Source organism: Halodurantibacterium daqingense, assembly GCF_042666235.1.
GTDB classification, from domain to species: Bacteria; Pseudomonadota; Alphaproteobacteria; order Rhodobacterales; family Rhodobacteraceae; genus Halodurantibacterium; species Halodurantibacterium daqingensis.
On sequence record NZ_JBHTFQ010000004.1, the window covers coordinates 57,672 to 114,193 of the forward strand.

Here is a 56,522-nt window from a genome sequence, read left to right on the forward strand (position 1 = left end):
AGGCGGTTCGCCATGCATCATCTCATAGGCTTCGACGAAATGCGGGATATCGGGGAAGGTGGGATCGCGCGCAAAATCGCCGTTCTCGTCGATCACCCCCCAGGAGAACATCGGCACCGCCTTGCCCTCTTCGACCAGCGGCACGACATTGGTCAGATAGGCGCTGCTGGTCTGGTAATCGATTGTCGCCTCGCCGCGTTCGAAGGCCAGACGGCCATCCGAACGGCCGGGCATTCCGAAGACATAGCGGACATCAAGGCCCATAAGCTCGAACGCGATCATCGGCACGAGATCAAGCGAGGTCGGCCCCTGGCTGCCATAGACAAGCTCGGTGCCTTCCAGCTGCTTCAGCTCGGAGGCATCGTTCACGCCGAAGCCGGTGGGCAGATAGACCACGCCGCCCGTGGGCGCGACCATCAGGGGTTCCCACTTGGTATAGTCATAGCGCGCACGCGGGTCGCCCAGCAGATAGGGGAACTGCGTCGAGGCCGAGGTGATCAGGATTTCCTGGCCATTCGGGCGGGCGCGGGCGGCGAATTCGTTCGCGCCGGTGATCGAGCCTGCACCGGGGATGTTGCGGATCACGACCGTCGGATTGCCGGGCATGTATTTCGTCAGATAGGGCAGCATGTAGCGCGCCACGGTGCCGCTGCCGCCGCCCTCGGGGAAGGGCACGACCCATTCGATCGTCTTGCCGGAAAAATCGACGTCCTGGGCGCTGGCGGTGCCGGCCAGCGCGGCAAGCAGCGCGGCGCCGATCAGGCGTGCCGTCTTGTGAAATGTCATGGGGTTTCCTCCTCAGAACCTGGCCCGACCGTGCGGCAGGGCCTTCGGAAGCATGGCAGGTTCTGCTGCGCAAACGGAATAGAAAGGGCCGTCCCGAGCATAACTTTTTGCTAGAGCGAACTTCCAGACATGCGGATGCCGACAGCCCGGACGGGCTGCCGGCCGGTTCCGGTCTGCCGGGCGCAGCCCCGTCAGGGGTTGCGGCGCTGTTCCTCGGCGATCAGGGCCGTCAGGCGGAAGAAGCCGTGCACCATCTTGCTGAAGGGCATAAGCAGGAAGAAGGCCAGCACCGCGCCAAGGTGGATTGCCAGCAAGGACGGCACCAGTGCCGTGCCGGTCGCGGCATAAAGCGCAAGACCGGTGGCCGAGACGAAGCACAAGAGCAGGATGAAGGCCATCTCGCCGCCCCAGACACGGCGGGCCCCAAGCGCCGGGTCGGCCTTGGCCTTGAGATGCGCAAGGCCCAGCGTGCCGATCACCAGCAGGATGCCGCCCGGCACGCCCAGAAGTTTCGGCAGGCTGAAGAAGCCATAGGGCGCCGGCTGGTTGAAGACATAATGCAGGATCGTGGCGCTTGACGTCGAGGCGAAGGCCAGCAGGAAGCCATACATCGTGGCCTGGTGGAACCAGCGCCGCCGGTCGGAATAGCGGTCGCCTTGCTCGAAGTTGCAGCCCTGACCCTGGCCGCCGTTGAGGTTGCGCATGTAGCTCGCCTGGCCGATCGCGCCCCAGAGATGGCGCAGGCGGAAGCGTGCGGCGCCGGTTTCCCGCCAGTAGCGCCGCAGCCCGATCGCAATCCCGACCAGCGGCAGCAGGAAGGCCGGCGCGAAGATCGCGACCATGGCGTTATGCGCAAGATAGGCATAGAAACCCGCGCCTTCGTCGGGGCGCAGCGCCGAGACGGCCCAGAACAGCAGCGCCAGCCCGATCACCAGCATGCCCGCGATGCGCACCCCGTGTTCGTGGAAGGCGCGCGCCAGCGGCTGCGGCCAGACCAGCCGTTCCCAGCTGTCCTGGCGCACCTCGTTCAGCGCGGCGGGCAGGTTCAGCGCGAATTCATGCGGCGCCGTATACTGGCAGGAGTAATAGCAGCCCCGGCAGTTGTGGCAGAGGTTCGCAAGCTGGGTGATATCCCCGTCCGCAAACGCCTTTTGCCGGTTGATCGCCGGAAAGACGGTGCAGAAGCCTTCGCAATAGCGGCAGGCGTTGCAGATCTCGACCTGGCGGCGGGCTTCCTGAATCAGCTCGGCGGTGCCCGGGCGGGCGGTGCTTGCGCCGGGGGTGTCCCGATCCGGTATGCGAAGTTCAATTGACATGGGCCGCGGCCTCCCGTCCTGCGATGCGTCCGAAAACGGTTCCGATGGTCATGCCGAAACCGGCGAGATAGCCCTGGCCGAGGATCGAGCCTGCCATGATCTCGCCCGCGGCCCAGACGTTCTGCAGCGGGCCGCGGGTTGTGTGAACCTGCGCATTCTCGGACACCTTGAGCCCGAGATAGGTGAAGGTCACGCCGGGGCGCAGCTGGTAGCCATAGAAGGGCGGCGTGTCGATGGGGCGCGCCCAGTTCGTCTTGGCGGGGGTGAGCCCTTCGGTCGCGGTGCCGTCAAGCTCGAACGGCTTGAAGTCGTTCGGGCGGCAGGCGGCGTTGAACTCGGCCACGGTGCGGGCGAGTTTCGCGCCATCAAGGCCCATCTGCGCGCCCAGTTCCTCGATCGTGTCGGCCTTGTTGGGGGGAAAGACCGAGGGCATGAACAGGTCGATCGACTTGGCGTCGATGATCGCATAGCCCACCTGATCGGGCTGCGCGGCGACCAGCCGGCCCCAGATCGCATAGCGTTTCGGCCAGACGTCCTCGCCCTCGTCATAGAACCGGTCGCCGTCGCGGTTCACGACGATGGAGAAGGGGACGCAATCGAGCCGCGTGACGATGCCGCCGTCGAATTTCGGGGCGCGTCCGTCGATGGCGACCGCGTGGCACTGGGTGGGGTCGCCCACCGTGGCGCAGCCCTGGTCGATCATGTCCTTGAGCACGACGCCGCGGTTATAGGGCGTGCCGCGGATCAGGAAGTTCGCTGCCGCCGGCCCCCAGGCGCGGGTCAGCCAGTCGATATCCGACTGGAACCCGCCCGAGGCGAGGACGACGGCCTTGCCCTCGATCCGCTGCGACTGGCCGCCGATGGTCACCTCCAGATGGGTGAATCGGTCGCCTTCCAGATGGATATGGGTGACCTGTGCCTCATAGACCACGCGCACGCCCAGATCGGCGGCGGTGTTGTAATAGGCGTTCACCAGCGACTTGCCGCCGCCCAGGAAGAACGCGTTGGTGCGCGACAGCGACAGCGTTCCCGACAGCGACGGCTGGAAGCGGACGCCATGCGCCTCCATCCAGGGCAGGCATTCCTCGGAACTGCGGATGGCGAGCCGCGCAAGGTTCTCGTCGGTCTTGCCCTTGGTCACCAGCATGAGATCGTGGAAATATTCCTCTTCCTCATAGGCGCCGGTCAGAACCGACAGCGGGCCCCGATGCATGCAGCGGAAGTTCCGCGTGTGCCGGCTGTTGCCGCCGCGATAGGGTTCGGGCGCGCCTTCCAGGATCAGCACGCGGGCGCCGGCCTCGGCCGCAGTGATCGCGGCACAGAGGGCCGCATTGCCGCCGCCGACAACAAGGATATCCCAGGGCCCTTTCAGATCGGGGGGCGATGACTGGCTCATGGCTTGCTCCATTCTCGGTCAGGCGGTCGTCACAGATCCTCGATCGGGCGTTCGCGCTGGCGCAGCGCCCGGATGCGGGCGCGATGCGCCCCGGCGAGATGGTTGCGCATCAGGGCTTCGGCGGCGTCGCCGTCGCGTGCCTCCAGCGCATCGAGGATCACATAGTGTTCCTTGACCGCCTCGGCGGCCCGGTCAGGCGCGATCAGGGTTGTCGGCCCGAGGATCATCATCGTCTTCTGCAGCCCGCTGATCGCGCGGATCAGAAAGCGGTTCTTGGCCGCATCGAACAGCGTCAGGTGAAACTGGCGGTTAAGCTCGTAAAGGCGGGCGGCCTCGCTGGTCTGGGCAAGTTCCTCGTTCAGCGTCCGCAGTTCGGCCAGTTCGATCATCGAGGCGGCCTGCGCCGCCATCCGCGCCGCCGTTCCTTCCAGAACGACGCGCATTTCGTAAAGCTCCATGATCTCGGGGTAGTCGAGCGTGCGGATCGTCGCGCCCTGCCGCGGCAGATGCACGACCAGCCCGTCCGCCTCGAGCTGGCGGATCGCCTCGCGGATCGGGGTGCGGCTCATGCCGAAGCGTTCGGCAAGCTCGGTTTCGCGCAGCCGGGTTCCCGGGGCAAGCGTGCCCCAGCGGATCTCTTCCAGCAGACGCCGGTAGGCACCACTTCCTTGCGACGAGCCGGTGGCAGCTTCTTCGGAAGCCATGTACAACATTCCCAGGTTGAAACTTGTGTCCGGTTGTATACAGGTGGATACAATTTTGTCAACGGAGGAGAATGCCGTGAACTTTCTCACCCGCCGCCGGGTTGTCACATTTGCCGTTGCCGGTGCAGGAACCGCGCTTTTCGCCCTGCTGGGGCTGCCGCTGCCGTTCCTGTTCGGGCCGATGGCGGCCTGTCTTGTCGCGGCGCTGGCGGGGCTGCGCCTGCAGGGGGCCGGGCAGGTCTCGGTGGCGGCGCGGACCATCCTGGGGGTGGCGGTGGGGGCCTCGGTCACGCCGGAGCTGCTGGGCCAGTTGCCGCAGATGGCCGGCACCATCGCGCTGGTGCCCTTCTATATCGCGCTGATCGGGCTGGTGGGCGTGCCGTTCTTCCGCAGGGTCTGCGGGCTTGATCCGGTCACCTCCTATTACGCGGCGATGCCCGGGGGGCTGCAGGACATGGTGATCTTCGGGCAAGAGGCGGGCGGCGACGTGCGGGCGCTGTCGCTGATCCATGCGACGCGGGTGCTGATCATCGTGACGATCGTGCCACTGATCCTGTCAGCCTTCTATGGGGTCGGGCTGACCAATCCGATCGGAACCCCGGTGGCCGAGACACCCATCAAGGAAATCGCCTTCATGGTCATCGCGGCGCTGGTGGGCTGGAAGGGCGGCGAGAAGATCGGGCTTTTTGGCGCCTCGATCCTGGGGCCGATGATCGTCACGGCAATCCTGTCGCTGGCCGATGTGATCCATGTCCGCCCGCCGGCCGAGGCAATCCTGACGGCGCAGTTCTTCATCGGCATGGGGATCGGGATCTATTATGTCGGGATCACGATGCGCGAGTTGCGCAATATCGTCGCCGCGGGCGTGGCCTTCGTCTTGTTGCTGGCGGCGCTGACCGCGCTCTTTACCGAGGCGGTGGTGCTGACCGGGCTGGGGCCGCCGGTTGAGTCCTTCCTGGCCTTCGCGCCGGGCGGGCAGGCCGAGATGACCGTTCTGGCCATTGTGGCCGGCGCCGATCTGGGCTTCGTGATCGTGCATCACCTGACCCGGATCATCCTGGTCATCACCGGGGCGCCGGTGGTGGCGCGCTTTCTTCTGAAACGGGAAAAGGGCCCCTGAGGGCCCTTTCAGCTCATCCCGTCGTCGCGGCGATCAGCCGCCAAGCCGTGCCGCCACCGCCCGCCCGAAGGCCGCCGTGCCCAGATCGCCGCCCAGATCGCGCGTTCGCGTGGCGGGATCGGCCAGCGCCGCATCCACCGCCGCCTCGATCGCCGTTGCCGCCGCGACAAAGGGCGCCGCATCATGCCGCATCCCGTGCCAGCGCAGCAGCATCGCCGCCGACAGGATCATCGAGGTCGGGTTTGCGCGGTCCTGCCCCGCGATGTCGGGCGCCGATCCGTGCTGCGCCTGTGCCGCCGCCAGATCCGTGCCGGCATTGAGCGACCCGGCCAGCCCCAGTCCGCCAGACAGTTCGGAGGCGAGGTCCGACAGGATGTCGCCATAGGAATTGGTGGTGCAGATCACGTCATAGCGCGACGCATCGCGCACCAGAAGCGCGGCCATGGCATCGACCAGAACTTCCTCGAGCGTCACATCGGGATATTCGCGGGCGACATCCCGCACGGCCTCGAGGAACAGCCCGTCGGTCAGGCGGAAGGCATTGGCCTTGTGCACGGCGGTGACATGGCCGCGGCGGGTGCGGGCAAGGTCAAAGCTGTCGCGCGCGATCCGTTCGATCGCGCCGCGGGTGACCTTGCGCAGCGACAGCGCCACGTCGGGCGTGGGCATGAATTCGCCCGATCCCGCGACCATGTTCCGGTCGGGATACATGCCCTCGGTCGCCTCGCGCATGATGACAAGATCCATGTCGCTGCCGCGATGGGGCAGGCCGGGCCGGGTCCGCGCCGGGCGGATATTGGCGTAAAGATCGAGCCCCACCCGAAAGGCGGCCGAGAAGTTCACGCCGCCCTGATCCTTGGGCGGGTATTCGAGGTTCGACATCGGCCCCAGCAGCACACCGTCATGGGCGCGCGCGGTATCCAGCATGTCGGGCGGCAGGGTGGAACCGCATTCAGCCAGCGCCGCCAATCCGATGTTGCGGTGCGTCCGGACCAGTCCGAGACCCTGCGCGGCATCGGCCGCCGCCAGAACCTCGAGCGCTGCCGCGGTGATCTCGGGGCCGATCCCGTCGCCTTCAAGAACCAGAAGCCTCATGCGAGAACCGCCGCGGGCACGAAAACTTCGCCCGCCATCAGCTTGCGCGCCGTGCGGATCACGCCGGCACTGACCACATCCATCGCATCACCCTGGCCCGTGGTCGTCAGCGCCACCTCCAGCACCCCCGCGGGATGTTCGATCACCACCATGCGGTCGTCGCCCTCGGGCCGCCGGGCAAGCCCGTCGGACACCGAGCCTTCCAGCATCGCGACCGTGGCGATGCAGGTGCCGCCGGTCACCGCCATGGCGGCATGGGTCTTGTCGGGCACGAAGTAGCGCGCGCTGATGTTGCCGCCCTGCCGCGGTTCGGACAGGATCGCCACCTTCGGCACCACCCGGCCCGAGACATCGCCCAGCCCCATCCGCCGCCCGGCCTCGAGCCGCAGCGCCTCGATCCGCGCGAAGAAGGCGGTATCGGCGTTCAGCTCGGCCGGGGTTTCATAGCCCGTCTTGCCCAGATCGGCGGCGCGGATCATCATCATCGGCACCGAGACGTCGATCAGCGTCACCTCGACGCCGTCGATTTCCTCGCGCAGCTTGCCGGTGGGCAGCAGCGCCCCCGTCTTGGAGCCGGTGATGTCCATGAAGTTGAGCCGCACCGGCGCCGCCGTTCCCGGCACCCCGGCGATTTCGGCGTCGCCGTCATAGACGACCTTGCCGTCGCGGGTCTGCACCACCGCCTCGATCCGGCTGCCGGTATTGGCCTCGTAGATCCGCACCCGCGTTTCGCTGCCGGTGGCCGCGACCATCCCGCTTTCGATGGCGAATGGCCCGACGCCCGACAGCATGTTGCCGCAGGAGGGGTTGGTATCCACCACCGCCTTGTCGATCAGCACCTGTGCAAAGTGGTAATCCACATCGGCATCCTCCCGCTCCGAAGGCGCGACCATGGCGACCTTGCTGGTCAGCGGATCGGCCCCGCCCAGCCCGTCGATCTGGCGCGCATCGGGCGAGCCCATCGCCGCCAGAAGGACGCGCGCGCGCTGATCCTTGTCGGCGGGCAGATCGGACAGGCGGAAATAGGGCCCCTTGGAGGACCCCCCCCGCATCAGGATGCAGGGGAAGGCGATCTGGTCGGTCATGTCAGCTCCTTGGTGGTCAGCGCAGCGGCCAGGGAAGGTCATAGACCTCCTGCAGCCAGCCGCCCGGGAAGACGAGGTTCAGCGAATAGGCAAGCGTCAGGATGAAGGCCGCCGCCGCCGCCGTCAGGATCAGCGTGGTCAGCCAGGATGTGCGTGCCATCACGCGCAGGAAGGCGATGAAGAAGCCCAGCAGCGCGATGAAGAAGCCCACCAGCGCAACCCCGCCGACAAAGCCCGCCAGCCAGAGCAGCATGCCCCAGGCGCCGAAACGGGCGTCTTCCTCGCGGGGGGCGGCCTCCATGTCGAAATTGGCGCTGCTGCCCTGCCGGCCCAGCAGCAGCGGCACAAGGGCCACCAGCGTTGCAAGGGCGCCGGCCACCGCGGCCCAGGTGGGGAAGATCCCGCCCAGACGCGACAGGGGCAATGCCTCGACAAAGACGAAGATGAAGGTGGCGAGCAGCGCCAGCGCAAAGGCGATCTGCGGCCAGAGCACCCTGGCCTGCGCCAGTTCGGCCGAGCCTTCGGTCGCGACCGAGGCCGAACCTTCGCCCGGACGGCGACGCGCGCCCAGCCAGACCGACAGCGCCGTCAGCACGATGATCGCGATGACCAGCGGGCGGCCGGCAAAGCCCCAGCCGTAGAACTGCACCGCCTGATAAAGATAGCGTTCTGCCTGCGTCGCCAGCACGAAGCCGATCAGGAAGGCGGGGCGCGGCCAGCCGAAGCGCTTGAGCAGCACGCCCACGACACCAACGCCCAGAAGCGCGACCAGATCGAAGATCGACCGCGTGGCCTGAAAGGCGGCGAAGGAGATCACCATGATCATGAAGGGGGCGACCAGCGTGTAGCGGATCGTCGTCAGCCGTGCGATGCCCGGTGCCGCGACGATGCACAGAAGCGTGCCCACCACATTGGCAATCGCAAGGGTCCAGACGATCGTGTAGGTCACGTCGAGGTTGCGTTCGGCCATGGCCGGCCCGGGCTGGATGCCGAGCAGGATAAGCCCGGCCAGAAACACCGCCATCGAGCCCGATCCCGGGATCCCGAACAGAAGCGTCGGGATCAGGCCGCCGCCCTCCTTGGCGTTGTTGGCCGATTCCGGCGCGATCACGCCGCGCACGTCCCCCTTGCCGAACTGGCTGCGGTCCTTCGAGGTCTGGACCACATGGCCATAGGCGATCCAGTCCACCACGCTGCCGCCCAGGCCGGGGATGGCGCCGATGATCGCCCCGAGGCCCGCGCAGCGCAGGGTCAGCCATTTGTAGGTCCAGGTGTCGCGGATGCCCTCGATCCAGCCCTTGCCCAGACGGCTTGTTCCGGCGATCGAGCTGCCGCCGCGCAGCAGGTCCACGATTTCCGGCACGGCGAAAAGCCCCAGGGCGACGATCACCAGCGGGATCCCGTCCATGAGATAGAGCGTGCCGAAATCCATCCGGTATTCGCCCGTGGCCGGCGCCGAGCCGACCGTCCCGATCACCAGGCCAAGGCCGGCGGCGCCGACCCCCTTGGCGAGGTTGCTGCCCGAGAGCACACCCACCATCGACAATCCGAAGATGGTCAGCGCGAACAATTCGGCGGAACTGAAGCTGAGGATCAGGGGCCGCGCGATCACCACGAAGCCGGTCAGCACCATCGCGCCGAAGACCCCGCCGATCATCGAGGCCGAAAAGGCCGCCGAGAGGGCGCGTGCCGCCTCGCCGCGTTTCGACATCGGAAAGCCGTCAAGCACGGTTGCCTGACTGGCCGTTGACCCAGGTATCCCCATGAGCACACTGGCAAAGGTATCCGAGGTCGGGATGACCGCGACCAGCCCGATCAGCATGGCAAGGGCCGAGGTCTGATCCATCCCGTAGAGGAAGGGAAGAAGCAGCGAAAGGCCGACAATTCCGCCCAGCCCCGGCAGGACGCCGACCATCAGGCCAAGCACCACGCCCAGAGTCATGAACCCGAGGTGCTGCAGCGTCATCAGTTCGGCGAGCGCCGAAAAGAGCGTCTCGAACATATGCGATCATCCTTTGATGAAAGGCGCCGCCGCGCCACGGGGGCAGCGGCGGCGCGGCATCACGGTGCCTGGATCAGAACGTGACGCCGTGCGTCTCGGTCAGGTACTGGCGCACCCATTCGCGCGCCTCTTCGTCGATCGTCGTCGCGACACGGTAGAGCCCTTCGACGTCATCGCCCACGGCCTGTTCATAGGCGCCAAGCGCGGCCTCCTTGTTGGCCTGAAGCTCGGGGTCGGCCACGGCCGCCGCAAAGGCCTCGCGGTAGGTGGCGACGATCTCGGGCGCGGTGCCTTCGGGCAGCATCACCGGCTTCTGGGCTGCAAAGCCCGAGCCGAAGAAGGCCATGTAGGCATCGAATTCGACGCCCGAGGGGGCCTCGCCGTGCATCATCTCGTAGGCTTCGACGAAATGCGGGATGTCCGGGAAGGTCGGATCGCGCTGCACATTGCCCTGCGCGTCCAGCACCCCCCAGGAGAACATCGGCACGGCTTCGCCCGCATCCACCAGCGGCTGCACGTTCGACAGATAGGCGGCCGAGGTCTGGTAGTCGATCGTCGCCTCGCCGCGTTCAAAGGCGAGACGGCCGTCACCGCGCCCGGTCATGCCGAAGACGTGGCGCACGTTGAGGCCCATCACCAGGAAGGCGAGCATCGGCACGAGGTCGAGCGAGGTCGCGCCCTGGCTTGCATAGACCAGTTCCTGATCGGCGAGCTGGCCGAGCTGCGATGCATCCTCGATCCCGAAGCGCGCCGGCAGATAGACCACGCCGCCCGTCGGCGAAACAAGCACCGGCGGCAGCACCGAATAGTCATAGCGCACGCGCGGATCGCCCAGCAGATAGGGGAACTGCGTCGAACCCGAGGTGCCGATGATCGTCAGCCCGTCCGGACGGGCGCGGGCCACGAATTCGTTGGTCCCGGTGATCGAGCCACCGCCCGGCACGTTGCGGATGATGACATTGGGCTGACCCGGAAGATGGCGGCTGAGATAAGGGGCGAGGAAACGCGCCCAGGCATCCGACCCGCCACCCTCGGCGAAGGGGATGACCCATTCGATGTTCCGGCCGGCAAAGCTCACGCCCTGCGCCGAGGCAAAGGAGGCCGGCAGGGCTGTTGCTGCAACCGTGCCGCCCGCGACCGCAAGAAACTTGCGTCTGTCAATTTTCATCAATGTGAATCCTCCCGATTCTTCAGTTGAGTCTGACGCGCGAGTCTGCGCGCCAAAACCGGCTGGGAAAAGGCGGAACGGTCGGATCGGCGACATGTGCAACCCCGGCGCCCTCCGATCGGCTACCCCCCCGTTGCCGACTTGTATCCAGTCGTATACAACAGGCAAGCGAAGATCAAGCCGGCTGCTGCGGCAATTCGTCCGATGGCCTTGACGGAACGGGAAGGAGCTTGTTCGCCATGCGTATTGCAGTTCTGGATGATTACGCCAAGGTGGCGGCGGGCCTTGCCGACTGGGGCACGCTTGGCGCGGAGGTAACCTTCTTTCACGATACGCTGAAGGATGAAAGCGCGCTGGTCGCGCGGCTTGCGCCCTTCGACATTCTCTGTGTCATGCGCGAACGCACGCCGTTGCCGGCAAGCCTTCTGCGCCAGTTGCCGCAGCTGCGCCTGATCGTGACCAGCGGTCCGCGTAACCTCTCGATCGATCTGGATGCCGCCGCGGCGGCCGGGATCACCGTCTGTGGCACCCAGTCGCGCAAGACAACCACATCCGAGCTGGCGATGCTGCTGCTTCTGGCGCTGGCGCGGAACCTGATGCCCGAATCGCAGTCGATCGCGGCAGGCGGCTGGCAGGTGGGGCTGGGGCGCGATCTGCATGGCCTGACGCTCGGGCTGGTCGGGCTTGGCAATATCGGACAGCAGATGGCCGCGCTTGGCCGGGCCTTCGGGATGCGGATCTGCGCCTGGTCGCCGAATCTGACCCCGGCGCGGTGCGCGGAGCTCGGGGTTGCGCCGTGCCCATCGCTGCCCGCGCTGATGGCGCAAAGCGATGCCGTTTCCGTTCATATGGTGCTGTCGGACCGGACCGAGGGCCTGATCGGGCCAGAGGCGCTGGCGTCCATGAAGCCGGACGGCATGCTGATCAACACCTCGCGCGGGCCGCTCGTGCAGACCGGGCCGCTGCTGTCGGCGCTGCGGGCCGAACCGGGGCGGCGGGCTGCCCTTGATGTCTTTGACGAAGAACCGCTGCCCGCGGACCACGCACTGCGCGATGCGGATCTGATCGGGCGCGGCCAGCTGCTGCTGACCCCGCATCTGGGCTATGTGACCCAGGCCACCTGGGCGCTGTTCTACAGCCAGACGGTCGAGGCCATTGCCGCCTGGCAGGCCGGAAACCCGATCCGGCAGCTCACGGCCTGACCCTTCTGGCGCAGGGCCGTTGGCACCGGAGGCGGGCATTGCCGTGCCGCGATGCCCCCCGTGCCGAAATGGCGCTTCTGCAGTGCGGCATCGGCCCCTATCTTCGGCTTGCAACCCCGGAGACTGAAGATGAAATCCTCCCTTTTCCGCCGCCTGCTGGGCGGCATCGATCACGCCATGTCCGAACTGCGCCGTTGTCGCACGCTTGAGGAACTTGCCTCGACCCATGCGACCTCCGACCTCCTGCGGCGGCGCATGGGTCTGGATGCCTGACGGCAGCTGTGCAATGGTGCGGCACCGCGTCGAAGGGACGTGCCCAGCAGACTGACCTGACCGTGCCGAGTTTTGACCCCGTGACTGCCCGCCTTGTGCTTGCGCTTGCCCGTGACGGGTCAATCGCGCGCACCGCCCAGGCGGAACGTATCGCCCCTTCGGCCGTCAGCCGGCGGATCGCCGAGCTTGAGGGCCGTCTGGGCGTCGTGCTGTTCGACCGGTCGGCGCAGGGCGTGCGCCTGACGGCGGCCGGCGATACCTATGCCGAAACCGCCCGGATGATCCTGCAGCAGATCGAGGATCTCGATGTGCTGATGAGCAGCTTTTCCGCGGGAAGGGCCGGGCGGCTGCGGCTTGCCTGCACCAGTTCGGCCCTGTCGGGGATCCTGCCCGAGCGGCTGGCGCTGTTTGCCCGGACCTATCCCGGCGTGACCCTCGATATCCGCGAGATGTACGGCACGGCCGCGCTTTCGGCGCTGTCGGATGCCGAGGTCGATCTGGCGGTGCTGACCGACAACCACGACTTTTCCCCCTATGAGGTGCTGCCGGTATCCTCGGATGATGTCTGGGTCATCGCCTCGCCCGATCATCCGCTTGCGGCCCGGCTTGCAGGGGGCCGGCCCATTCCCTTCGCCGATGTGGTGGGCCATGAAATGGTGGGCTTTCACCATTCCGGCGCGCTGGACCGGCTGCTGAGCGAGGCCGCGGCCCGGGCCGGCCAAAGCATGGGCGAGCGTGTGAATGTCGAGACGATGTCGTCATTGGTGCGGATGGTCGAGGCGGGCTTCGGCATCGGATTCCTGCGCGGCACCGGCCTGCATCTTCTGGGCGGGACCGATGTGCTGGGCGCACCGCTGGCCGAGGACTGGGCGCGGCGCAACATGGTGGTGGCGATGCGCAAGATGCCCTTCCGGTCGCATGCGGTGACGAATTTCCTGGGGCTGTTGCGCGACAGGCCCGCGCAGGGTCCGGCGGAGGGGGCGGCCCGGACGCCCATCTGAACGGCACCCTCCGTCCGGTGGTGCAGCCGGCGCTTCGGGCGGCGGAACCGGGGGCTTCTTCAGCGGTTTGCCTGCCAGAAGGAGGCAGGTCTGCCTTCGGACGCTGCCGCGGACCCGGCCCGCAGCGGCGGCCAGTTGCCCAGAGGTGCCCGATGCCCCGTCGCATAGAGTTTTCCGGCACGCCCGAAGACTGCGCCACGCTGCTGAACAGGGTGCAGGACTGCGAGGGGGTGGCGCGGATCTCGCTTCAGCCGGGCGCGGCACTGCGGCCCCGCGGCGATATCCTGACCCTCGAGGTCGCGAACCAGACCAGCGCAAGGATCGTCAACATCCTGGACGAGCTTGGGCTGCTGCACGCGGGCGCCGTGTCGATCGGCGAGCCGAATGCCACGATCCGCGCCGATGCCGCCCGCTCGATCAACGAGGAAGGCAATGACGCGATCTGGGAAGAGATCGGCGCCATGATGCGGCAGGATACCAACCCCTCGTTCAACTTCATCGCCCTGATGGCGCTGGCTGGCGCGGTTGCGGCCTTCGGGATCGTCTCGGACACCCTTCATGTGGTGGTGGGCGCGATGCTGATCGCCCCGGGGTTCGAGCCGCTGCTGCGGGTGGTGTTCGGCCTGTTGGGCGACAGGCACAGCGCCATCGCCGGGGTGAAATCCACCGCCTTGGGCTATCTTGCGCTCGCGCTTGCCGCCGGGCTTGCCACGCCGCTGGCCCTGGCGGTCAACGACATGGAGGCGGCCCAGCTTGCTCAGGGCTACTGGGCAAACTACTGGTCCGGCATCCAGGCTGGTGGAGTGGCCACCTCGTTCCTGGCGGGGATTGCCGGCGGCGTGATCGTGTCCTCGCGGCTCAAGGTTCTGGCGACCGGCGTAATGGTGGCGCTGGCGATCATCCCGGGCATGGCGCTGATCGGCATGGGGCTGGCAAGCGGCAATCCCGATATTGCGCTTGGCGCGGCGGGCCGCTGGGCGGTCGAGGTTGCCTGCGTGATCCTCGGGGGCGGCGCGATCCTCTTGCTCAAGCGCGTGACGCTGCATCGCCGGGGCTAGCGCGATGGGCTGCGCCGGGGGGCGGTGCGCCACAGGCGGCAGACCCGACCGGGGGGCGGTTCCGGCCCGGCAGGGACGGTGGGGCAGGGACGGTGGGGCAGGGACGGTGAGGCAGGGACGGTGAGGCAGGGACGGTGCCGCCACCGGCTGCGAGACGGGCATGCCCTGCCTTGCGCCCGGCCGGCCGGCCGGGGGTCCCACCTCTGGCAGGGATCGTTCCGAAGGGGCCGGCAGGGGGGGGGCCCATGTGGCGCGGCAGAGGCGGGAAGGGGCGGGCGGAGAAACATCCGCCCGGTGCAATGCCCGGCTTGCACTTCAAGGCCGGGCTGGTAATCAGGTGGTTCCGGCGCAAGAACCGCCATTGCAGGTTGCATGAAACGGGGATCAGGATGCAGAACGCCACGCAGGATGCTGCCCTTCTTGACTGCGATGGCGAGATGGCCACCCGGATCCGGGAACACGACTGGTCGGCCACCAGCCTTGGCCCCATTGCCGGTTGGCCCGCAACGCTCCGGACCACGGTGGCGCTGATCCTGCGCTCTCCGGTGCCGATCGTCACGCTGTGGGGCGAAGCCGGCGTGATGATCTACAACGACGCCTATTCCGAAGTCGCCGGCGCGCGGCACCCGCGGCTGCTCGGCTCGAATGTGCGCGAAGGCTGGCCCGAGGTCTGGTCCTTCAACGACAATGTCGTGCGCAGGGTCTTCGGGCGGGGCGAGTCCCTGTCCTACAGGGATCAGGAACTGGAGCTTGATCGTGGCAAGGGCGCAGCCCGCGCCTGGATGAACCTCGATTATTCGCCGGTGACCGGCGATGACGGCACGCGCCTCGGCGTCATCGCGATCGTGGTCGAGACGACGCAGAAGGTTCTTGCCGACCGCGCGCTTCGGCATGAACGGGTGCGGCTGCAGCAGATGTATGACCAGTCGCCCTCGTTCATGGCGCTGCTGGAAGGCCCGCAGCACCGGTTCGGCTTTGTCAATCCGGCCTATCAGGCGCTGGTGGGCCCGCGCGACCTGGTTGGCCGGACGGTGGCCGAAGCGATGGCGGATGCGGTGGATCAGGGCTATCTCGATCTTCTGGACAGGGTCTATGCCACCGGCAAGCCGCATCGTTCGACCGAGGCCCCTTTCGATGTCCGGCATGAGGCCAGCACGCGGCCGGAACGGCGCTATCTCGATTTCGTCTATCAACCGATTGCCGACGCCGATGGCAGGGTCACCGGCATCTTCGTCAACGGTGTTGATGTCACGGAACGGGTCGCGGCACAGGAGGCGATCCGTGCCAGCGAACGGCAGTTCCGCACCTTCGCCCAGGCGATGCCGAACCATGTCTGGACGGCCCGCCCGAACGGAGATCTTGACTGGTTCAACGAGCGTGTCAGCGCCTATACCGGGCGCAGCGACGCCGAACTGGCGGGCACGGCCTGGCCCGAGGTCGTCCATCCCGAGGATCGGGAGCGGGCAATGGCCCTTTGGGGTGCAGCCGTTGCCGGGGGCGACCGCTACGAGACCGAATTCCGCATGCGGCGCGCGGATGGCAACTATCGCTGGCATCTGGTGCGGGCGCTGCCGATCCGCAACGAACGGGGCGAGGTCACGCGCTGGATCGGATCGAATACCGATATCGACGAACAGAAGCGCACCGAGGCGCAGACGCTGCAGGACCGTGACCGGCTCTGGAATCTCTCGCAGGATCTGATGCTGGTCTGCGATTACGAAGGGGTGGTGACAGCCGTCAACCCGACGGCAACCCGGCTGCTGGGCTGGGAGCAGGAGGCGATGGTCGGCCAGAAGCTGCAGTCGTTCCTGCATGTCGAGGATCTGCCCCGGACAGCCGCGGAACTGGGCCGGCTGTCTCAGGGGGCCACCACCTTTGCCTTCGAGAACCGCTATCGCTGCAGGGACGGCAGCTATCGCCTGCTGGACTGGACCGCCGTGCCCGACGAAGGCCGCATTCATGCCGTGGCGCGCGACATCACCGAGGAACGACGGCTGGCGCGCGACCGGGAGCGCGTCTGGAACCTGTCGCCGGTGTTCAAGATCATCGCGACGACGGAGGGCGCGATCACCTCGGTGAACCCGGCCTGGAGCAAGCAGCTTGGCTGGGATGCCGCCGCGACGGTGGGTCGGCATGTGCTGGATTTCGTCGCCCTCGGCGACCGCGAGGCCGTCGCTGCGAAGCTTGCGAAGCTGAAGGCCGGCAGCAATGCCGGCGGGCTCCAGTGCCGGATGATCGCCCGCGACGGACGGCAGCACCACGTCGCCTGGACCGCCGTCGTGGAAACCGACACGATCTATGCCTTTGGGCGGGACATCACCGCCGAGACCGAGGCGGCCGAGGCCCTTGCCCGTGCCGAAGCGGCCCTGCGCCAGGCGCAGAAGATGGAGGCCATCGGGCAATTGACCGGCGGCATTGCCCATGACTTCAACAACCTGCTGCAGGTGATCAGCGGCAATCTGCAGTTCCTGCACCGCATGGTCGGCAGCGATGGCGCGGCGCACCGGCATCTGGAAAATGCGATGGAAGGGGTGCGCCGCGGTTCGCGCCTTGCCAGCCAGCTTCTGGCCTTTGGCCGCAGGCAGCCGCTGGCGCCCAGGGTCGTCAATCCGGGCCGGTTGATCCGCGGCATGGACGAGTTGCTGCGCCATACCCTGGGCGAGGCCATCGAGATCGAGACGATCGTGGCGGGCGGACTCTGGAACACGCTGATCGATCCGGTGAACCTTGAAAACGCCATTCTCAATCTGGCGATCAATGCCCGCGATGCCATGGAAGGCCAGGGCAAGCTGACGATCGAGGCCGGCAATGCCTTCCTGGACGATCGCTATGTGCGCGACCACGAGGATGTCGCACCGGGCCAGTATGTGCTGCTGGCGATGACCGATACCGGATCGGGCATGACCCCCGAGGTGCTGGAGAAGGTCTATGACCCGTTCTTCACCACCAAGGCGGAAGGCAAGGGCAGCGGGCTGGGCCTGTCGATGGTCTATGGCTTCGTCAAGCAGTCGGGCGGCCATGTGAAGATCTACAGCGAGCCGGGCGAGGGCACGACGATCAGGCTTTACCTGCCCCGGTCGAGCCAGGCCGAGGATGCGCCGGTCAGCACCGATACCGGGCCGGTCACCGGCGGGTCCGAGATGATCCTTGTGGCCGAGGATGATCCCGCAGTTCGCGACATCGTGGTCGAGACGTTGCGCGACCTCGGCTACAAGGTGCTGCAGGCCGCCGATGCACAGAGCGCGCTTGCGGCGATCGAAAGCGGCATTGCCATCGATCTGCTGTTCACAGACGTGGTGATGCCCGGCCCGATGAAGGCGCCCGAGCTTGCCCGCAGGGCCACGCGCCGCCTGCCGGGACTGAAGGTGCTTTTCACCTCGGGCTATACGGAAAACTCGATCGTCCATGCGGGGCGCCTGGACGAGGGGGTGGAACTGCTCAGCAAGCCCTATTCCCGCGAGGACCTTGCCCGCAAGATCCGCCAGCAGCTTGGCCCGCCCGTCGGCACCGAAGCCGGCGCGGCGCATCCGCAGGCGGCCTCGGCCGGTCCGGCAGCCGCGCCGGCCGCGCCGAACGGGCTGACGGTGCTGGTCTGCGAGGATGATGCCCTGATCCGGATGGCCACGGCCGACATGCTGGCCGATCTTGGCTGCACCGTTCTGGAAGCCGCGCATGCCGAGGCGGCCCTTGACCATCTTGCGCGGCATCGGATCGATGTGCTTCTGACCGATGTGGGGCTGCCCGGGATCTCGGGCGTGGCACTTGCACAGCAGGCGCGGGCCCGGGTTGCCGCGCTCCCCGTCGTCTTTGCCACCGGCCGCGCCGAGATCGAGGGCGTCGTGCCGGATGCGCGGACGCGGCTGCTTCTGAAGCCCTATTCGCTGGAGGGCCTGCGGGCGGCTGTCGTCGCGGTTTCATCTGCCGGAGGTCATCAGGGGCGGTGATCCGCCGCTTTTCCTTCTGGCGCGGCGATGGGGCGGGATCCGCGACACCGGCAGCGCCGCGCGGACGGCGGGCCGGCGGTTTCCGCGCGCGGGCCGGGCAACCGGCCTTCGGGAGCTGGCGGGCGGTGCGGGTCGGCTGCGCAGCGCCGGTGTGGGGGGCGGCCCCGAGGCCTGCGGCGCCGGTCCTCAGCCGATCTTCGGGCGAAAGGCTGCGCAGCGCTTCGGGTCGGTATCGATCCGGGCGGCGCCGATCAGCTCGAGGCAATAGGGCACCGCCGCAAACACTGCCGCAAGGCAGGTGGCGATTGCCGCCGGCTTGCCCGGCAGGGTCAGGATCAGCGTGCGGCCGCGGACGCCGGCGGATTGCCGCGACAGGATCGCCGTCGGCACTTCGGCCAGCGAGGCGGCCCGCATCGCCTCGCCAAAGCCCGGCAGCGCAAAGTCGATGACCGCGGCCAGCCCCTCGGGGGTGCGGTCGCGCGGGGCGGGGCCGGTGCCGCCGGTCACCAGCACCAGATCCGCCCCCCAGTCATCGGCAAGGGCTGCAAGCGCGCCCGCCACAGGTGTGGCCCCATCCGGCACGATCTGGCGGTGATAGGTGGCAGGGCAGGACAGGGTGGCGCGCAGCCAGTCCTCGGCTGCCGGACCGCCAAGATCGGCATAGGCGCCTGTGCTTGCCCGGTCCGAGACGGTCAGCACCGCGATCCGCGGCAGGCGGGGCGCGGGTTCAGGCGGCATCGGACACCGGCCGTCGCAGCGTCCAGTCGGCGATCGCGGAGGGGTCGGCGGGAAGCGCGGTGGCAAGCCCCTCGGCGAAGGCGAGGAAGGCGGGCAGGTTCATCGCATTCACGCCCACAAGCACCGGCATGCCGCGCAGCACGGCCTCGGCGATCAGCGGCACGAAGCCACGGCCCTCGGCCTCCTGCTTGCCGAACTTGTTGACGACCAGAAGCGCGGCGCCATCGATCCGCGCCGCAACTTCGGCCACGGCCTGTTCCAGCACCCCGCCGTCCAGGCGGCAGCCGCGCGCGTGCCGCCCCAGATCCTGACTGATGCGCAGCACCGGGCCATCGGGCAGAACCCGCAGATCCATGTCGCATTTGTCCCGGTCGGCGCGTTCTGGATTGGTCTGCACCGTCCCGGCCAGCGCCACCTTGCGGCGGGCCAGCGCCGCGACCGCTGCGGCCAGACAGTCATCCGTCGCGCCGCGTCCGGGAAGGGAAACATAGCCGATCATCCTTGGTCCTTTCAGCTTCTGCAGGCCCATCGCGGGCCGTGACATGGGTGCGCCTCAGAAAGGCAGGAAGTCCACCAGCGCCCCGGCGGGCAGATGCTCGACCTCGGAGGGGATCAGCGCCAGCCCGTCCGCCGCGGCAAGCTGCGCCACGCGATGCGAACCGGCCTCCTGGGCACAGGCGATCATCATCCCGCCGCCTCCGTCATGGCCGCGCAGGCTGGCCGGCCGGTATTCGCAGCGTCCCGGGCTGTGCGAGAGGGGTTCGGCAAGCCGGGCAAGAACGCGGCGCGGCGCGGTGTCGCCGCAGCCGGCAATGCGCGCCGCGACCGGCAGGCCCAGCACCATCCAGGTGACGAAGGCCGCGCCGGGATTGCCCGGCAGTCCCAGCCAGACCGCCGATCCCAGCGTGCCGACGGTGAAGGGCTTGCCGGGCTTCATCGCCAGGTTCATCGCCGTCACCTGCCCGCCCGCCGCCCGGACAGCGGCGCGCAGGTGATCCTCGTCCCCGACCGAGACGCCGCCGGTGGTGACGATCAGATCCGACCGCGCGGCCAGGCTTGCCAGCGCGGCCAGAAGCTGCGCCGGATCATCGGGCAGGGGCGGCGCCTCTTCCAGCGCGATCCAGGGCTGGGCCAGCGCCGCCCGCAGCATCGCACCGTTCACATTCCAGATCTGGCCGGGTTGCAGCGGTTCGCCCGGTTCGGTCAGCTCGTTGCCGGTGGTCAGGAGCGCAACCCGCAGCCGGGGGCGCACGGCCACCTGCCCCTGACCCACAGCGGCAATGGCGGCAGCCTCGCGCGGGCCGATCACCGTGCCGGCGGAGAGGATTGCGGCGCCCCGGGCCAGATCCGACCCGGCGCGGCGGATGTTGCGGCCGGCTTCGGGGCGCAGGCGCAGGAGGATCGTTCCGTCGCTGCGCAGCACGTCTTCCTGCGCCACCACCGCCGTCGCCCCGTGAGGCAGGGGCGCCCCGGTCAGGATGCGCAGGGCCGCGCCGAGGGGCAGGTCCGGCGCGGGATCGCCGGCACGGACATGGCCCGCCACGGGCAGGCGCCAGGGGCCGGCGCCTGTCAGCCGTTCGGCGCAGAGCGCATAGCCGTCCATCGCCGCATTGTCGAAGGGCGGCAAGGGCAAAGGGCTGGTGACACGCTGCGCCAGAACACGCCCCGTGGCCCGGGCGAGCGGGAGGTGCAGCTGCCCGCCCAGCGGCCGTGCCACATGAAAGGCACGGGCAAGGGCCACATCGGGCGGCAGGAGACCACCCTGAACATCGTTGCACCCGCAAGCCGCTGAGGGGTGGATTTCGAGGATCTCATGTTTGCTCATCGCAGTTCCTTCCGATCAGGCGCCGCGGCAGGGCGAAGCCGGGCACCGATCTGGTCGGACGGGTTGTCCGACCAGATGGCAGTGGGATCGCCCGTGCGGGGCCAATCCATGGTCTGACGCCTTGCGGGGCTGGCCCGCAGCGCGTCAGATCAGGCGGGGCGGACCTCGGGCACGCCGGTCAGCCTGGCCCGCGCCAGCAGGTCTTCGGCAAAGGCCTTGGCAGCGCGCACCCAGGCCGCCTTTTCCGCGGCGGCCCGCAACCGGGGCAGGACCACCTCGAAGGGCAGGACGGCACCTTCGGCGGCAGCGTCAAGCCGGATCAGGTGAAAGCCGAAGCGCGTTTCCACAGGTTCGGGCGCGATCTGTCCGGCCTGCAGGCCGCGCAGGGCGCTTTCGAACGCGGCCACGGTATCGCCGGGGCCGATCTGTCCCAGAAGGCCGCCCGCCTCGCGGGAAGAACAGGCGGAATGAGCCCGCGCAAGCTCGGCAAAGCGTGCGGGTGCAGCCTGCACGTCCTGCAGCAGCGACATGGCCCTGACCCGGCAATCGGCGCGCGCCGCCGCATCATCCGGGGGTGCGGCGATGAGGATATGCGCGGCTTCCCACAGCGGCGGGGCGCGGAACCGGTCGGGGTGCGCCGCGTGGATCGCGCGCAGCGCGGCCTCGGACGGGGCCTCGGGCTGGATTGCCTGATCAAGAAGGGCGCGGACCAGCGCCTCTTCCTCGGTTTCGACCTGACCGGGCTCCAGCTCTTGCGGTTCGGGCACAAGCTGGCGGGCGCGGGCTTCCTGCAGCAGGGCCTCGCGCAGCGCCAGGGCCCGGGCGGCGGCCCGCCAGGCGGCACCGGGCTTGCCCTGCGGTGCAGGGTGGTTCTGCGCTTCGGTGGCGATGCGGGCGGCCGGAATGGCCACCCCGTTTACCGTGACATCAGCGAGAAGAGGGGTGCCCATGGCCATCACTCCGCCGGGCTGAAGGGCTTGAGGCCCTTCGACCCGTCCTTTGCGCCCCGGCGCGACCGCACGATCTGGAAACCCGGCCGCCACAGATAGCGCACCGGGGCCGAGACGATATGCACCAGCCGCGTGAACGGAAAGACGGCGAAGATCACCAGACCAAGGAAGATGTGCATCTTGAAGATCCAGTGCACATCGACGATATGCGCCGCCGCGCCGGCCTGGAAGGTCACGATGCCCTGCGCCCAGGCCATGAACTTGAGCATTTCCGAGCCGTCAAGATGGCCCAGCGTCGGGATGACCGAACCGAGCCCCAGAACCAGCTGGGCCACCAGAAGCACCATGATCGCGGTATCGCCAAAGCTGGAGTTGGCCTTGATGCGGGGATCTGTCAGCCGGCGGTTCAGAAGGATCAGCCCGCCTGCCAGCGCCATGAGGCCGGCGATGCCGCCCACCACCACCGCCATGACCTGCTTTGCCCCCGATGAGATGCCGACGGCATAGAACAGCCAGCCCGGCGTCAGCAGGCCGACGAGATGGCCGAAGAAGATCACCAGCACGCCGACATGGAACAGCACCGAGCCGATCACGAACTGCCGCTTGCGCAGCATCTGGCTGGATCTCGACTTCCAGGTGAAGGGGTCCCGTTCATAGCGAGCGATGGCGCCAAGGACCATGATCGTGATGGCGATATAGGGAAAGACCCCGAAGACGAAATTGTGCATGACGGTCTCCGTCAGTTGAGAGCTGCCGCGCGGGGCGCGGTGGCGGGGGGAATGTCCATCCGCGCGAGGATGTCGCGCGAAACGGGGCAGCCGGCATTCGGATCGGGGCCGAACATGACCTGCGCCTCGGCATAGGTGGCGTCGAGCGCCTCGAGGTCTTCGGGGTCGTCATCCTGTTCCGACAGCAGCGCCTGCGCCTCGGCGCTTGCCGGCGTGGCCTCGGCCACGGCGACAAGGGCGGACAGGACCGCGGCATAGGGCGTTTCCCGCCGCGCCAGCCGTTCGGCCAGCGCGACCAGGATATGCCCGGCATCGGCCAGGATGGCCCGCGCCTCGTCCAGCGGACGAAGCGACAGGAATTCCAGCAGCACCGGCAGGTGGTCCGGCAGCTCGGACCCCATGAGGTCAAAGCCGCCGGCGCGGTAGGTTTCCAGCAGGTCCACCATCGCGCCGCCGCGGTCGCGGCCTTCGCCATGGATATGTTCGAAAAGGTTCAGCGACAGGGTGCGCGACCGGTCGAACAGGATCACATAGCGTTCCTCGAGATCGAAAAGATCATCCTCCGCGAGGCTGGCCAGCAGCGGGTCCAGCCCCGCAAGCTGCGCGGGCGGCAGAACCGCCTCGGCGGCCAGGATGTCCCGGACCGCGGGCACCGCGGCCTGAAGGTCGGCCGACGGATAGCTCAGCAGGGCGGAAAGGGCCTTGAAGGTTCTCATGCGATGAACTCCTGCGGGCTGCGGAACTTCCTGCCCCCAAAGAGCGAGCCGCCCGACGACCCCGAGGAACAGCCGTTGCCATCGGTAAAGCCGCAGCCGCCTTTGAGGTCATAGGCGTCCTCGACCAGTTCGCGGTGGGTGGTGGGGATGACGAACCGATCCTCGTAATTGGCGATCGCCATGAGCTGATACATCTCGTCGATCTGCGCCGGCGTCATGCCCACGCGATTGGCCACGCCAAGGTTGATCACGCCGTCCACCGTCTTGGAGCGCATGTAGGACCGCATGGCCAGCATCCGTTCCAGCGCGGAAACCACGGGGGCTTCGTCGCCGGCGGTCAGCATGTTGGCCAGATAGCGCACCGGGATCCGCAGCGACTGCACATCGGGCATGTCGTCCTGCGCGCTGATCTTGCCGGCCTTGGCCGCGTTCTGGATCGGCGACAGCGGCGGGATATACCACACCATCGGCAGCGTCCGGTATTCGGGATGCAGCGGGAAGGCGATCTTCCATTCCATCGCCATTTTCCAGATCGGCGAGTTCTGGGCGCCCCTGATCCAGTCTTCGGGGATGCCCTCGGCGCGGGCGGCCTCGATCACCAGCGGGTCGTTCGGGTCCAGGAACACGTCAAGCTGCGCATCATAAAGCTGCTTTTCATCCGCAACCCCGGCCGCTTCGGAAATGCGGTCGGCATCATAAAGCATCACGCCCAGATAGCGGATGCGGCCCACGCAGGTTTCCGAACAGACCGTCGGCTGCCCCGATTCAAGACGCGGATAGCACAGCGTGCATTTCTCGGATTTGCCCGAAGACCAGTTGTAATAGATCTTCTTGTAGGGGCAGCCCGACACGCACATCCGCCAGCCGCGGCATTTCTCCTGGTCGATCAGGACGACGCCGTCGTCCTCGCGCTTGTAGATCGCGCCCGAGGGGCAGGAGGCGACGCAGGCCGGATTGAGGCAGTGTTCACACAGCCGCGGCAGATACATCATGAAGGTGTTTTCATATTCACCGTAGATGTCTTTCTGCACGCCCTCGAAGTTGTAGTCCTGCGACCGCTTGGCGAATTCTCCGCCCAGGATCTCTTCCCAGTTCGGACCCCATTCGATCTTTTCCATCCGTTCGCCCGAGAGTTTCGAACGCGGGCGCGCGGTGGGGAAGGCCTCCATTTCGGGGGCGGACTTGAGGTGATCGTAATCGAAATCGAACGGCTCGTAGAAATCGTCGATCTCGGGCAGGTCCGGGTTGGCGAAGATATTCGCGAGGATCCGCCATTTGCCGCCCTGCCGGGGCGTCAGCTTGCCCGAAGCCGAGCGGGTCCAGCCGCCCTTCCAGCGCGTCTGGTTTTCCCAGTCCCTGGGATAGCCGATGCCCGGTTTCGTCTCGACGTTGTTGAACCAGGCGTATTCGACGCCTTCGCGCGAGGTCCAGACGTTCTTGCAGGTGACAGAACAGGTGTGGCACCCGATGCATTTGTCGAGGTTCAGCACCATACCGATTTGGGCACGAACTTTCATTCCGCTGCCTCCGTCTTGTGGGTTGCGGTCGGGGTGGCCGGCTGGTCCAGCCAGTCGACCTTGTTCATCTTGCGCAGGATCACGAATTCGTCGCGGTTCGCACCCACGGTTCCGTAGTAGTTGAACCCGTAGGACTGCTGGGCATAGGCGCCGATCATGTGGGTGGGCTTGGTCACCGTCCGGGTGACCGAGTTGTGGATCCCGCCGCGCTTGCCGGTGATCTGGCTGCCAGGGGTGTTCACGATCTTTTCCTGCGCGTGATACATGAACAGCGTGCCGTCCTTCATGCGCTGGCTGACCACCGCACGGGCGGTGATGACCCCGTTCGAGTTGAAGACCTCGACCCAGTCGTTATCGACCAGCCCCGCCTTCGCGGCATCGGTTTCGCTCAGCCAGACGACCGGGCCGCCGCGGTTCAGCGTCAGCATCAGAAGGTTGTCGGAATAGGTCGAGTGGATGCCCCATTTCTGGTGCGGGGTGATGAAGTTCAGAACCACATGCTTTTCGCCCGAACCCAGAGACCTGGTGGCCGCGGGCGTGATCGTCTTGAGATCCACCGGCGGGCGCCAGGTGACGAAGAATTCGCCGAAGGCCTGCATCCAGAGGTGATCCTGATACAGCTGCTGACGGCCCGACAGGGTGCGCCACGGGATCAGTTCGTGCACATTGGTCCAGCCGGCATTATAGCACACCTCTTCGCTTTCGATCCCCGACCAGGTGGGCGAGGAAATGATCTTGCGCGGCTGCACGGCGATATCGCGGAAGCGGATCTTTTCGTCTTCCTTGACCTCGGCCAGATGCTTGTGGTTCAGGCCGGTGGCTTTCTCCAGGGCACCCCAGGCCTTGACGGCCACTTCGCCGTTGGTTTCCGGGGCCAGCATCAGCACCACCTCGGCAGCGTCGATCGCGGTTTCGATCCGCGCCATGCCCTTCGTCGGCCCCTCCGGATGCACGCCGTTCAGCGCCTGAAGGTGATGAACCTCGGTCCTGGTGTCCCAGGCGATGCCCTTGCCGCCGTTGCCGACCTTCTCCATCAGCGGCCCAAGCGCGGTGAACCGGGCGTGAAGGTTGGGGTAGTCCCGTTCGACCGCGATATAGGCCGGCGCGGTCTTGCCGGGGATCAGGTCGCATTCGCCCTTCTTCCAGTCCAGGACGAAGGGCTGGGTGATCTCGCCGGGGCTGTCATGCTGCATCGGCAGTTGCACCACGTCGGTCTCGACGCCCAGGATTTCGGGCGCGACGTCGGAAAACGTCCGGGCGATGCCCTTGAAGATTTCCCAGTCGGTTTTCGATTCATACGCCGGATCCACCGCCGCCTGCAGCGGGTGGATGAAGGGGTGCATGTCCGAGGTGTTGAGATCGTCCTTCTCATACCAGCTTGCCGTGGGCAGGACGACATCGGCATAGACCGCCGTTGTCGACATGCGGAAGTCGATGCAGGTCAGCAGGTCCAGCTTGCCTTCGGGCGCCGCATCATGCCAGCGGGCCTCGATCGGTTTCTGCCGGCCCTCTTCGCCCAGATCCTTGCCCAGCACGCCGTGATCGGTGCCCAGAAGATGCTTGAGGAAGTATTCATGCCCCTTGCCCGAGGATCCCAGCAGGTTCGAGCGCCAGACATAAAGGTTGCGCGGCCAGTTCTCCGGTGCATCCGGATCCTCGCAGGACATTTCCAGCCTGCCGGATTTCAGCGCGGCCGCCACATAGTCCTTGACCTCGATGCCAGCCTCTTTCGCCGCCCGGCCCACGGTCAGCGGGTTGGTCCGAAGCTGCGGCGCAGAGGGAAGCCAGCCCATCCGTTCGGCGCGGATGTTGTAGTCGATCAGCGACAGCTTGTCCCAGTCGCCCTCGGGCGCGGTGGGCGACAGGATCTCGCGCGCCGAAACCGTCTCGTAGCGCCACTGGTCGGTATGGGCATACCAGGCCGAGGTGGAGTTCATGTGCCGTGGCGGCCGCGCCCAGTCCAGCGCGAAGGCCAGCGCCGTCCAGCCGGTTTGCGGGCGCAGCTTTTCCTGGCCCACATAATGGGCCCATCCGCCGCCCGATTGCCCCACGCAGCCGCACATCACCAGCATGTTGATGACCGCGCGGTAGTTCATGTCCATGTGATACCAGTGGTTCATCGCCGCGCCGATGATGATCATCGACTTGCCATTGGTCTTTTCGGCATTGGCGGCGAATTCACGGGCCACATGGATGATCTTGTCGCGCGGAACGCCGGTGATGCGTTCGGCCCAGGCGGGGGTGAAGGGCACGTCGGCATCATAATCAAGTGCGACATTCTCGCCGCCCAGTCCGCGATCGAGGCTGTAGTTGGCGCAGAGCAGGTCGAAGACCGTCGCAACCAGCGCCTCTTCACCATTGGCCAGCGTGATCTTCCTGACCGGCACGTTGCGCGTCAGCACCTTGCCGCGGGCGTCCACTTCCCAGCCCTGGGTGGCCTCGCCCCCGAACCAGGGGAAATCGACGCCGACGATATCGTCGCGGTCTTCCTCGAGCACCAGGGTGAGCTTGAGCGAGACGGGTTTTCCGTCGGCCTTCTGCTCGAGGTTCCAGCGGCCGGTTTCCATCTCCTTGCCGCCGGACGTGCCGGTGTCGGCCACGCCCGGCGTCTTGGCCGGGGCCTTGCCGCCGGCATCGGACCAGCGGAAGCCGATGGATCCGTTCGGAACGACCAGATCGTTCGTTCCCTCGTTGATCGCGACCGTCTTCCATTCCGGGTTGCCCGTGGCGCCGAGGTCGCCGGCAAGGTCCGAGGCGCGCAGCTGGCGGCCGGGGACAAGCCGGTCCCCGCGCGGGTCAAGTTTCACCAGCATCGGCATGTCGGAATACTTGCGGCAGTAGTCCTCGAAATAGGGGACCTGACGGCTCAGGTGGAACTCGCGCAGGATGACATGGCCAAAGGCCATGCCAAGCGCCGCGTCGGTGCCCTGCTTGGCGTTCAGCCAGACATCGCCGAACTTGGCCGCCTCGGAATAGTCCGGGCAGATCACGGCGGATTTGGTGCCGCGATACCGGGCCTCGGTGTAGAAATGCGCATCGGGCGTGCGCGTTTGCGGCACGTTCGACCCCCAGAGCAGCAGGTAGCCCGCGTTGTACCAGTCGGCCGATTCCGGCACGTCGGTCTGTTCGCCCCAGGTCATCGGGCTTGCGGGCGGAAGGTCGCAATACCAGTCGTAGAAGCTCATGCAGGTGCCGCCCAGCAGCGACAGATAGCGCGACCCGGCCGCATAGCTGACCATCGACATCGCCGGAATGGGCGAGAAGCCGAAGACCCGGTCGGGCCCGTAGGTTTTCGCGGTATAGGCATTGGCGGCGGCGTTGATCTCGTTCACCTCGGCCCAGGAGGCGCGGACGAATCCGCCCTTGCCGCGCGCCTTGACATAGCTTGCCCGCGCGGCCGGATCCTGCTGGATCGCGGCCCAGGCCTGCACCGGTGTCATCGTCTTGCGCTTTTCGCGCCAGAGCCGAAGCAGCTTGCCCCGCACCAGCGGCGTCTTGACCCGGTTCGCGCTGTAAAGATACCAGCTGTAGCTTGCCCCGCGGGCACAGCCGCGCGGTTCGTGGTTCGGCAGGTCGGGACGTGTGCGCGGGTAATCCGTCTGCTGGGTTTCCCAGGTCACGATCCCGGATTTGACATAGATCTTCCAGCTGCACGAGCCTGTGCAGTTCACGCCGTGGGTGGACCGCACGATCTTGTCGTGCCGCCAGCGCGACCGGTAGGTCTCCTCCCAGTCGCGGTTCTCGAGGGTGGTCTGTCCGTGACCCTTGCTGAAGGTGTCCTTGCGGACCGATTTCAGAAAGTTCAGCCGGTCAAGAAGATGGCTCATGGCTGTCTCCGATGTTGTAGTGGGGCCGGGCGCGCGCCAGTGCGCGCGTCCCGGGTGAGGTCAGCAGGGGAAGGGTGCGTTCTTGCGGGCGTAGAGCACCCAGTTCAGCACCACGTTGAAGGCGAAGAAGACGATCAGGCCATAGAAGACCGGCGCGGCCGACTGGAAGGCGCCGAACGACCAGGCAAAGAGCATCCCGAAGATGAAGGGCCCATAGGCGGCAATGGCGGCGGTAAAGCCGATCACGCCGCCGGCCTGGCGCGGGGGGAAGAGCATCGGCATCTGCTTGAAGGTCGAGGCGTTGCCGATCCCGGCAAAGAAGAACAGCGCCAGCATGGCCGAGACGAAGAGCCCGAAACTGTCCAGCGAGGTCGGCGCGAGGGTCAGCGTGACGAGGAAGGCCGATACCAGCATCCCCAGCCCCGCCCAATGCGTGACCCGTGCGCCGCCCAGCCTGTCGGCCACCGGCCCGGCAACGACCCGGCTGGCCGATCCGACCAGCGGACCCCAGAACGCCCAGGCCAGCGGGTCGGGCGCGCCCTCGAAGCCGCCATAGACCTGACGGATCAGCAGCGGGAAGGTGGCCGACAGCCCCGAGAAGCCTCCGAAGGTCATGATGTAGATCGAGGTCTGCGCCCAGGTATTGCCCGAGCGGAAGATGTCGAACTGTTCGCGGAAATTGGACGTGATCGGAATCGACTTGAGAAACAGCCAGGCCGTGATGCCGAAGACTGCGACGAAGGGGATCATCACCAGCGGGGCGTTCTGCAGGTAGATCTGCGAGTCCACGCCCGCCCGTGTCATGGTCTGCGGCTCGCCGATCCAGGCCATGCCGCCCAGAAGCGCGAAGCCGATCACCCAGGGGGTGACGAACTGCACCACCGAGACGCCGAAGTTGCCGATCCCCGCCTGAATGGCAAGCGCCGTGCCCTGAAGCCGTTTGGGAAAGAACATCGAAGTCGAGGGCATGAAGCTCGAGAAGTTGCCGCCGCCAAGGCCGGCAAGGAACGCCAGCAGCATCAGCACCCAGAATGGAGTGGCGGGGTTCTGAACGGCATAGAACCAGCCGGTCAGCGGGATCAGAAGCGACAGCGTCGAGAGGCTGACGACATGGCGCGTGCCGTAGATCGGCACCAGGAACATGTGCACCAGCCGCAGCGTGCCGCCCGCAAGCCCGGGCATGGCCGCCAGCCAGAACAACTGCGAGGGCGAGAACTGGAAACCGATCTGCGGCAGGCGCACGACCAGCGCGGACACGAGGAACCAGGTGATGAAGGCCATGGTCAGCGCTGCCGTGGTCAGGATCAGCGTCGTCCAGGCGCGGGCCTTGCCCTGGCTTTCCCAGAACGCCTGATCCTCGGGGCGCCAGTCGGGCAGCCAGGTGCTGCCGCCACCGGGTTGTGGGGTGGTTATCGTCATCTTGTCTGTCCTTTCGGGACGCGGTGAGGGGGGGCCGGCGGCGATGAGCCCCGCCGGCAATGAGGTCAGGCGGCAGGTTTGTCGGCCTTGGCGCCACCCAGCCGGGCAATCGCCAGTCTCAGATCGGACAGATCGCGGAAGGTTGCGGTCAGTGTCAGGCCATCGCCCTTGTCGGCCAGCGCCACGCGCTGCGAGCCGGCGAAGAGCCGGGCAAGTTCGGTTTCGGCATCCTTCTTCTGCCGCGCCGCATCGGCGATCGCATGGTCAACCGACGACAGCACATATTCCTCGCCAAAGCCGCCCTCGGGCTCTTTCAGCCACATCAGGCAGGCCACCCAGCTGATGAAGGCGCCGGCCGCGATGATGAAGAAGAACTGCGAGGGCGTGACGAACATGAACACGAAGAGGTAGAAGACCGCGCCGACGTTGCCGTAGGCTCCGGCCATGCCGGCGATCTGGCCGGTGACGCGCCGCTTGATCGACGGGATGATCCCGAAGGTTGCGCCTTCCGCGCCCTGGACGAAGAAGCTGCACAGGATGGTGATGCCGATCGCCACGATCAGCGGCCAGCGGCTGTCCAGCAGCCCCATCAGCACGAACCCGATGCCGATGCCGAACATGTAGGCCAGCATCACGAAGCGGCGGTTGCCGAAGCGGTCCGAGACCAGCCCCCCCATGGGGCGCGCGAAAAGGTTCACGAAGGCGAAGGAGGCGGCGATCATGCCGGCCGCCACGGCCGAAAGCCCCCAGGTCTCCTGGAAGAACATCGGCAGCATCGACACCACGGCAAGTTCGGCGCCGAAATTGGCGAAATAGGTCAGGTTCAGTGCCGCGACCGATGAGAACGGATACCTGTCGTCCTCGGGGATGCCCTTTTCGAGGATCGGGCGGTTGACCTTGATCGCCATCCAGACCTGATAGATCACCACCACCGCGATGGCCGCATAGCAGATCGAGGCGGTCAGCCCGTCGATGTAGTTCATCAGCTGGATGCGATAGACGATGATCGCAAGGATCCCGACCATCGGCACGGTAAAGACGCAGAGCCAGACCAGGTCGCGCCAGCTCGAGACTTCCAGCGCGCCGGCCTTGCGGGCCTTGCGGTGCGTTTCCGCCGAGGGGCCATCGGTGATCGCGAACCAGTAGAACAGGCCGTAAGCGGCCATGATCGCGCCCGAGGTCGCCACCGCATAGCGCCAGCCGTCGGGGCCGCCATAGACCGTCAGCGCAACAGTGGGGATCGTCATCGCTGCCGCGGCCGACCCGAAGTTGCCCCAGCCGGCATAGAAACCTTCGGCAAAGCCGATGTCGCGCGGTTTGAACCACAGCGCGGTCATGTGGATGCCGACGACAAAACTTGCCCCGACCGATGACAGAACCAGCCGCGACATGAACAGCTGTTCCTTGGTGGTGCCGAAGGCAAAGACGAAGGTCGGGATCGCCATCGTGACCATGAGCACCGAGAACACCCGGCGCGGGCCCCAGCGATCCAGCGCCATCCCGACGATGATCCGCGCGGGAATCGTCAGCGCGACGTTGGCAATGGCGAAGAGCCGGATGTCGTCGCGAGTCAGCCAGTCGGCCGAGGCCAGCATCGACGAGGCCAGCGGCGCCATGTTGAACCAGACATAGAAGCAGATGAAGAACGCGATCCACGTCAGATGCAGTGCCCGGATCTCGCGGTTCCTGAATCGGAAGATGTCAGAGACTTGCATGGGTCTTTCCTTACCGGTCGCGGCCCTGGCCGGCCTCGGCATGGGTTGGGATGATGAGCAGCGGACAGGTGGCGCGGCGCGCGAGGAAGGCCGACACCGACCCGAAGGTCATGTGGTCGAATTCCTCGACCAACGCGTCGATCCGCTTGGTGATGAAGCCAAGCGCGCCCCTGTCGGGGTGATGGCTGTGGCGCGCCATGACCAGAAGATCGGGCTGCCGCTCGATCGTGGCGCGCAGGATCATCTTGCGGGCGTCGCCTTCGGCCAGGACGACCTTTGCCGGGATGCCGGCGGCAGCCAGTTCGGCCGCGGCCGCCTCGACCCCGGCCTTCTGGCTGTTGTACTGGTCGCGGAACATGTCATCGGCGCCGGATGTGGTGCTGCCGACATCCTCGACCACCGACACCAGCGTGACGGTGGGCTTGAGCGGGCCGAACATGGTCCGCACCGCATCAAGCGCAATCCGCGCGTTACGCGAATTGTCATAGGCAAGCATTATTTCCATCGACACCTCCGTCACGAGACCAGCCGGACCTCTCCCGGCCGGTGGCACTAAAGACGCCGGTCCTTGAGAAAGACTTGATCGAGATCAACCTCCCGCGGGCTCCTGGTCACAATCGCACGGGATTTGCGATTTGCCCGTTGCCCGACTGGCAGGTTTCGCGCAGATCGACTAAGATCGTGCTGCGGGTCCATGATATGTGTGGGGTCGAAAGATGATAAATATCAATCCTTGAATCGGAGTCCCAGCCTGTGCGCCCGCATGACCTAACCGAGATCCGGCACCTCGCGCTGTTTCGCGACATGCGGCAGTCGAGCTTCGACGCGCTGATGCAGGCCGCCTATGTGCAGGGCTTTCCGCAGGGGCTGGAGCTGATCCGGCAGGGCGATCACGCGGATTTTCTGCACATCATCATCGACGGCGCGGTCGAGCTTTATGCCTCCTGGGCGGGGCGTGAAACGACGATGGCGGTGGTGCGCCCGGTCGGGACCTTCATCCTCGCGGCCTCGATCCGCGACGCGCCCTATCTGATGGCGGCCCGGACGCTGGAGCGATCCCGGATCGTCATGGTCCCTTCAAGTGATCTGCGCGCGGTGTTCCGCGAGGACAGCGGCTTTGCCGTTTCCGTCGTCGAGGAACTTGCCGGCTGCTACCGGACGATCGTGCGCCACGCGAAGGGGTTGAAGCTGCGCAGCTCGCGCGAACGCATCGCCTCGTATCTGCTGCGGCAGTCGATGATTGCCGGCAACGTGGCCGGTTTCATCCTGCCGATCGAGAAGCGGATCCTGGCCAGCTATCTTGGCATGACGCCGGAGAACCTGTCACGCACGCTCAAGGTGCTCGAGGCGGATGGCGTCAAGATCGACGGTCAGCGCGTCATCATCACCGATCGCGCGCGGCTTACCGCCGTCGCGCGTCCCGACGCGCTGATCGACGGGCCAGAACCTGATGATACCGGCCGCGGATCGACCTTGCCGCCGGTCATCGCCCGGAGCTGAACCGGACGGCGATCAGCCGCCGGTCGCGATCGCCGCGCCCGCCCGGTCGGCGCCGGGACGCGCATCGGGAAAGCCCTCGGGCAGGTGCCCGCCGGGCGCGGCGGGCCGCAGCCGCGCAACACGCGCATCCTGGTCGCAGTGGCCGGCCAGCGTCGCGGCATAGGCGCCGCAGATGGCGCCGAAATGGTGGCTCTGCGGGGACAACCGCAGTGCTGCGATGCCCGCCATGCGCAACCTCTCGATCTGTCGGGCCCTGCTGGCGGGGCGCCGGCCGAGCCTCTGGACGCCGTTCGCGGTCAGGAAGGGCTGGCCATCCAGCGTGTCCAGGTCGCGCCCGTCCGCCAAAGCGAAAACCTCGGCATCCACGTTGATCCCGCGGTTGATCGTCGCGCTTCGGCGACGGGCAGAACCCTTGGCAGCACCACGTGCTTTACCCCCGAAGGCTTTGCCGTGGAAGTTGATTGCATCGGGATTGGCCGCGGTGGCCTGAACCGAAAGATGCAAACGAAGGCGGGATGATACGTGGCGGCATGATCCAGCACCCCGAGAGGCGCAAGGATGACCGCATCGGCGCCGCTCGGGCTGGCCACGGCCGTGATGCTGATCGCGGTGATCGGCGGGCGCATCATGCCCTTGTTCACGCGGAGCTGGCTGGTGAAACGGGGGCCGCGCGCCTGCCCGTCCCTCGATGCAGAGCTTCGACAGGCTGGCACTTCTGACCCTGGTGGCGGCGCTTTCCCTGTGGGTGATCCTGCCGTTCAGCCCGGTCGCAGCGGGTGCGCTGACCGGCGCGGGCCTTTTGCAGGCCCTCTGTCTGGGCCAAGGGCCGCTGCTGTGAACCCTGCCTCTGGGCTATCTGTTCGTGCCGCTTGGCGCGCTGGCGCTTGGACTCGCCATGCTGCGGCCCGATCTGCTGGCGCCCGGCACCGCGCAGCATCTGTGGATGGCGGGGGGATCGGCCTGATGACGCTTGCAGTGATGACGCGCGCCACGCTCGGTCATGCCGGGCAAAGGCTGACGGCCGGCCGGGGCAAGACGCTTCTTCATGTGTTGCTGCTTCTCCCGGGTGCGGCGCGGGTTGCGGCCGGGATCTGGCCCGGGCAGGCGGGTCTTCTGCACGCCGTCTCGACGCCTGGCTGGATCGGGGCCTTTGGCGGTTTCGCGGCCCTCAACGGGGGGCGTCTTCTGCGGTCGCGGCCCGGCGGGTGACGGGCAGAGCCGGGCGTCTAGGGGTTCAGAACCAGGCGAAGCGCGATGGTCCACATGATCGCCGCAATGGCCACCTCCAGCAGGCGCCAGGCGCCGGGGCGGGCAAAGACCGGGCGCAGCCAGCCTGCCCCATAGCCGAGCGTGAAGAAGAACAGGAACGAGCCGGTGATCGCGCCTGCGGCAAAAACCGTCTCGGATCCCGGAAACTGCGTCGAGATCGTGCCCAGGAGAACCACCGTATCGAGATAGACATGCGGGTTGAGCCAGGTGATGGCGAGGCATGCCAGCAGCACCTGCGGAAGCGGATCTGAGGGGCCTGCGCCACTGGTCGTCAGGGCCGCCGAGGATCGCAGCGCCGAATGCAGGCTGCGCGCCCCATACCAGAACAGGAAGCCCGCCCCGCCAAACCGCATCAGCGGGTCGATCCAGGGCAGGGCCGTTGCGATGCGGCCGAAACTGCTTACCCCCAGCAGGATAAGGGCCGCATCCGAAGCCGCGCAGGTCAGGCAGACGGCAAGGACATGCGTTCCCCGCAGCCCCTGTCGCAGAACAAAGGCATTCTGCGCCCCGATCGCGACGATCAGGCCAAGGCCCATGGTCAACCCGGTCAGATAGATGTCAAAGGCCATGATCTGCGGCTTCCTGTTGCTCCTGATGCTTGCGGTATCGGCGGAATATGGATTAGGCAAGTTAAAGGAACTTCATCCACATAAGCAGGGCTTCATCATGATCGACTATGCCGCCGCGCGCGCCGTTGCGATGGTGGTGCGGCTGGGAAGCTTCGAGGCCGCAGCCCGGGCGCTTGGCGTGACGCCCTCGGCCGTCTCGCAGCGTGTGCGCCAGCTGGAGGAACGGCTGGGCACCGTGCTGATCATGCGCGGCACGCCCTGCGTTGCCACGGACAAGGGCGCGAGGCTGTGCCGGCACATGGATCATGTCGGGTTGCTGGAACAGGATCTTCATGACCATCTGCCAGGGCTTGGCGCGGCCCCGCAGGTCACGATCCCCATCGCCACGAATGCCGACAGCCTTGGCACCTGGTTCATGCCGGCGCTTGCGGCCCATGCCCGGACGGGCGGTCATCTGCTGAGCATCGCGCTGGATGATGAGGACCACACCGCCGACTGGCTGCGCCGCGGCCAGGTCTTGGCCGCAGTCACGGCAGTGGCGCAGCCGGTGCATGGCTGCAGCGTCACGCCGCTGGGTGCCCTGCGCTACGTGGCGACGGCCAGCCCGGCCTATGTGCACCGCCATTTTCCGGAGGGTGTCACGGCCGCGGCGCTGGCCAGGGCGCCGGCCCTGACCTTCAATCAGAAGGACAGCCTGCAACAGGACTGGGTGCGCCAGGGCTTTGGCGAGGGCATCGTCCTTCCGACGCATTGGCTTCCTTCGACCCAGGCCTTCGTCGAGGCGAGCCTTGCGGGGATGGGCTGGGCGCTCATCCCGGTGCAGCTGGCTCGCGCGCATCTGGATGCGGGACGGCTGGTGGAGCTTGCGCCGTGCCGGTGGCTGGACCGGGCGCTGTTCTGGCAGGTAAGCAGACTTGCCGCCAGAAGCCTTTCGGCCCTGACGCAGGCGGTGGTTGCTGCCGCGCGGCAGGACCTGGTCCGGCCGGGATGACCCCGGCGTCCGCACTTCACGGCATGTTAAGATTTTCGGCGCAAGACGGGAAAGGGAGGTGCCGCGATGACCAGACTTGCGGATGTCATGCCGGCCACTGCCGTTGCCGTGCTGGGGATCGGTCTGCTTGGCGGGCTCAACCTGGTTCCGAGGGCGGGAGAGGGGCAGGTCGCGGCGGTCTTTGCGCCCTGGGTCTCGCGGCAGACGGCGCTGGCGCGGGTGGCGGATCTGCGGGTGCCGATCCTTGCAGTCGGCTGGAAGGGACGTCTCATCACCGTCGATACCGGCAGCGCGTCCGCGCCGCGTCAGCAGTTGCGCGATGCCAGCCTGTTCCTGATCCGGCCGCGCCCCGCCGGGATCTGTTCCGTGAACCCCTAGCCATTTACGGAATCTTATCGGGGTTGTCGTAGGAGGGGATGCGCCCGATCGGGACTTTGCCCTGAAATGAGTTCTGCCATGACACTCTCCGGAACCCACGACCTTCCGGTCATCCGCGCCCTCGGGACGCGCTACGTGACGGTCTTTCTCTGGGTGCATGTGCCCGTCCTGGCCGCCCTGGGCCTGCTGACGGGTTCCAGCACGCTTCTGGTGCCGCTTGCTGCTGCTGCCGTGGCTGGCGCGGCCAGCTTCGAGCGTCGCCGCAACCCCGTTGGCGAAAGCGCCCAGCTCACCGCCTCTGCGGGTCTGGCGATCATCACGGCGCTGCTGGTCTACCAGATGTCGGGCCATGCCTGGCAGATCGACATCCACATGTATTTCTTCGCGGCCTTCGCGCTGACCGTGGTGTTCTGCAACTGGCGCGCCGTGGCGCTTTATGCGGCGATCGTGGCGGTGCATCATCTTGCTCTCAACTATCTGATGCCCCTGGCCGTCTTTCCCGATGGCACGGATCTGGGCAGGGTGGTGCTGCATGCAGTGATCCTGATCGTCGAGGCGGTGGCGCTGGTATGGCTTGCCGGGCTGCTGGAATCGGCGCTGAACGCATCGCAGGCGATGGTGCAGGCTGCCAATGCCTCGCGCCGCGAGGCGGAGGAACTGTCGCAGCTGTCGCGAGAGCTTCAGGCGGCGCAGGGCCGCGCGATGTCGCTGCTCGAGGAGGGGCTCAACCTGCTCGGACAGGGGGATCTGACCCGCCGGATCGAAAGCACCGCCGCCGAGCCTTTCCCCAAGGAATACGAAGGCCTCCGCCTCAGCTACAACAGTGTCATCGACAGCCTGCGCGACATCATCACGACGGTTCATGATGTGGCCGAGGGGGTCGGCAACAGTGCCGGAGAGATCTCGCAGGTGGCGCATGACCTGTCATCGCGGGCCGAGTCCCAGGCGGCGACGCTGGAAGAGTCGGCCGCAGCGTTGAGCAAGCTGACCGAGAGCGTTCGCACGACGGCCGAGAAGGCTGCCCTGGCTGATCGCGCTACGCAGGCGAACCGGCACGAGGCCGAAGCGGGCGCGGCCGTGGTGCGCGAGGCCGTCGAGGCGATGCGCAAGATCGAGAAGTCGTCCGAGCAGATCACCCGGATCATCGGCGTCATCGACGATATCAGTTTCCAGACCAACCTGCTGGCCCTCAACGCCGGGGTCGAGGCGGCACGCGCAGGTGAAGCTGGACGGGGCTTTGCCGTCGTCGCCTCCGAAGTGCGGGCGCTTGCGCAGCGCGCCTCCGAGTCAGCCCGGGAAATCAAGGAGTTGATATCTCAAAGCTCGCAGCAGGTCGAGGAAGGCAGCGCCCTTGTCGGGAAATCGGGCGACAGCCTGGCCGAGATCTTGCGCCGCGCGGCGGAGGTTTCGGCACTGGTTTCCGAGATTGCGGCGGCCGCAACGGAACAGGCGCGCGGTCTGGCCGAGGTCAATACCGGAGTGACTCAGATCGACGTGGTCACGCAGCAGAACGCGGCAATGGCAGAGCAAAGTACAGCGGCGTCCGCTTCTCTCCTTGCCGAAACGCAGCGTCTGTCCGAGGCATTGTCGGGGCTGGATATCGGGCGCAGGTCTCGGCACCGGCAGGCGCCCCGATCCCGAGCGGCGGATCGGCGGCGGGCCTGAAGGGGCGCTCTGGATCGGTCGGCGCGCGGCGGCGCTTCTTGCGCCGTAGCCGGAAAGATGCAGCGGGCGCTTCCGGAGGTCCGCCCCTGCTGAGGAGACAGAGGGATGCTCCGGGTGGGGTGGGACCGAGGACCAGGCCATGGACCCTCATCCCCCAGGGCAACCCACCCGGGCGTTTGGCGCGTGCTGCGCCGACCCGGGATGGCCCCTACCGCGCCCGGCTGCGGAGGCCACGATCAGATCCGCTGGCGCAGCGGGCAGTGGGCAGGGGGTTCCTGCCTGTCCGCGGCCGGCGCGGCGCGTGCCTTGCAACCGCGAGTTCCGCCTGGCTGCATGGCGCAAGAACGGCGCAGCGGCCGGTGCGCCGCGTGCGGCCGGACGCGCAGGTGACCTCGGGACGCGCGCGGTGGTCGGCCACGACGCCGAGATAAGGCAGGAGCCGCGCGGCCATCTCGCATCACGGCAATGTCTGCCGTGCTCAAGTGCCGTTGCCGAGATGGCACCTTCACGGCGACCATCGAGCACGGCATGCGGGTCGCGACCTTGGCTGCAGGCACGCCGGTTCCTGCCACGGTGGATGTGCTGGCGCGCGGAAATCTCGCGCCGTGTCAGCCCGGTCTGAAGGTCGGACAATCCGACAAGCGGTGTCGGGCGCTTGATCGGGTGCCGTCGCGGCCGGTTGTCCGCATCAAGACCTGGCGACCAGCAGCGACCCGCGATCGCGGGCAACCAGGCTGCGCCAGGATAGTGCATCGGCAGGGGCGCCGGCAGGCAGCCGGCAATCGCGGCCAGAAAGCTGCGGCTGATCTCGGGGACGCCGGCGGGCCTCCTCGTCCCTGATCGGAACCGGACAACGAAGCTGCGTGGCGTGCAGGGTGGCTCCGGATGCTGTTTCGGCACCATGGCCACGCGGCATGCGCCGGACCCGGCGGCTGCCCGGGTGTCGGGAAAACGCGACGGATCGGCCCGCGGCGCGCTGCCGGTGATCTGACGGACTCGGGGCGGCCATTGTCCATCCCGCCCTTGCAGCTTCTGCGAGAGTGTGAACAACTGGCGCGATTGCCGGCCGCTGCTGCATCAACAAAGATATCCGACATGACGACGCTGACCCGCTCTGGAACACATCTGGCCGTGCTGGCCTCTCTGGGGCTGACCCACCTTCTGAACGATCTGATGCAATCGCTGATCCCGGCGGCCTATCCGATCCTCAAGGACGCCTACGCGCTGGACTTCGTCCAGATCGGGATGATCACCCTGACCTTCCAGATCGCCGGGTCGCTTCTGCAACCCGTGATCGGCCTGGTGACCGACCGCCACCCCGCGCCCTATTCGCCGGTGGTCGGCATGATGTTCACCCTCTCGGGACTCGTGAGTCTGGCCTTTGCCCACAGCTATGCGATGATCCTTGTCTCGGTGGCGCTGATTGGCATCGGGTCGTCGATCTTTCACCCTGAAGCAACGCGGATGGCACGCTATGCTGCCGGGGGCCGACAGGGGCTTGCGCAGGGGATCTTCCAGGTGGGCGGGCAGGCCGGGGGTGCGCTCGGGCCGGTCTTTGCCGCGCTGATCATTGTTCCCTGGGGGCAGCCGAGCCTTGCGTGGTTCGCGGTTTCGGCCCTGATGGCGATGATGCTTCTGACCTGGATCGGCAGCAAGCAACGGGCCATCAGCGCGGAGTTTTCTGCCCTGCGCGCCCGTGCCAGGCAGGGAGGCGCCGCGCCGCGCCACGCCCCCCTGACGATCGTGACAGGTCTGGTCGTGCTGACGCTGCTGATGTTCACCAAGAACGCCTATGGGGAGAGCTTCCGGTCCTTTTATACCTTCTATCTGATGGAGCGGTTCGGTCTTTCGATCCCGTCGGCACAGATGATGCTGTTCATCTTCCTGGCCTCGGCGGCTGTCGGGGTGCTGGCGGGCGGGATCCTCGGCGACCGGATCGGGCGCTATCGGATCATCTGGATTTCGGTGCTCGGGCCGCTGCCGCTGACATTGATCCTGCCCTTTGCGGATCTGTTCTGGACCGGGGTGCTGACGGTGATGATCAACCTGATCATGGCCAGCGCCTTCGCCTCGATCCTGATCTATGCGATGGATCTGCTGCCCAACCGGATCGGGCTGATCGGGGGGTTGTTCTACGGGCTCAATTTCGGGCTTGGCGGCATCGCGGCGGCGATTCTGGGGGTGCTGGCGGACAGCTATGGGGTGGAAACCGTCTATCTGATATGTGCCTTCCTGCCGCTTGCGGGGCTGCTGGCCTGGTTTCTGCCCCGGATCGACGAGACGCGGCTCCAGTAGCGCGGGATTGCCACGGAGGTCGCTCGCGCTTGATCCGGATCAAGGGCGGCCACGGCGCGACGTGGCATCAGGGGGCAAGGACATCGGAGCCCGCATCCATGACGCTGATCGAATGCCTTCTGGCCTGCCTTGGCCTGCTTCTGACCCCGGGTCCGACCAATACGCTTCTGGCGCTGGCCTCGGCAAGCGACGGGCGGCGCCGGGCCGCACGGCTCATCCCGGCCGAGGTTCTGGGCTATGGCGTCTCGGTCGTGCCGCTGATGCTGTTCGGGCAGGCGCTGATCGCAGCCTTCCCCGCGGCCGCGACCGTGCTTCAGCTGGCCGCCGCGGCCTGGGTGGCCTTTCTGGCGCTGAAGCTCTGGCACATTCCGCAGGGCGGCCCCCGTGACAGCGGCGTCACGCGGCGCAAGGTCTTCCTCACCACGATGCTCAACCCGAAAGGGGTGCTGTTCGGGCTGTTCCTGCTGCCCGGCGTGCAGGACCTGGCGCCAGCCGTCGTTCTTCCGGCCTTCGGCATCACCGTTGCCGCGGCGGGCTGTTTCTGGATCGGCCTGGGCATGCTGGTGACGGGGCGCACGGGGCGGTTGCGGCGGATGGCGTCCGTCGTGCTGGGCGCCCTCTCGGTGTTGCTGCTGCAGTCGGGGATCGCCGCCGCCTTCTGAACTGTCAGCCGCGACGATGATCGGGCAGGCTACGCGCCACTTCGCCCACATCCAGAACCGGCGAGGCATCGATTCCGTTCGCGTCAAGCATCCCCGCCACCCGCTCGAGCGCCGCCACGATCATCGCCTGTTCCCAGTCGGCCAAGGCCTCGAACTGCTTGACATAGCGTTGTTGCAGGGGGTCCGGGGCGGTTTCGACGGCGGTGCGGCCGGCATCGGTGATGAAAATGTCGGTCTGTCGCCCGTCGCGTGGCGAGCGGCGCCGTTCCACCATCTTCTTCGCCTCGAGCCGGTCGATCAGGGCGGTCATGGTCGCCTGTGAAACTCCCATGCGCCGGGCGATATCCTTCGGCGTCGAGTGGCCGCTGCCCGCGACGATCTGCAGCACGCGGATCTGCACTGCCGTAAGCCCGGCGGCGCGCGCCAGCTCGCGGCCATAAAGCTCGGTCGCCCGCAGGATGCGACGAATCGCGACAAGGCTCTGATCGGTGCGGTCCATGACGGGATCCAGGCTGGGGGCGCTTGCCCGTATAACATGCGTCGCGCGCCCCCAGGTCAATGGAAATGCGCCACATGATGCGTAGCCATGCTAAGGAAATATCCTGTAGAGACACGAGAAAGCGGCGTTCCGCGCGATATTTGCGCGATGGGTTGATTTGAAGCTGCCGGTGAGTTACTTAGTATAGAGAAGCAATAAACGAGGAACAGCATGCCAGACCTGACAAGGACCGCCTTCCGAAAGCCGATCAGTTTGCGCAGGCCGCAACCGGAAGATGGCGCGGCGGTCTGGTCCTTGGTGCGGGAATGTGCGCCGCTTGACGAAAACTCGATGTATTGCAACCTGATCCAGTGCGATCATTTTCGTGACACCTGCGTCCTGGCCGAGCGCGAGGAGGCGGTCGTCGGCTGGATTTCGGGGCACCTGATGCCGGCCGACCCCCGGACGCTGTTCGTGTGGCAGGTCGCTGTCGCGGGCGCTGCCCGTGGCGAAGGCCTCGCGCGGCGGATGCTGGAGGAACTTCTGGCGCGGCCGGATTGCGCAGGTGTGCGGCAGATCAAGACCACCATCACCGCCGACAACCGTGCCTCCTGGGCGCTGTTCGAAGGCTTTGCCGCACGCACCGGCGCCGTGCTGACCCATGACCCCCATTACACCAGGGATCGCCACTTCGCCGGCGCCCATGCGACCGAGCATATGGCAACCATCACCCTGGCCGAGGCCGCGCGCCGCGCCGCCTGAGACCCATCAGAATTTCAACGGAGACATCCCGTGACCACTCATTCCCTTGCCGAACCGGCGATCTTTGCCCGACGCGAATCCGAAGCCCGCAGCTATTGCCGCAGCTTCGACAGAGTGTTTACCCGCGCCGTCGGCAGCACGCTCTTTGATCGCGACGGGCGCGGCTATATCGATTTTCTTGCCGGCTGTTCGTCGCTCAACTACGGCCATAACGATCCCGACATGAAAGAGGCGCTGATCGCGCATCTGGCCGCTGACGGGATCGCCCACGGGCTCGACATGTTCACCGATACCAAGCAGGCGTTTCTCGAGGCTTTCGAGAAGCACATCCTGCTGCCGCGCAACCTGCCGCATCGGCTGATGATGACGGGGCCAACCGGCACCAATGCGGTCGAGGCCGCGCTGAAGCTGGCGCGGAAGGTCACTGGCCGGCAGAACGTCGTCGCCTTCACCAACGGCTTTCACGGCATGACGCTGGGCGCGCTGGCGCTGACCGGAAATGCCTCCAAGCGGGCCGGGGCCGGCGGGGCCGGGCTGGGCGATGTGACCCGCATGCCCTATGCTGGCGCCTTTGGCGCGGGTGTGGATACGCTGGCCCAGGTCGAGATGATGCTGGCCAATCCGTCCAGCGGCATCGATGCCCCCGCGGCCTTCATCCTCGAACTGGTTCAGGGCGAGGGGGGGCTCACCGCCGCCTCGGCCGACTGGGTGCGCGGCTTGGCCGATCTGGCCCGTCGCCACGGCGCGCTGCTGATCGTCGATGACATCCAGGCCGGGATCGGCCGGACCGGCGGGTTCTTCAGCTTCGACGGCATGGGGATCGAGCCGGACATGATCACGCTTGCCAAATCGCTGTCGGGGTTCGGCCTGCCAATGGCCGCGCTGCTGGTGCGGCCTGAACATGACATCTGGAAGCCGGCCGAGCATAACGGCACCTTCCGCGGCAATACCCATGCCTTCGTGACGGCCCGTGTCACGCTGGAGAAGTTCTGGGCCGACGATGCCTTTGCGGCCACTGTGGCCGAGAAGGCCGACCTTCTGACAGGGCATCTGGCCCGGATTGCCGCCCATCTGCCGGGCGCCAGCCTGCGCGGCCGCGGCATGATGCAGGGGATCGACACGGGCTCGGGCGTCCGTGCCGCGGCCATCTGTGCCGAGTCGTTCCGTCAGGGCCTGATCATCGAAACCTCGGGCGCCGAGGATGAGGTGGTCAAGGTTCTGGCCCCCCTGACAACGCCCGTCGCCCAGTTCGAGGAAGGCCTTGCCATTCTCGAAGCAGCTGTCCTTGCGACCGGCAGCCAGCAGATTGCAGCGGAGTAACACCATGATCGTACGTGATTTTCATGATCTCAAGACCGGTCCGCGCGCCGTGTCCGATGCGCGCTGGACCTCGGTGCGGATGCTTCTTGCAGATGACGGAATGGGGTTTTCGTTCCACATCACCACGCTTCAGGCCGGTTCCGAACACACCTTTCACTACAAGAACCATTTCGAGAGCGTCTATTGCATCAGCGGCCGCGGGTCGATCACCGACCTTGCAACCGGCGAGACGCATGAGATCCGCCCCGGCGTGATGTATGCATTGGATCAGCACGATCACCACACCCTGCGTGCCGAGGAGGAACTGGTGATGGCCTGCTGCTTCAACCCGCCGGTGACGGGGACCGAGGTGCACCAGGCGGACGGCTCCTATGCGGCGGCGGAGGGCTGAGCATGGCTGGTCCTGCCCCGACCGTCGAGAAGATCGGCGGCACCTCGATGTCGCGCCTGCCGGAATTGCTGGATACGCTGTTCATCGGCACCCGCGGCCCGGAGGTGCTTTACAACCGCCTGTTCGTGGTGTCGGCCTTCGGTGGCATCACCAACCTCCTGCTTGAAGACAAGAAGACCGGCGCACCGGGCGTCTATGCGGGCTTTGCGAATGATCACGGCGACATGGGCTGGTCCGAGGCGCTTGATCGCGTGGCCCGCGCCATGGATGCGGCCCATGGCGCGGTTCTGTCCGATCCGGGCGACCGGGGGCTGGCCGATGACTTCGTGCGCGAACGCATCGAGGGTGCGCGCAGCTGTCTGATCGACCTGCGCCGCCTGTGTTCCTATGGCCACTTCCGGATCTCGCAGCACATGTTGATCATCCGTGAATTGCTGTCGGGCCTGGGCGAGGCGCATTCCGCCTTTGTCACCACGCTGTTTCTGCGCCGGGCGGGGCTGAACGCCCGCTTCGTCGATCTTACCGGCTGGCGCGACAGCGAGGAACGGACGCTGGAGGATCGCATTGCTGCGGGGCTCGAGGGGATCGACCTGGCGCGGGAACTGCCCATCGTCACCGGCTATGCCCAGTGCACCGAAGGCCTGATGCGCGCCTTCGACCGTGGCTATTCCGAAGTCACCTTTTCGCGCATCGCTGCCCTTCTGCCCGCGGCCGAGGCGGTGATCCACAAGGAGTTTCACCTCTCCTCGGCCGATCCGCGTCTGGTGGGGGTCGGGGCGGTGCGCAAGCTGGGCCACACCAATTACGACGTGGCCGACCAGCTTTCAAACACGGGGATGGAGGCGATCCATCCCCGCGCTGCTAAGACCCTGCGGCAGGCGGGCGTACCGCTGCGGGTGACAAATGCCTTCGATCCCGGCGATCCGGGCACGCTGATCGACGAATCCGGTCCCGATGCGCCGGCCGCCGAGATCGTCACCGGGCTTGATGTTCTGGCGCTCGAATTGTTCGAGCAGGACATGGTGGGCGTGAAAGGCTATGACGGTGCCATTCTCGAGATTCTGAGCCGGCATGGGGTGCGGATCGTGTCCAAGACGTCGAACGCCAATACGATCACCCATTACGTCGACGCCTCGCTGAAATCGGTCCGACGGGTCGAACAGGATCTGCAGGCGCGCTATCCGTCGTCGGATGTCTCGGTCCGGGGGCTGTCGCTGGCATCGGTCATCGGCCGCGATCTGTCAGGGCTACGGATTCTGGGGCGGGGCCTTTCCACCCTGGAAGAAGCGGAGGTCGAAGTGATTGCCGCCCATCAGAACCCGCGGGGCGTGGATGTGCAGTTCATCGTTCCGCGGGGATCGATCGAGGCCGCCGTGCGCGCGCTTCACGGCCTTGTCGTGCCCGAAGACCGGGCCGCGCATCGCGCAGCGGCCTGAACGGGGCCGCACCACCGCTCTGGCGGCGCGCCGTCCTGCCGCGTGCCGGCAAGCCATGCCGGTCGGGAAGAACCACCCGAACCGACCGGCTTGGGAAGCAGGGGCCGCGCAGGGGGCCCGAGATCCGGATCAAGGCATAGCGCCGGCCTGCAGCCGGCGCTATCGGGTCATGATCGGGAGGGCCGGTCCAGTCGAGCCCCATCCCCGGGGGTCAGAAATCCTGCCATCCCGCAGCAGAACCCCCGGCTGCCGCAGCCCGTGGTGCCGGCTTTGGTGCCGCGGCAGGCTGCGCCGCCGGTGCCGGCACGGCCGGCGTCGGTCGCCGCGCTGCCGGCGCGCGGTTCAGCCGGAACCCGGCCAGAGCCTCGGCGAGCTGTTCGGCCTCGTGCAGCAGAGAGCTGGCTGCTGCGGTGGATTGCTCGGCGACGGCCGCGTTCTGTTGCGTCACGACGTCGATCTGATTGACGCCGGTGTTGATCTCCGCCAGCCCCTTCGCCTGTTCGGTGGCTGCTGCGGCGATGACCGAAACCAGATCCGAGACATCGGAAACCCGGCGCAGGATTTCCTCGAGGCTCGCCCCAGTCTGTCGCACAAGGGTGCTGCCTTCTTCCACCTGCTGCGAGCTTTCGGAGATCAACGCCTTGATTTCCTTGGCCGAGCCCGAGGCGCGCTGTGCCAGCGCCCGCACCTCGGATGCGACGACGGCAAAGCCGCGCCCCGCTTCGCCTGCCCGTGCCGCCTCGACACCTGCGTTGAGGGCAAGAAGGTTGGTCTGGAAGCTGATGTCGTCGATGACGCCGATGATGCGCGTGATCTGCTCCGAGCTTTTCTCGATCTGGCGCATGGCATTGACGGCCTCGCGCACCACGGCGCCACCTGCTTCGGCCTCCTTGCGGTTTTCCAGCGTCGCGCGGTCGGCCTGCGATGCCTTCTCGGCGGCCGAGCGGACGCTCTCGGTCAACTGGTTCAACGCGGCGGCGGACTGTTCCAGCGTTGCCGCCTGGGTTTCGGCGCGACTGGAGAGATCCTGCGCGACCTGGGCAATCTCGCCGGCGCCGCTGCGCACCTGATCCGCCGACTCCCGCGCACGGGCCACGATGTCGCCCAGCTGTTCAACCACGGCGTTGAAGCTGGTGCGCAGACCTTCATAATCCGCGGGGAAGGGATCATGTGCCGGGCTGTCGATCGGTGTCGTCAGGTCGCCGCCCGCGAGACGTTCAAGACCAAGCGAGATATCCTTGACCACACGGGCCTGCTCGGAGCGTGACCGTTCGACCTCGGCGGCCTGGGCGCGCGCCGAAAGGCCTGTCGACTGGAACACCTTGAGCGAGCGGGCCATGTCGCCCAGTTCCGACTTGTGTTCGGCCCCGTCGATCGGCGCCTCGAGATCGCCCTGGGCAAGGCGCTGCATAAGCTCGGCCATGTGGGACACGCTGCGGGCAATCCAGCGGCCGATCAGCAGCGCGAGGATCGCCCCTGCAAGAAGCGTCAGTGCCGCACCCACAAGAATGGTTGTCATGGTGCCGGCGATCTGGCCCATGGCGGTGTCTTCAAGCGCATGCAGACGATCTGTGGCCACCTGTTTGTAGCTGTCAAGCGCGCCGACGAGGGCGGGTTCGGTTTCCTCGACCGCGGTTGCGGCTTCACGACGGGCGATTTCGGCCCGGAAGGCATCATTTGCCACCGCGCCGAAAGTCTCGACCGAGGCGGAAAGGCTGCGTGCCTGGTCGCGTTCCTCGGCGGTCAGCGAGGCCTGTGCAACGGCGGCAAGATAGCGGGCCGTATCTGCCAGAGGGCCCGAGGCGCTTTCGAAATCCGCAGTCTCGCCGCCGGCCATGAAGCGGTCGATGCGCACCCTCGCCACAAGGAATGCCTCGCTCGCCCGCAGGGCGTCGTAGGCCTGGGCCGCGAGGCCGCGCGAATCCAGCACTTCGTTCAGGCGTCCGATGCCGCGGCGCGTTTCAATGGCCATTTCACCAAGACGTTCGGTGACGGCTTTGCGCACCGCCGAACTGTCGAGATAGTCCTCGATGCGGTTGGTGAAGACATTGATGGCGCCGATGATGTCATCGGCATTGCTCATGTTGCGGCCAAGGGTCATGAGCTGGGCGAGCGATGAGCGGACAATCGCCGCGTTCGCGTCATCCGGCTTGTTCTGGTAGGTGTCGAGGGCGATCTGCACGACGAACATCGCGTCCCGGACCTCGGTCGCCAGCTCGGCCTGCTGCACTTCTCCATCATAGTCCAGGAACAGATCGCCCATCGAGGCGGCGCTCCGGTAGGAAAAGACGGAAAGACCAACCAACAGAACAAGAATGATGCTGAAGCCCCCGATAATGCGGGTGCCAATTCGAATATTGTCCAACATGAGGACCCCTCCGGAGTGGTTTGCGGGGCCACTGTGCAGGGGATTCGCTAAGGACAGGTTTACGTAAGGTCAGAAAGGCGCGGCCCGCGCCGCGCCCGTCGTGAACGCGAGGCCGTCAGGAAGCCCCCTCGGGAAGATGCATGAGAAGCCCCGCCACCAGACGAGCGCGTTCGGCGAGGCTTTCGACGACGATATGTTCGTTCAGCGTATGCAGGCCCTTGCCGCGCACGCCGATGGAATCCAGCGTCGGAAGGCCCATCGCGCCGGTGAAATTACCGTCCGAGCCGCCGCCGGCGCTGGCTGCCGTCAGGTCAAAACCGATCTCGGCGGCGATCCGGCGGGCCAGGCCGTAAAGCGCCATGGTGCCCGGCTGATCCGGCGCCCAGACCGGGCGGGTGACCCCCCGGTGCACCTCGAGCACGACCTCGTCCTCTTCGCCCGCAAGGGCGAGCATGGCCGCAACGCCCCGGTCCAGATCCTCCTGCCGTTTGGCCATGCTCAGAACCTCGGCCTCGCATTCTGCCGCGACACAGTTCACCCATTGCCCGGCGCGGATCACGCCCACGCTGAAGGTGCAGTCGGGGCCGGTCATCGCCTCGATCTGCAGCACCTTGCGTGCCATGGCGGCGATGGCCGACCGCCCCTCGGACAGCGCCCAGCCGGCGTGGCTGGGCCGGCCATGGGTGCGCAGGTTGAAACGCGCGATCGCGTAGCGGCCGATCACGGCACCGCCATCGGGGCGGGCCGGTTCCGGTATCAGGATGAAGCGGTTGCGCGCGGCCTCGGCTTCGATCAGATCGCGCGTTGCGGGGGTGCCGACTTCCTCGTCGGGGGTAAAGAGGATGGTGACGGGCAGCGGCGTGGTCAGCCCCGCGCGCAGGATCTGGCGGACCGCCTCAAGGCAGAGGTAGTTGCCGCCCTTCATGTCCATGATGCCGGGCCCGTAGCAGATCTCTCCTTCCCGCCGGAACGGCAGCTTTGCCAGCGTGCCCACGGGATGAACAGTGTCCATGTGGCCCAGGATCAGGATGCCGGGCTTGCCGAAATCCGGATGGGGAAAGCGCGCGCGGACCGAGCCGCCAAATCCCATGCGGCCCGGAATACGGTCGATCACCGCGCCGGCCTCGGCCATGTCCCTCGCGGCCAGGTCCATCATCCGGTCCACGGCGGCGGCGTCGAAGGTGGGACTTTCACATTCGATCCAGGCCCGCAGGCCGGCCAGCATGTCATTGGAATCGAAGGGAAGGTTCAGGGCGTTCATGCCTGCCCCCCCAGCGGCAGGCGCCGCTCGACCACGCGCGCCAGAACCGAGGCGCCCACCGGCAGCACCTCGGGGTCAAGCACGAAGCCCGGATTGTGCAGCGGCACCGTCCCCGCATGGCCCACGCGGATATAGGCGCCGGGCACGACCTTGAGCATGTCGGCAAAATCCTCGCTGCCGGTGGCGGGTTCGGCTGCGCCATCGACATTGGCGGCCCCCAGCACATCGCGCGCGGCGTCCAGATAGGCCTCGGAAAGCTCGGCATCGTTCATCAGCACGTCAAAGACGTTGCGGAACTCCACCTCGATTTCGGCACCATGCGCGAGGGCAAAGCCCGCGCAGAGGGCGCGCATCCGTTCCTGGGCAAGGGCGCAGACCGCATCCGAGAAATAGCGCACGGTTCCGGCAAGCACCGCCACCTCGGGCACGACGTTATAGGCCGATCCGGCGTGGATCTGCGTTACCGACACCACGCAGGGATCCAGCGGGCCGACGTTGCGGCTGACGATGGTCTGCAACTGCCCCACAAGCGCCGAGGCGATCACCAGCGCGTCGCGGGATTGCTGCGGCATCGCAGCATGGCTGCCCTTGCCGCGAACCTTGATGTCGAAGAACGCGGCCCCCGCCATCGCCGGCCCCGGGCACAGCGTTGCGGTGCCCGGCTTGCCGTCGGGTGTGTTGTGGATGCCGTAGATCTCGTCACAGGGGAAGCGCTCGAAAAGCCCTTCGGCCAGCATGCGCCGCGCGCCGCCCAGACCCTCCTCTGCCGGCTGGAAGATCAGCACGGCGGTACCGTCGAAATCGCGGGTCTCCGCCAGATGCCGCGCGGCCCCCAGAAGCATCGTGGTATGGCCGTCATGGCCGCAGGCATGCATCCGCCCCTCGGCGACCGAAGCATAGGCAAGGCCCGTCGCCTCGGTGATCGGCAGCGCGTCCATGTCGGCGCGCAGCCCGACGCGGCGGTTGCCCTGACCCTTGCCGCGAATGATGCCCACGACGCCGGTGCCGCCGATCCCGGTATGAACCTCGTCAACGCCATAGCGCTTCAGCGTGTCGGCGACGATGGTGGCGGTGCGGGTTTCCTCGAAGCCCAGTTCGGGGTGGCTGTGCAGATCCTCGAAGATGGCTTTCAATTCGGCTGCGGCGGCAGCGACGGGGGCTAGAACAGGCATGATATCCTCGGGTTGAAGGTCAGGAAGCGGCGCCGGGCGCGAGCGCGCGGAAATTTGCGAAATCCCAGTGGCGGCCGGGCGCGGCCTCGATCAGCGCACGGGTATAGGGATGGGCGGGGTTGGCAAGCACGGCGGCGGCGGCGCCCTGTTCGACAACCTCGCCCTTCTGCATCACGATCACCTCGTCACAGATCTGCGCGGCAACGCGCAGGTCATGGGTGATGAAGACGATGGTGATGCCGAGCCGGTTCTGCAGATCGGCCAGCAGGTCAAGCACCTGCGCCTGGACCGAGACATCAAGCGCCGAAACAGCCTCGTCGGCGACAAGAACGTCCGGCTTCATCGCCACGGCACGGGCAATGGCGATCCGCTGTCGCTGCCCGCCGGAAAACTGGTGCGGATAGCGGTCGAGTGCATCTTCGGGAAGGCCGACCAGGGCCAGCAGCTCGCGCGCCTGGCGCAGCGCTTCGGAGCGGGGGGTGCCATAATTCAGCGGCCCTTCGGTCAGGCTGCGCCCGACGGTCCAGCGCGGGTTGAGCGAGCGGAAAGGGTCCTGGAACACCACCTGGATATGGCGCCGATGGGGCTTGAGCCCGGCGCGGGACAGGCCCGCAATATCGGTGCCGCGCAGCCGGATCTCGCCTGCCGTGGGCTCGATCAGCCGCATGATGCAGCGCGCGACCGTGGATTTGCCGGATCCGCTTTCGCCCACGATGCCCAGCGTGCGCCCGGGCGCCACGTCAAAGGTCACCCCGCGTGCGGCGCGCGTTTCGGGCCGGCGGCGCAGCAGGCCGCCACCGCCATAGGTCTTGTCCAGCGCCCGGACCTGCAGGACCGGCGGTTGGGTCGGCTCGGGTCGGGCGGCGCGGGGCACCAGGCTTGGCACCGCTTTCAAAAGCGCGCGGGTATAATCCTCGCGCGGGTTGCGCAGCAGCTGGTTCACGGGCGCCTGTTCGACAAGCACGCCGTGGCGCATCACGCAGACGGTATCGGCGATTTCCGCGACCACGCCCATGTCATGGGTGATGAACAGCACCGCCGTTCCGTGCCGGGCCTGCAATTCCGCGATCAGCGACAGGATCTGCTTCTGCGTCGTCACATCGAGCGCCGTCGTGGGCTCATCCGCGATCAGCAGTTCGGGCTCGAGCACAAGCGCCATCGCGATCATGATCCGCTGTCGTTGCCCGCCCGAAAGCTGATGCGGATAGGACCGCGCGATCCGTTCGACATCGGGCAGATGCACCTGTTCCAGCACATCGGTCACGCGCTTGCGGATCTCGGCTCCGTCAAGCGGCGTGTGGGTTTCCAGCACCTCGGCGATCTGGTCGCCGACCCGTTGGACAGGGTTCAGCGCCGTCATCGGTTCCTGAAAGATCATCGCCACCCGCCGCGCCCGCAGCGCGCGCATCTGGCCCGGTGTCAGCGACCGCAACTCTGTCCCCGACAGGCGGATCGCGCCCCCGGTCACCGCAAGCGCATCCTTTGGCAGAAGGCCCATGATCGCAAGCGAGGTAACCGACTTGCCCGATCCGCTTTCCCCCACAAGGCAAACCGTCTCGCCCTTGCGGATCCGCAGGTTTATGCCCTGCAGCACCGGTGGCAGGCCCGAGGACGGCGGCAGGCTGACCTCGAGCCCCTCGATCTCCAGTACGGTTGGCGCGGTGGCGAAATCACCCGATTTGAACTGCATCATGCGGCCCTCTTCTTCAGGCGGGGATCCAGCATGTCGCGGGCGGCATCCCCCAGAAGGTTGATCGACAGGATGCACAGCGACAGCATCAGCCCGGGCCAGAGGATCAGTTCCGGCTTGATCCGGAAGAAGGTGCGGCCTTCGGCCATGATGTTGCCCCAGGTGGGGATCTCGGTGCTGACGCCGGCCCCCAGGAACGACAGGATCGCCTCGGTCAGGATGGCCGAGGCGAGGATATAGGTGCCCTGGACGATCAGCGGCGCCATGGTGTTCGGCATCAGGTGTTGCAGCAGGATCTTCGGCATCCCGGATCCAAGCGCGATCGCGGCCTCGACATAGGGTTCTTCGCGGGCCGACAGCACCACCGCGCGCACCAGCCGCACGACGCGGGGAATTTCCGGGATGGTGATCGCCAGCACGACCGAGGTGATGCTGGGCCCGTTGAGCGCCACCAGCGCGATGGCCAGCAGGATCGAGGGGATCGCCATCAGGCTGTCCATGATCCGCATGATGATCGTGTCCGCCAGCCGGAAGAACCCGGCCACCAGGCCGATCAGCAGCCCGATCGCCACCGAAACCGCCGCCGCCGCCACGCCGATCAGCAGCGACACCTGCCCGCCGATCAGCACCCGTGACAGCAGGTCGCGCCCATAGGCATCGGTGCCCAGCGGATGTGCGCCGCTGGCCGGCTGCATCCGCCCCAGGGGGTTCATCGCCATCGGATCATGCGGCGCGATCCAGGGCGACAGCAGCGTGACAAAGACAATCGCGACCAGAACAAGCGCGGCCAGCGCCGGGCCCAGGCCGAATTTCCAGCGACGGGGCAGGGACAGGGCGCGCAGCGCCCATTGCAGTGCCGATGCGGGTTGGGGAACGCTGTTCATCAGTACCGGATCCTTGGGTCGAAGAAGGTATAGGAAATGTCGATCACGAGGTTCACGAGCACATAGATCGCGCTGGTCAGCAGGATCATCGCCTGGATGACCGGGTAATCGCGCGCAAGGATCGCATCGACCGTCAGCCGCCCGATGCCGGGGATGTTGAACACGCTTTCCGTGACCACCACACCCGAGATCAGCAGCGCAAATCCGGTGCCGACGATGGTCATGATCGGCACCGCCGCATTGCGCAGCGCGTGGCGGAACAGCACCCGTCGTTCGGCCACGCCCTTGGCGCGGGCGGTGCGGATGTAATCCTCGCTCAGAACCTCCAGCATGCTGGCGCGGGTCATGCGGGCGATCAGGGCGATATAGATCGTGGCGAGGGTCAGGGCGGGCAGGATCGCGCGGCTCAGGAAGGCACCGAAGTCCTGGGTGGGCGGCGTATAGCCCTGCACCGGCAGCCAGCCCAGCGTCAGGGAGAACGCCAGGATGAAGAGATAGCCGATCACGAAGACCGGAACCGAAAAGCCAAGCACCGAAAAGCTCATGACGGCATAATCGACCCAGCTCCGGTGACGCCAGGCGGCGAGAACGCCCAGCGGCACCGCCACCGCGACCGAGATGACGATCGTCAAGAGTGCGATGTGGATGGTCGGCCAGATCCGCTGGCCGATCATTGTCGTCACATCGGTATTGGAGATCAGCGAAACCCCCAGATCACCCTGAAGAAGCGCCCCCATCCAGGTGATGAACTGGATATGCAGCGGATCGTTCAGGCCCATCTGGTCGCGGATCCGTTCCAGCTGGGCCGGTGTCGCCATGTCCCCGGCGATGATCGCGGCAGGATCGCCCGGCGTCAGCCGAAGCAGCAGAAAGACGAAGATGGCGACGATCAGCAGGACCGGAATGACGGCCAGTATCCGCCTGAGGATATACCCGAACAAGGCGTGTTCCTTTCCAGAGCGAGGAGGGGAAGGGGGCGGCGCACCGCCCCCCTTTCGCCTACTCGGCCTTTTCGATGTTCCAGAATACCGGAACCGGCGAGCCGATCATTCCGGTGATGGTGTCGCGCCGCGCCTGCGGGAACACATACTGGCCCAGCGGGATATAGAGCACCTGCTCAAGCGTATGCGCCTGGATGCGGGCCGCGACCTCCTGCTGTTCCTCGAGCGAGGTGGCGTCGATGAACTCGAGTTTGAGCGCCTCGATCTCGGGGTCTTCAGGCCAGCCGAACCAGGCGCTGTCGCCCCGCCCGTTCAGCATCGGCGAAATCAGCGGCGAGTTCACCTCGGGCACCATCCAGTTGGTGAAGAACACGTTCCATCCGCCGTCGGCAGGCGCATTCTGGCTGGCGCGCCGCGTGACCAGCGTCTGCCAGTCCATCGGCTGCATGTCGACCGTAAAGCCTGCGTTGCGCAGCGCCTGCGCCGCCACCACCGGCTGGGCGATCAGGCTGCTGACATCGGTGGGCTGCATGAGAACGATGGGCGTCCCGTCATAGCCTGCCTCTTCCAGCAGTGCGCGGGCTCCGTCGGGATCGCCGCCGGCCAGAAGGGTTTCGGACCCGGTGTCGTTCTCAAGCGGCGTGCCGCAGCCGAAGATGGCGCCACAGAGCGAATAATACGCGGGGTCCCCCATCAGCGTCGCCAGAACCGCCTCCTGACCCAGGGCGCGCAGCGCTGCCTGCCGGATGCGGACATCATCGAAGGGCGGGTGCTTGAAGTTCAGCCGTCCCATGGTCTGGGAGCCGAGCGGATCGCGCACCTCGACGGTCACGCCCTCCTCGAATTCCAGCAGCGGCAACAGGTCGATCTGCACCTGTTCCATATAGTCGATCTCGCCCGTGGCGAGCGCGTTGATCGCGGTCTGGGCGTCGGGCATGTTCACCCAGACGACCCGGTCCAGATGCACGACCTTGCCGCCGGCCATCCAGCTGGGGGGTTCATCACGCGGCACATAGTCCTCGAACTTGGCATAGGTGACGCTGACGCCGGGCTGGAACTCTTCCTCGACAAAGCGGAAGGGACCCGAGCCGGTGTAATCGGTGATCGCGGTATCCGACGGGGTTTCGGCGACGCGCGCCGGCATGATGAACGGGGGCAGGGCGGATTGCTTGCCGATCGTGTCCAGCATCGCCGGGAAGGGGCGGCTCAGCGTCCAGACGATCGTGCGGTCATCGGCCGCTTCCAGGCTTTCGGTGAAGTCCATGATGATCTGCCCGCCGGAATCGCGGCTGGCCCAGCGGTTCAGCGAGGCGACGGCATCGGCTGCGGTGACCGGCGCGCCGTCGTGGAACAGAAGCCCCTCGCGCAGGGTGAAGGTGTAGGTCAGCCCGTCGTCCGAGATCTCCCATTCCGCCATCTGCGGCTGCGGTTCGAAATTCTCGTCCACGGCGACCAGCACGTCATAGATCATGTAGGCGTGGTTGCGGGTGATATGCGCGGTGGTGATCACCGGATCGAGCACCCGCAGGCCCGAGTGCATCACGGCGGTCAGCGTGGTCTCGGCCTGTGCGGCTGTGGTCATGGCCGTGGCCGACAGAAGGGCCGCGACAAGATGTCGGCGCAGATGCAGTGGAGTCATGGCAGTCATCGGTCACTCTCGCTGTTGGAAGGGCGCTCCGGTCTTCTGCCGGATGCGCGGGGGAAATCAGGACGGGGCGGCAACCTCCGTCGCGGGGGTAAAAGCGGGGCCCATCGGCTCCAGCCGCATTCCCGCACCAAGGCGTGTCCAGGGAAGGGCTGCGGGGCTGAGCGGCATCGGGCCCGGCGCGGTGCAGACGAGGATCTGTTCGGCGATCGGCGCAAAGTCCGCGCGGAAATGAACCGAGCTCTTGTTGACGAGGATCGCCATTTCAAGCGGTTCGATCCCGACCATGCGATACATCGCCTGATCGGCCATCTGTGCCTTGTGGCTGGTGACGGCGACACGGACATCGCCGATCCGAAGGCAGGCCGATGGCCCCAGATCCAGCGGCGCACCGCCATAGAAGGGCCCGGGGGCGACGAAGCGGCCGTTGCTCAGATGCTCGACGTGGAAGCGCGCGGTGAAGGGCGCGTCGCCCGCGATGCCCGAACTGCCGCCCAAGGCGATCGTGATCTCGGCGCCGACACCGGCGGCATGGGCAGCGGCGGCAGCGGCCGGATCGACCATCAGGCCAAGGGCGGCGCGGGCCGCGCCTTGCCGCACCAGCGCGCGCAACATGCCGGTCGTGTTGGAGTCGCCCCCCGCGCCGGGATTGTCCTGCGTATCGGCGATGATCACGGGCCGCTGCGCCCCCTGTGCAAGGCGCATCGCCTCGCGCACGCCGGCATCGGGGTCGAAGGACTGGCCGGCAAAGGCGGGCTCTGCCCTGGCGACCGCGGCGGCGATCGTCTCGGCCGCGGCCTCGGCGGCCTCGCGGCTGTCGGCATAGGCCACCACGGTCGGCCCGCATTCCGGGAAATCCGCCGCCGGAAAGCCCGGGAAGAAGGAAGCCGAGCGCACCGCGCCCTGTTCCGTCCGGTCCAGCAGCGCATAGATGCTGCGGGCGGGTTCCAGATCGGTGCATTGCCAGGCGATCGGGATCAGGAAAGGCAGGCGCCGGAACGCCTTGACCCAGCGCGGCCCGGACATCAGCGCGTCCAGCGCCGCCGCCGCGCGGCGGCCGGTTTCGGCCATGTCCACATGCGGATAGGTGCGAAAGCCCACCAGCAGATCGGCCGAGGCGACCATCTTCGCGGTGATATTGCCGTGCAGATCCAGCGCAGCCACGATCGGCACATCGGGACCGACGGCAGTTCGGACACGCTCGAGCAACCGGCCTTCGCCATCTTCCTCGTGCTCGGCCATCATCGCGCCATGCAGATC

General features: G+C 66.8%; 48 protein-coding genes (2 of these 48 cut by a window edge). 18 read left to right on the forward strand and 30 right to left on the reverse strand.

Annotated elements, in window-relative coordinates; translation table 11 throughout:
- The 4 genes from ACFQXB_RS08370 to ACFQXB_RS08385 all read right to left on the reverse strand — a co-directional run.
- Nucleotides 1–786, reverse strand: partial view of a Bug family tripartite tricarboxylate transporter substrate binding protein gene (locus ACFQXB_RS08370; protein WP_377402050.1) — the 5' portion only. The gene continues 297 nt to the left of window position 1, outside the view; the window shows 786 of its 1,083 coding nt (coding positions 1–786); the start codon lies at nucleotides 784–786; its stop codon lies off the left edge, out of view.
- 191 nt (nucleotides 787–977) lie between these two features.
- Nucleotides 978–2,102 (reverse strand): tricarballylate utilization 4Fe-4S protein TcuB, encoded by a 1,125-nt coding sequence (tcuB, locus tag ACFQXB_RS08375; protein WP_377402053.1) that lies wholly within the window; start codon nucleotides 2,100–2,102, stop codon nucleotides 978–980.
- Nucleotides 2,092–3,498 carry an FAD-dependent tricarballylate dehydrogenase TcuA gene (tcuA, locus tag ACFQXB_RS08380; RefSeq protein ID WP_377402056.1) on the reverse strand — a complete coding sequence of 469 codons (1,407 nt, stop codon included), beginning with the start codon at nucleotides 3,496–3,498 and terminating at the stop codon, nucleotides 2,092–2,094. Before tcuA ends, tcuB begins: the two co-directional genes overlap by 11 nt.
- Nucleotides 3,499–3,527: 29 nt before the next feature.
- The gene (locus tag ACFQXB_RS08385) at nucleotides 3,528–4,202 is read right to left on the reverse strand and encodes a GntR family transcriptional regulator (protein WP_377402059.1); all 675 of its coding nucleotides are present in this window, start codon (nucleotides 4,200–4,202) and stop codon (nucleotides 3,528–3,530) included.
- A gap of 76 nt (nucleotides 4,203–4,278) precedes the next feature.
- Here ACFQXB_RS08385 and ACFQXB_RS08390 point away from each other — a divergent pair, with 76 nt between their 5' ends.
- Nucleotides 4,279–5,322: an AbrB family transcriptional regulator gene (locus ACFQXB_RS08390; RefSeq protein ID WP_377402062.1), complete on the forward strand. Its 1,044-nt coding sequence runs from the start codon at nucleotides 4,279–4,281 to the stop codon at nucleotides 5,320–5,322.
- A gap of 33 nt (nucleotides 5,323–5,355) precedes the next feature.
- Here the strand turns inward: ACFQXB_RS08390 and ACFQXB_RS08395 are convergent, their stop codons facing one another.
- From ACFQXB_RS08395 to ACFQXB_RS08410, 4 genes are all read right to left on the reverse strand, one after another.
- Nucleotides 5,356–6,417, reverse strand: a complete 1,062-nt coding sequence (locus ACFQXB_RS08395; protein ID WP_377402065.1) for an isocitrate/isopropylmalate dehydrogenase family protein — start codon at nucleotides 6,415–6,417, stop codon at nucleotides 5,356–5,358.
- Nucleotides 6,414–7,502: a 4-oxalomesaconate tautomerase gene (locus ACFQXB_RS08400; RefSeq protein WP_377402068.1), complete on the reverse strand. Its 1,089-nt coding sequence runs from the start codon at nucleotides 7,500–7,502 to the stop codon at nucleotides 6,414–6,416. Before ACFQXB_RS08400 ends, ACFQXB_RS08395 begins: the two co-directional genes overlap by 4 nt.
- A gap of 16 nt (nucleotides 7,503–7,518) precedes the next feature.
- A complete protein-coding gene (locus tag ACFQXB_RS08405; RefSeq protein WP_377402071.1) occupies nucleotides 7,519–9,504 on the reverse strand; it encodes a tripartite tricarboxylate transporter permease in 1,986 nt (661 codons plus the stop codon).
- A 73-nt stretch (nucleotides 9,505–9,577) separates the two neighbouring features.
- A complete protein-coding gene (locus ACFQXB_RS08410; protein WP_377402074.1) occupies nucleotides 9,578–10,672 on the reverse strand; it encodes a Bug family tripartite tricarboxylate transporter substrate binding protein in 1,095 nt (364 codons plus the stop codon).
- A 239-nt stretch (nucleotides 10,673–10,911) separates the two neighbouring features.
- On the opposite strand from ACFQXB_RS08410, the gene ACFQXB_RS08415 reads away from it, so the two are divergent.
- The 5 genes from ACFQXB_RS08415 to ACFQXB_RS08435 all read left to right on the forward strand — a co-directional run bounded on the left by ACFQXB_RS08415 (nucleotide 10,912) and on the right by ACFQXB_RS08435 (nucleotide 18,150).
- Nucleotides 10,912–11,874, forward strand: coding sequence for a D-2-hydroxyacid dehydrogenase family protein (locus ACFQXB_RS08415; protein WP_377402077.1), 963 nt, complete (start codon nucleotides 10,912–10,914; stop codon nucleotides 11,872–11,874).
- Between the two features lie 129 nt (nucleotides 11,875–12,003).
- Nucleotides 12,004–12,147: a hypothetical protein gene (locus ACFQXB_RS08420; RefSeq protein WP_377402080.1), complete on the forward strand. Its 144-nt coding sequence runs from the start codon at nucleotides 12,004–12,006 to the stop codon at nucleotides 12,145–12,147.
- Nucleotides 12,148–12,227: 80 nt separating this feature from the next.
- Nucleotides 12,228–13,148: a LysR family transcriptional regulator gene (locus ACFQXB_RS08425; protein ID WP_377402082.1), complete on the forward strand. Its 921-nt coding sequence runs from the start codon at nucleotides 12,228–12,230 to the stop codon at nucleotides 13,146–13,148.
- A 152-nt stretch (nucleotides 13,149–13,300) separates the two neighbouring features.
- Entirely contained in the window at nucleotides 13,301–14,206 is a 906-nt protein-coding gene (locus ACFQXB_RS08430) for a DUF389 domain-containing protein (RefSeq protein WP_377402085.1), read from the forward strand.
- A 389-nt stretch (nucleotides 14,207–14,595) separates the two neighbouring features.
- Nucleotides 14,596–18,150, forward strand: a complete 3,555-nt coding sequence (locus tag ACFQXB_RS08435) for a PAS domain S-box protein (RefSeq protein ID WP_377402088.1) — start codon at nucleotides 14,596–14,598, stop codon at nucleotides 18,148–18,150.
- Between the two features lie 186 nt (nucleotides 18,151–18,336).
- On the opposite strand, the gene mog is transcribed toward ACFQXB_RS08435, so the two are convergent.
- The 11 genes from mog to ACFQXB_RS08490 form a co-directional block, all read right to left on the reverse strand.
- On the reverse strand, nucleotides 18,337–18,888 hold the full coding sequence (gene mog, locus ACFQXB_RS08440; RefSeq protein WP_377402091.1) for a molybdopterin adenylyltransferase: 552 nt from the start codon (nucleotides 18,886–18,888) through the stop codon (nucleotides 18,337–18,339).
- Nucleotides 18,878–19,432, reverse strand: coding sequence for a DUF2478 domain-containing protein (locus ACFQXB_RS08445; protein WP_377402094.1), 555 nt, complete (start codon nucleotides 19,430–19,432; stop codon nucleotides 18,878–18,880). The genes mog and ACFQXB_RS08445 overlap by 11 nt, the downstream gene beginning before the upstream one ends.
- A 9-nt stretch (nucleotides 19,433–19,441) precedes the next feature.
- Nucleotides 19,442–20,713 carry a molybdopterin molybdotransferase MoeA gene (locus ACFQXB_RS08450; RefSeq protein WP_377402097.1) on the reverse strand — a complete coding sequence of 424 codons (1,272 nt, stop codon included), beginning with the start codon at nucleotides 20,711–20,713 and terminating at the stop codon, nucleotides 19,442–19,444.
- 149 nt (nucleotides 20,714–20,862) lie between these two features.
- The gene (locus ACFQXB_RS08455) at nucleotides 20,863–21,663 is read right to left on the reverse strand and encodes a peptidylprolyl isomerase (protein WP_377402100.1); all 801 of its coding nucleotides are present in this window, start codon (nucleotides 21,661–21,663) and stop codon (nucleotides 20,863–20,865) included.
- A gap of 5 nt (nucleotides 21,664–21,668) precedes the next feature.
- Nucleotides 21,669–22,391: a respiratory nitrate reductase subunit gamma gene (gene narI / locus ACFQXB_RS08460; RefSeq protein ID WP_377402103.1), complete on the reverse strand. Its 723-nt coding sequence runs from the start codon at nucleotides 22,389–22,391 to the stop codon at nucleotides 21,669–21,671.
- Between the two features lie 11 nt (nucleotides 22,392–22,402).
- Nucleotides 22,403–23,107, reverse strand: coding sequence for a nitrate reductase molybdenum cofactor assembly chaperone (gene narJ, locus ACFQXB_RS08465; protein ID WP_377402106.1), 705 nt, complete (start codon nucleotides 23,105–23,107; stop codon nucleotides 22,403–22,405).
- The gene (gene narH, locus ACFQXB_RS08470) at nucleotides 23,104–24,624 is read right to left on the reverse strand and encodes a nitrate reductase subunit beta (protein WP_377402109.1); all 1,521 of its coding nucleotides are present in this window, start codon (nucleotides 24,622–24,624) and stop codon (nucleotides 23,104–23,106) included. Before narH ends, narJ begins: the two co-directional genes overlap by 4 nt.
- On the reverse strand, nucleotides 24,621–28,451 hold the full coding sequence (locus tag ACFQXB_RS08475; protein ID WP_377402112.1) for a nitrate reductase subunit alpha: 3,831 nt from the start codon (nucleotides 28,449–28,451) through the stop codon (nucleotides 24,621–24,623). Before ACFQXB_RS08475 ends, narH begins: the two co-directional genes overlap by 4 nt.
- A 60-nt stretch (nucleotides 28,452–28,511) precedes the next feature.
- Nucleotides 28,512–29,870 (reverse strand): MFS transporter, encoded by a 1,359-nt coding sequence (locus ACFQXB_RS08480; RefSeq protein WP_377402115.1) that lies wholly within the window; start codon nucleotides 29,868–29,870, stop codon nucleotides 28,512–28,514.
- 65 nt (nucleotides 29,871–29,935) lie between these two features.
- Nucleotides 29,936–31,585 (reverse strand): MFS transporter, encoded by a 1,650-nt coding sequence (locus tag ACFQXB_RS08485; protein ID WP_377402118.1) that lies wholly within the window; start codon nucleotides 31,583–31,585, stop codon nucleotides 29,936–29,938.
- A 10-nt stretch (nucleotides 31,586–31,595) separates the two neighbouring features.
- Nucleotides 31,596–32,090, reverse strand: a complete 495-nt coding sequence (locus tag ACFQXB_RS08490) for a universal stress protein (protein WP_377402121.1) — start codon at nucleotides 32,088–32,090, stop codon at nucleotides 31,596–31,598.
- A 248-nt stretch (nucleotides 32,091–32,338) separates the two neighbouring features.
- Here ACFQXB_RS08490 and ACFQXB_RS08495 point away from each other — a divergent pair, with 248 nt between their 5' ends.
- Nucleotides 32,339–33,085: a helix-turn-helix domain-containing protein gene (locus tag ACFQXB_RS08495; RefSeq protein ID WP_377402124.1), complete on the forward strand. Its 747-nt coding sequence runs from the start codon at nucleotides 32,339–32,341 to the stop codon at nucleotides 33,083–33,085.
- Nucleotides 33,086–33,097: 12 nt separating this feature from the next.
- Here ACFQXB_RS08495 and ACFQXB_RS08500 read toward each other — a convergent pair whose 3' ends face one another.
- Complete coding sequence (locus ACFQXB_RS08500) at nucleotides 33,098–33,451, reverse strand: hypothetical protein (protein ID WP_377402127.1); 354 nt, start codon at nucleotides 33,449–33,451, stop codon at nucleotides 33,098–33,100.
- A gap of 322 nt (nucleotides 33,452–33,773) precedes the next feature.
- On the opposite strand from ACFQXB_RS08500, the gene ACFQXB_RS08505 reads away from it, so the two are divergent.
- Both ACFQXB_RS08505 and ACFQXB_RS08510 read left to right on the forward strand, forming a co-directional pair.
- Nucleotides 33,774–33,923 carry a hypothetical protein gene (locus ACFQXB_RS08505; protein ID WP_377402130.1) on the forward strand — a complete coding sequence of 50 codons (150 nt, stop codon included), beginning with the start codon at nucleotides 33,774–33,776 and terminating at the stop codon, nucleotides 33,921–33,923.
- Between the two features lie 101 nt (nucleotides 33,924–34,024).
- Nucleotides 34,025–34,294, forward strand: coding sequence for an NnrS family protein (locus ACFQXB_RS08510; protein WP_377402133.1), 270 nt, complete (start codon nucleotides 34,025–34,027; stop codon nucleotides 34,292–34,294).
- A gap of 17 nt (nucleotides 34,295–34,311) precedes the next feature.
- Here ACFQXB_RS08510 and ACFQXB_RS08515 read toward each other — a convergent pair whose 3' ends face one another.
- Nucleotides 34,312–34,923 carry a LysE/ArgO family amino acid transporter gene (locus tag ACFQXB_RS08515; protein WP_377402136.1) on the reverse strand — a complete coding sequence of 204 codons (612 nt, stop codon included), beginning with the start codon at nucleotides 34,921–34,923 and terminating at the stop codon, nucleotides 34,312–34,314.
- Nucleotides 34,924–35,020: 97 nt separating this feature from the next.
- Between ACFQXB_RS08515 and ACFQXB_RS08520 the strand changes: the two genes are divergently transcribed.
- From ACFQXB_RS08520 to ACFQXB_RS08540, 5 genes are all read left to right on the forward strand, one after another.
- The gene (locus ACFQXB_RS08520; RefSeq protein WP_377402139.1) at nucleotides 35,021–35,914 is read left to right on the forward strand and encodes a LysR family transcriptional regulator ArgP; all 894 of its coding nucleotides are present in this window, start codon (nucleotides 35,021–35,023) and stop codon (nucleotides 35,912–35,914) included.
- A gap of 66 nt (nucleotides 35,915–35,980) precedes the next feature.
- On the forward strand, nucleotides 35,981–36,292 hold the full coding sequence (locus ACFQXB_RS08525; RefSeq protein ID WP_377402142.1) for a hypothetical protein: 312 nt from the start codon (nucleotides 35,981–35,983) through the stop codon (nucleotides 36,290–36,292).
- A 78-nt stretch (nucleotides 36,293–36,370) separates the two neighbouring features.
- Nucleotides 36,371–37,957: a methyl-accepting chemotaxis protein gene (locus ACFQXB_RS08530; protein WP_377402145.1), complete on the forward strand. Its 1,587-nt coding sequence runs from the start codon at nucleotides 36,371–36,373 to the stop codon at nucleotides 37,955–37,957.
- A 1,095-nt stretch (nucleotides 37,958–39,052) separates the two neighbouring features.
- On the forward strand, nucleotides 39,053–40,252 hold the full coding sequence (locus ACFQXB_RS08535; protein ID WP_377402148.1) for an MFS transporter: 1,200 nt from the start codon (nucleotides 39,053–39,055) through the stop codon (nucleotides 40,250–40,252).
- 98 nt (nucleotides 40,253–40,350) lie between these two features.
- Nucleotides 40,351–40,914, forward strand: a complete 564-nt coding sequence (locus ACFQXB_RS08540) for a hypothetical protein (protein ID WP_377402151.1) — start codon at nucleotides 40,351–40,353, stop codon at nucleotides 40,912–40,914.
- Between the two features lie 4 nt (nucleotides 40,915–40,918).
- Here ACFQXB_RS08540 and ACFQXB_RS08545 read toward each other — a convergent pair whose 3' ends face one another.
- On the reverse strand, nucleotides 40,919–41,413 hold the full coding sequence (locus tag ACFQXB_RS08545; protein ID WP_377402154.1) for a MarR family winged helix-turn-helix transcriptional regulator: 495 nt from the start codon (nucleotides 41,411–41,413) through the stop codon (nucleotides 40,919–40,921).
- Between the two features lie 210 nt (nucleotides 41,414–41,623).
- Between ACFQXB_RS08545 and ectA the strand changes: the two genes are divergently transcribed.
- From ectA to ACFQXB_RS08565, 4 genes are read left to right on the forward strand one after another with little or no spacing between them, the layout of a single operon-like run.
- Nucleotides 41,624–42,154 carry a diaminobutyrate acetyltransferase gene (ectA, locus tag ACFQXB_RS08550; protein ID WP_377402157.1) on the forward strand — a complete coding sequence of 177 codons (531 nt, stop codon included), beginning with the start codon at nucleotides 41,624–41,626 and terminating at the stop codon, nucleotides 42,152–42,154.
- A 30-nt stretch (nucleotides 42,155–42,184) separates the two neighbouring features.
- Nucleotides 42,185–43,474, forward strand: a complete 1,290-nt coding sequence (ectB, locus tag ACFQXB_RS08555) for a diaminobutyrate--2-oxoglutarate transaminase (RefSeq protein WP_377402160.1) — start codon at nucleotides 42,185–42,187, stop codon at nucleotides 43,472–43,474.
- A gap of 4 nt (nucleotides 43,475–43,478) precedes the next feature.
- Nucleotides 43,479–43,865 (forward strand): ectoine synthase, encoded by a 387-nt coding sequence (locus ACFQXB_RS08560; RefSeq protein WP_377402163.1) that lies wholly within the window; start codon nucleotides 43,479–43,481, stop codon nucleotides 43,863–43,865.
- A 2-nt stretch (nucleotides 43,866–43,867) separates the two neighbouring features.
- Nucleotides 43,868–45,301, forward strand: coding sequence for an aspartate kinase (locus tag ACFQXB_RS08565; protein WP_377402166.1), 1,434 nt, complete (start codon nucleotides 43,868–43,870; stop codon nucleotides 45,299–45,301).
- 211 nt (nucleotides 45,302–45,512) lie between these two features.
- On the opposite strand, the gene ACFQXB_RS08570 is transcribed toward ACFQXB_RS08565, so the two are convergent.
- The 8 genes from ACFQXB_RS08570 to ACFQXB_RS08605 all read right to left on the reverse strand — a co-directional run.
- Entirely contained in the window at nucleotides 45,513–47,669 is a 2,157-nt protein-coding gene (locus ACFQXB_RS08570) for a methyl-accepting chemotaxis protein (RefSeq protein WP_377402169.1), read from the reverse strand.
- A 115-nt stretch (nucleotides 47,670–47,784) separates the two neighbouring features.
- Complete coding sequence (locus ACFQXB_RS08575) at nucleotides 47,785–48,930, reverse strand: M20/M25/M40 family metallo-hydrolase (protein ID WP_377402172.1); 1,146 nt, start codon at nucleotides 48,928–48,930, stop codon at nucleotides 47,785–47,787.
- Nucleotides 48,927–50,102 (reverse strand): M20 aminoacylase family protein, encoded by a 1,176-nt coding sequence (locus ACFQXB_RS08580; RefSeq protein ID WP_377402175.1) that lies wholly within the window; start codon nucleotides 50,100–50,102, stop codon nucleotides 48,927–48,929. Before ACFQXB_RS08580 ends, ACFQXB_RS08575 begins: the two co-directional genes overlap by 4 nt.
- A 19-nt stretch (nucleotides 50,103–50,121) precedes the next feature.
- Nucleotides 50,122–51,792, reverse strand: coding sequence for an ABC transporter ATP-binding protein (locus tag ACFQXB_RS08585; protein WP_377402868.1), 1,671 nt, complete (start codon nucleotides 51,790–51,792; stop codon nucleotides 50,122–50,124).
- Nucleotides 51,792–52,676, reverse strand: a complete 885-nt coding sequence (locus tag ACFQXB_RS08590; protein ID WP_377402178.1) for an ABC transporter permease — start codon at nucleotides 52,674–52,676, stop codon at nucleotides 51,792–51,794. Before ACFQXB_RS08590 ends, ACFQXB_RS08585 begins: the two co-directional genes overlap by 1 nt.
- Entirely contained in the window at nucleotides 52,676–53,617 is a 942-nt protein-coding gene (locus ACFQXB_RS08595) for an ABC transporter permease (protein ID WP_377402181.1), read from the reverse strand. Before ACFQXB_RS08595 ends, ACFQXB_RS08590 begins: the two co-directional genes overlap by 1 nt.
- 58 nt (nucleotides 53,618–53,675) lie before the next feature.
- Nucleotides 53,676–55,265, reverse strand: a complete 1,590-nt coding sequence (locus ACFQXB_RS08600; protein WP_377402184.1) for an ABC transporter substrate-binding protein — start codon at nucleotides 55,263–55,265, stop codon at nucleotides 53,676–53,678.
- Nucleotides 55,266–55,322: 57 nt separating this feature from the next.
- A protein-coding gene (locus ACFQXB_RS08605) for a M81 family metallopeptidase (protein WP_377402187.1) crosses the window boundary here: on the reverse strand, nucleotides 55,323–56,522 show its 3' portion. The gene runs 324 nt beyond the window's last position; the window shows 1,200 of its 1,524 coding nt (coding positions 325–1,524); the start codon falls outside the window, past its right edge — the gene reads right to left on this strand; its stop codon occupies nucleotides 55,323–55,325.

What these genes read in the sequence shown, in the direction of transcription:
- tcuB (WP_377402053.1), bottom strand. Translation starts at nt 2,102, where the DNA reads ATGTCAATTGAACTTCGCATACCGGATCGGGACACCCCCGGCGCAAGC.
- tcuA (WP_377402056.1), bottom strand. Translation starts at nt 3,498, where the DNA reads ATGAGCCAGTCATCGCCCCCCGATCTGAAAGGGCCCTGGGATATCCTT.
- ACFQXB_RS08385 (WP_377402059.1), bottom strand. Translation starts at nt 4,202, where the DNA reads ATGGCTTCCGAAGAAGCTGCCACCGGCTCGTCGCAAGGAAGTGGTGCC.
- ACFQXB_RS08395 (WP_377402065.1), bottom strand. Translation starts at nt 6,417, where the DNA reads ATGAGGCTTCTGGTTCTTGAAGGCGACGGGATCGGCCCCGAGATCACC.
- ACFQXB_RS08400 (WP_377402068.1), bottom strand. Translation starts at nt 7,502, where the DNA reads ATGACCGACCAGATCGCCTTCCCCTGCATCCTGATGCGGGGGGGGTCC.
- ACFQXB_RS08405 (WP_377402071.1), bottom strand. Translation starts at nt 9,504, where the DNA reads ATGTTCGAGACGCTCTTTTCGGCGCTCGCCGAACTGATGACGCTGCAG.
- ACFQXB_RS08410 (WP_377402074.1), bottom strand. Translation starts at nt 10,672, where the DNA reads ATGAAAATTGACAGACGCAAGTTTCTTGCGGTCGCGGGCGGCACGGTT.
- ACFQXB_RS08415 (WP_377402077.1), top strand. Translation starts at nt 10,912, where the DNA reads ATGCGTATTGCAGTTCTGGATGATTACGCCAAGGTGGCGGCGGGCCTT.
- ACFQXB_RS08420 (WP_377402080.1), top strand. Translation starts at nt 12,004, where the DNA reads ATGAAATCCTCCCTTTTCCGCCGCCTGCTGGGCGGCATCGATCACGCC.
- ACFQXB_RS08430 (WP_377402085.1), top strand. Translation starts at nt 13,301, where the DNA reads ATGCCCCGTCGCATAGAGTTTTCCGGCACGCCCGAAGACTGCGCCACG.
- ACFQXB_RS08435 (WP_377402088.1), top strand. Translation starts at nt 14,596, where the DNA reads ATGCAGAACGCCACGCAGGATGCTGCCCTTCTTGACTGCGATGGCGAG.
- mog (WP_377402091.1), bottom strand. Translation starts at nt 18,888, where the DNA reads ATGCCGCCTGAACCCGCGCCCCGCCTGCCGCGGATCGCGGTGCTGACC.
- ACFQXB_RS08445 (WP_377402094.1), bottom strand. Translation starts at nt 19,432, where the DNA reads ATGTCACGGCCCGCGATGGGCCTGCAGAAGCTGAAAGGACCAAGGATG.
- ACFQXB_RS08450 (WP_377402097.1), bottom strand. Translation starts at nt 20,713, where the DNA reads ATGAGCAAACATGAGATCCTCGAAATCCACCCCTCAGCGGCTTGCGGG.
- ACFQXB_RS08455 (WP_377402100.1), bottom strand. Translation starts at nt 21,663, where the DNA reads ATGGGCACCCCTCTTCTCGCTGATGTCACGGTAAACGGGGTGGCCATT.
- narI (WP_377402103.1), bottom strand. Translation starts at nt 22,391, where the DNA reads ATGCACAATTTCGTCTTCGGGGTCTTTCCCTATATCGCCATCACGATC.
- narJ (WP_377402106.1), bottom strand. Translation starts at nt 23,107, where the DNA reads ATGAGAACCTTCAAGGCCCTTTCCGCCCTGCTGAGCTATCCGTCGGCC.
- narH (WP_377402109.1), bottom strand. Translation starts at nt 24,624, where the DNA reads ATGAAAGTTCGTGCCCAAATCGGTATGGTGCTGAACCTCGACAAATGC.
- ACFQXB_RS08475 (WP_377402112.1), bottom strand. Translation starts at nt 28,451, where the DNA reads ATGAGCCATCTTCTTGACCGGCTGAACTTTCTGAAATCGGTCCGCAAG.
- ACFQXB_RS08480 (WP_377402115.1), bottom strand. Translation starts at nt 29,870, where the DNA reads ATGACGATAACCACCCCACAACCCGGTGGCGGCAGCACCTGGCTGCCC.
- ACFQXB_RS08485 (WP_377402118.1), bottom strand. Translation starts at nt 31,585, where the DNA reads ATGCAAGTCTCTGACATCTTCCGATTCAGGAACCGCGAGATCCGGGCA.
- ACFQXB_RS08490 (WP_377402121.1), bottom strand. Translation starts at nt 32,090, where the DNA reads ATGGAAATAATGCTTGCCTATGACAATTCGCGTAACGCGCGGATTGCG.
- ACFQXB_RS08505 (WP_377402130.1), top strand. Translation starts at nt 33,774, where the DNA reads ATGCAGAGCTTCGACAGGCTGGCACTTCTGACCCTGGTGGCGGCGCTT.
- ACFQXB_RS08515 (WP_377402136.1), bottom strand. Translation starts at nt 34,923, where the DNA reads ATGGCCTTTGACATCTATCTGACCGGGTTGACCATGGGCCTTGGCCTG.
- ACFQXB_RS08520 (WP_377402139.1), top strand. Translation starts at nt 35,021, where the DNA reads ATGATCGACTATGCCGCCGCGCGCGCCGTTGCGATGGTGGTGCGGCTG.
- ACFQXB_RS08525 (WP_377402142.1), top strand. Translation starts at nt 35,981, where the DNA reads ATGACCAGACTTGCGGATGTCATGCCGGCCACTGCCGTTGCCGTGCTG.
- ACFQXB_RS08530 (WP_377402145.1), top strand. Translation starts at nt 36,371, where the DNA reads ATGACACTCTCCGGAACCCACGACCTTCCGGTCATCCGCGCCCTCGGG.
- ACFQXB_RS08535 (WP_377402148.1), top strand. Translation starts at nt 39,053, where the DNA reads ATGACGACGCTGACCCGCTCTGGAACACATCTGGCCGTGCTGGCCTCT.
- ACFQXB_RS08540 (WP_377402151.1), top strand. Translation starts at nt 40,351, where the DNA reads ATGACGCTGATCGAATGCCTTCTGGCCTGCCTTGGCCTGCTTCTGACC.
- ACFQXB_RS08545 (WP_377402154.1), bottom strand. Translation starts at nt 41,413, where the DNA reads ATGGACCGCACCGATCAGAGCCTTGTCGCGATTCGTCGCATCCTGCGG.
- ectA (WP_377402157.1), top strand. Translation starts at nt 41,624, where the DNA reads ATGCCAGACCTGACAAGGACCGCCTTCCGAAAGCCGATCAGTTTGCGC.
- ACFQXB_RS08560 (WP_377402163.1), top strand. Translation starts at nt 43,479, where the DNA reads ATGATCGTACGTGATTTTCATGATCTCAAGACCGGTCCGCGCGCCGTG.
- ACFQXB_RS08565 (WP_377402166.1), top strand. Translation starts at nt 43,868, where the DNA reads ATGGCTGGTCCTGCCCCGACCGTCGAGAAGATCGGCGGCACCTCGATG.
- ACFQXB_RS08570 (WP_377402169.1), bottom strand. Translation starts at nt 47,669, where the DNA reads ATGTTGGACAATATTCGAATTGGCACCCGCATTATCGGGGGCTTCAGC.
- ACFQXB_RS08575 (WP_377402172.1), bottom strand. Translation starts at nt 48,930, where the DNA reads ATGAACGCCCTGAACCTTCCCTTCGATTCCAATGACATGCTGGCCGGC.
- ACFQXB_RS08580 (WP_377402175.1), bottom strand. Translation starts at nt 50,102, where the DNA reads ATGCCTGTTCTAGCCCCCGTCGCTGCCGCCGCAGCCGAATTGAAAGCC.
- ACFQXB_RS08585 (WP_377402868.1), bottom strand. Translation starts at nt 51,792, where the DNA reads ATGCAGTTCAAATCGGGTGATTTCGCCACCGCGCCAACCGTACTGGAG.
- ACFQXB_RS08590 (WP_377402178.1), bottom strand. Translation starts at nt 52,676, where the DNA reads ATGAACAGCGTTCCCCAACCCGCATCGGCACTGCAATGGGCGCTGCGC.
- ACFQXB_RS08600 (WP_377402184.1), bottom strand. Translation starts at nt 55,265, where the DNA reads ATGACTGCCATGACTCCACTGCATCTGCGCCGACATCTTGTCGCGGCC.